Source organism: Acidipropionibacterium jensenii DSM 20535 (genome assembly GCF_000425285.1).
GTDB classification, from domain to species: Bacteria; Actinomycetota; Actinomycetes; order Propionibacteriales; family Propionibacteriaceae; genus Acidipropionibacterium; species Acidipropionibacterium jensenii.
The window spans coordinates 1-49,396 of record NZ_AUDD01000021.1; the positions used below are offsets into that span (position 1 = coordinate 1).

The following is a 49,396-nucleotide window of genomic DNA, read 5'->3' on the forward strand; positions in this document are numbered from 1 at the left end:
ACGCATGCGCATGGATCCCCGCACCCGCGCCTACGTCGAACGCCGCAGCGCCGAAGGACGAACACCCCGAGAGATCCGCCGCTGTCTCAAGCGCTACCTCGCTCGAAACATCTACCGAAAACTCAACACGGCCGCAGCCAACTGCACCCCAAGCTCTGCTTGACAGACATAGGAGATTCAACGGCAGGCTCGAGCACCTGCGCGGCTCGGCGCTGGGGTTCCGCAACCTGACCAACTACATCGCCAGATCCCTGCTCGAGACCGGCGGGTTCAGACCCCGACTACACCCTGGATTCGGATGAGCCGCGATAGCGTCGAGGCGAGCGATCTCGCGTTCGCCAGCCTGTGGTCGATCGGCGCACACGTCGAGATTGTCCGGCGCTCCGACACCGAACTGGATCTGGCCATGAACTCGGGGAAGAACCTCATCGAGCTGTGCACCTTCAAGGCCCGCGCGACGTCGGACTCCTCGGGGCACACCCACATCGTGGTCGGGGGTCTCGACACCTACAAGACCAGCCAGGAGAAGTACATGGGCTTCATCCCCGTCGGCCCCAAGCTCATCACCGGCATGGCCCAGTACAAGAACTTCCTCAACGGTGTCTCCAAGCTCCTCACGGCGCGCGACAACACCGCTCAGGTGACGATCGCCCAGGCGGCCTGAACCGATGGTCGTGACCGTTGTCGGCACCATCATTGGCATCGGACTCGCCGTACTCGCGGCCTGGAGTCAGATCGGAGACATGTTCCACCGCGAGTACCCGCGCCAGAACCGCAGTGACGCCATCGAGAAGTCCGGCCCCGACAGTCACCGCACCGAATAACCCGGGCCGAATGGCCCCGATGGAGTCGAGGGTGCCGGCATGGAGGCATGCTGGCTGTCTGGTGGCCGACTGTCTCGAGCCACCTGACATGAGTCGGCCGGGACCGATCCGCCCGGAACAGACGATGGCCCCGACGGAGTGATCCGTCGGGGCCATCTGTGCCCCTCAAGGCACGGCTCGGGGCATCGCCGGGCCAAGGAACCCTCGAGCCCATGAATCCCGAGACCATGAGTCTCAGACCCATGCCCCCAGCACCATGAACCCTCAGCCGATGAACCCTCAGCCGATGAACTCAGCCAGGGCGCGCTCCAGGGCCGGCTTGGGCTGGGCGCCGACGAAGCTCTTGACGACCTCGCCGTTCTTGAACACGAACATCGCCGGGATCGAGGTGATCCCGTACTGCTGGGCGGTGGCCGGGTTGGCGTCGACGTCGACCTTGGCCAGGGTGATGGCGTCGGAGTGCTCGTCGGCGATCTTCTCGAGGATCGGGCCGACCTGGCGGCACGGGCCGCACCAGCTGGCCCAGAAATCGACCAGAACGGGCTTGTCGGACTTCAGGACGTCAGCGTCGAAGCTGGCATCGGTGACCTCAATGGACATTTCAGATACCTCCTGGATGGTGTTCTTCCTGATGACTCACGTGTCGCGGTACCGGCCGGCAGGCACGATCCCGCGTGTCGGGCGGACCGCTCAGGCGTGCGCCCCAGCCCTGTCCGCCGTCTCGACGTCCTCTGTCTCAACAGTGCGGGACGTCGCGGTGTTCCCGGCGGCGTCCTCCACCTGGGGGCGGTCCTGGATCTGGGCCGGGGCCTTGTCCTCCAGATCGGCCAGGTAGGCCTGGGCGTCCAGGGCGGCGACGACACCGGATCCGGCGGCGGTGGCCGCCTGCTTGTAGGTCGGGTCGACGACGTCCCCGGCGGCGAAGACCCCGGGCACCGAGGTGCGCGAGCTGCGCCCCTGGACGGCGATCGTCCCGGCGTCGGTGAGGTCGAGCAGTCCATGCACCAGGTGGGTGCGCGGGTCAGAGCCGATGGCCTCGAAGACGCCGTCGACCGGCATCGGCGTCTCGGCCCCGGTGACGGTGTCGCGCAGCACCAGCCCGGTGACCTTCTGGTCGCCCTGGAATGCCGAGACCGTCGAGTTCCAGCGGAAGTCGATCTTGGGATCGGCCTTGGCGCGCTCCACCATCGCCGCCGAGGCGCGCAGCGCGTCCCGGCGGTGGATGACGGTCACCTGGGAGGCGAACCGGGACAGGAAGGTGGCCTCCTCCATCGCGGAGTCGCCCCCTCCGATGACGGCGACGTGGCGGTTGCGGAAGAAGGCTCCGTCACAGGTGGCGCACCAGGAGATCCCCCGGCCCGACAGCTCGGTCTCCCGCTCGCAGCCGAGCTTGCGGTAGGCCGACCCGGTCGCGTAGATGAGGGTGCGGGCCTGGTAGGTCTGCCCCTCGCCGGTGGTGACGGACTTCACCTGTCCGGCGATGTCGAGGGCGGTGACGTCGTCGTAGACGATCTCGGTGCCGAACTTCTCGGCCTGCTTCTGCATCCGGTCCATCAGGTCAGGGCCCATGATCCCCTCGGGGAATCCGGGGAAGTTCTCCACCTCGGTGGTCTGCATCAGCTCACCGCCGACCTCCACGGAACTGGCGATCAGCAGCGGCGACAGGTTCGCCCGTGCAGCGTAGATCGCCGCCGTGAACCCAGCCGGGCCGGACCCGATGATGATGACGTCTCGCATGGTTGCCCTTCCGAGTGTTGAGAACCAGAGATTACGGCCTGGCCCACCACGCAGACCAACGCGGGAGCGCGGCGAGTGATTCCCGCCGGTCGCCCCGCAGTGGTCCCGGACCGCTCCAGCGGCACCCCGTCGTGACCGGCGGTCCGCCGGCGGTTAGCGTGGGACCATGCCCACCATGCCTGCCGTCGCGGTGACCGAGTCGCTGCCCATCACGAACCCGAACTCGTTGGTCGACGTGGACCTGCCCGTTCCGACTCCCGGCCAGAATGACCTGCTCATCGAGATCCGGGCCATCTCCGTCAATCCGATCGACGTCAAGATCCGTCAGGGCGCCGGCACCCCGTCCGAGCCCCTGGTGCTGGGATTCGACGGGGTCGGCCAGGTGAGGGCCGTCGGCGAGGCGGTGGAGGACTTCGCCATCGGTGACGAGGTGTGGTTCGCCGGGGACCGCACCCGGCAGGGCAGCTATGCCCGCTACACCCTCGTCGACCACCGGGTCGCGGCCCGGCGTCCGGGGACGCTGGCCGCCGCCTCGGCGGCCGCCCTGCCGCTCACCGCGATCACCGCATCCGAGGCGCTGTGCGAGCACATCAACCTGGGCGGCGACGACGCCTTCCTGATGGTCGGTGGGGCCGGCGGGGTCGGCTCGATGGCCATCCAGCTCGCCCGGGTCCTCACCCAGGGGCCGGTGATCGCCACCGCCTCGCGCACCGAGAGCGACGAGTGGTGCCGCCGGCTCGGGGCCGACGCCACCATCGATCACCACCGTCCGCTGGCCGAGCAGGTCCAGCAGTTGGGGGTGGAGGGGTTCCAGGGGATTCTGTCGGCCTACTCGTCCGGACGCGAGGCCGACTTCGCCGAGATCATGGCGCCCTTCGGGCGTCTGGTGGTGATCGACGCGATGCCCAGTCTCAACACCAATGCGTTCAAGCCGAAGTCCCTGTCGGTGGTCGCCGAGTCGATGTTCACCCGCACCCAGTTCCACACCTCCGACATCGCCGAGCAGGGCCGGATCCTGGCCCGGGTGGCCGATCTGGTGGACAACGGCAAGGTGCGGAGCACGATGACCAAGTGCCTCAAGGGGATCAACGCGGCCACCCTGCGCGAGGCCACCGAGCTGGTCGAGTCGGGCCACACCATCGGGAAGGTCGTCGTCGAGGCCGACGCCTGGTAGAGCACTGCGAGGCCGACGCCTGGTAGAGCACAGCCGAGGCCGACGCCTGGTAGAGCACAGCCGAGGCCGACGCCTGGTAGAGCACAGCCGAGGCCGACGCCTGGTAGAGCACAGCCGAGGCCGACGCCTGGTAGAGCACAGCCGAGGCCGACGCCTGGTGAGGCCGTCCCTAAGCTGGGCGACATGACGTGTTGTGCGAAAGACCCGAAATCCCTCAAGACCGCACCGGTGGTCGCCGCCGGGCTCATCGGGGGGTGGCAGATCGCCCGTGCCACCGGCATCCGCCCGATCGGCGGGGTGGTGCTGGCGGCGGCCGGCGTCCTGGCGGGACGCAGCTGGCTGGCGAGGAAGGGACCGGCGACCACCGCTGCGCTGAGCGCCGGCTACCTGGCCGCCTTCGGACTGTCCCACCCGCTGGCCAAGAGGATCGGGGCGTGGCCCTCGGTGCTGGTGGTCACCTCGGCGATCACCGCGGCCGCCCACTACCTCGGAGACCGGAACTGAGTCCTGTCGAGGCCGTTCAGCCGGATCCCCGCCACCACCTCGTGGCGGGCCCCCTGACGGCTCAGGTGTGACTCCAGCAGGGTCACCTCTCGGGCCCGCCACGGGGGTCGACTGAATCCGGACAGGGAGTCGACCTCAGCGGTGAGATCACCACGGTGGCACCGGGCCAGGGTGAGGTGCGCGCTGAACGCGCCGACCTCGGGCTGGGCCCCCGCGCTGTGCGCCGAGGATCTGATGGTACGGGCCAGTCCGGGCAGCCGCCCGGTGGGGTCGGCGATCCCGAGCCAGAGCATCCGCCCGGAGACCGGGTCCGGGAAGGCCCCCGATCCCGACAGGCCGATCTCCACCGGAGGGACTCTCTCGAGGTCGGCGGTGAGGGAGTCGGCGAGGCCTTCCGGATCGGCGACCGAGGCCATGAAGGCCAGGGTGATGTGGGCGTCCCCGGGCTGAATCCACCGGAATCGCCGCGGGTCCTGGGGACGTTGTCGTTCGCGCATCCGCTCCACCAGGTCGTCGACGGACTCCAGCACCTCGGCCGGCGGCACCAGTGCCACGTACATTCGGCTGCCCATGGATCGATCCTCGGTCAGCCGGGGGCCATTCTCAAGGACCCGGTCGATCTCATAGCCCCGGCCGACCTCAGCGCCCCGAGAAGGGTCCTGTCCCCGCCCTATTCTCGAGGGGTGATCGACCTGTCCCGACCTGCCCTTGATGTCGCCCCCCATCTGCTGGGGGCCATCATCCGGCACGGTCCGGTGAGTGTGCGGATCACCGAGGTGGAGGCCTACATGGGCCTGGTGGATCCGGCCTCCCACGCCTTCAACGGACCGGGCGGCCGGGCGGCGGTGATGTTCGGTCCTCCGGGCCGGCTCTACGTCTACCTGTCCTACGGGATCCACCACTGCATCAACGTGATCTGCTCCCCCGACGGCGTTGCCTCCGGAGTGCTGCTGCGCGCCGGGGAGGTGGTCGGAGGAAACCAGATCGTCCGGGACAGGCGCGGCCCGAAAGCGCCCGACCGCAAGCTGGCCAGCGGGCCGGGCAATCTCGGCCAGGCACTCGGCGTCGAACTCGCCGACTCCGGGATGGCCCTGGCGCTGGACGGCTTTGCGCCACCCACCGACGGGACCTCCTCCGACTGGAGCCTGGAGGCGCCCTCGGCACCGGTGGCCGCCAGGATCACCACCAGGATCGGCATCTCGAAGAATGCCGAGACCCCCTGGCGGTTCATCATCCCCGGCGAGCCCACCGTGTCGGGCCGGCGTCACTGAGGGGTGGCGTCACTGAGCGTGGCGTCGACGGCGACGGCGTCCCGAATCCGCCCATGAGCCGCCCGGAATCGGGCCGCCACCCGTGGTCCGAAACGGAGCCGCAGACTACCGGTAGAGGGACTTGTCCAGGACCGCCTCGAGCTTGTTGACGCTGGCCTGGAGGCTGAACTGGTGGGCCATCAGGTCGTGACCGCGGGCGTGCCACCGGTCCCGGGTGGCCTGGTCGGCGTCGCGCACCCGCGAGATCCCCTCCACCAGGTCGTAGGGGTCGACGACCGCACCGACCTCGTCGTCGGAGATGACGTCGCGCAGAGGCACCTTGGCGTTGCTGACCACCGCCAGCCCGGCGGCCATGTAGTCGTAGAGCTTGTTGGGGCTCATCCCCTTGTTGAAGACCTTCTGCGGGGTGACGGTGTGCAGGCCGACATCGCAGGCCTTGAGGATCCGCACCAGCTCCGACTTCGGCACCTGGTCGTGGAAGGTGACATTGGTCAGCCCCCGCTCGGCGACCTCGTCGATGGCCCACTGCTTGCGGGCGCCGCCGCCGACCAGCAGGAAGTTGACGTCGGGCAGCTTCTGGGCGGCGTCGATGATGAGGTCCAGCCCGACGTAGTTCGCGTGGGTGCCCGAGAAGACCGCGGCGAACCCGCTGATGCCGTACTGGGAGCGCAGCTCGTCGCGGCTCTCGGGCACCTCGTACTCGGCCAGATCGGCGCCGTTGGGGACCACGGTGAGCTTGTCGGTGTTGATCCCGAGCTCCTCGAAGTGCTCCTCCCAGCCCCTGGGCACCACGACGATCTGGCGGGCGTTGGCGTAGATGGTCCGTTCCAGGCCGACCAGGATCTTGTGCAGCAGGGAGCCCTCCTTGACCGCCCCGCCCGAGACCAGGGAGTCGGGCCACAGGTCGCGGACCTCCACCACGAAGGGCTTGCGTCGCAGCTTCGCGACGACCATCGCGGCGGCCGGGGCCAGGATCTGCGGGGAGGAGGCGAAGATGACGTCGGCGGGACGCACCAGGGCGCGCGCCCCGGCGCCGGCGGCGAAGGCCACCCAGCCGAGGATCCGCTTGGCGCCGTTGCCGGAGTACTGGGGGATCGGCACCAGAGTGTAGCGGGGATCGTCGACGGTCATCTTCTGGCCGCTGGTGTGGTTGATGTTGGCGGCGTAGAAGTGCGGGGTCCAGTGCTTCAACCGGGAGAACATGTCGAAGTTGCGGGTGATGCCGCCTGAACCCGGGGGGAATGCGTAGTGGTTGATGACGGTGACCCGACGGTTGGGCATCTGTCCTCCTGGCGTGACGGCGTGGCCCCAGCCTAACGGGCCGGACGCCGCCCGGTGCGGCCCGGCGTCGCGCCTCAGGCCCACCCGGACCCGGGGGCCGGACCGAGCACTCCAGGTTCACAGGCCAGGCTCGGCGGCGGGACCGCGGTCCGCGGGGGTCAGCGTCCCGACCGGGTCGTTCCCCGCCTGGGTGGGGCCGACAGGGGATCCTCGGGCCACGGGTGCTTGATGTAGCGGCCGCGGTTCTCGGCGCGCACCTGCGGGTAGGCGTGGCGCCAGAAGCTGGCCAGGTCGTCGGTGACCGCCAGTGGCCGGCGGGCCGGCGACAGCAGGTGGAGGACCACCTTCACCCGGCCGTCGCACACCGTGGGGCCGTGCGACCAGCCGAAGCACTCCTGGAGTTTGACGGCCAGCACGGGTGCCAGATCGGAGTCCACCGGCGGGTAGTCCAGCCGGATGTGGGATCCGGTGGGCACCTGGACGGCCTCGGGGACCAGCTCGTCCAGCCGCCCGGCGGCCGGCCAGGGCAGCAGCCGTCGCAGCGCCGAGGCCATCGAGACCCCGCCCGCCGACCGGCCCCGGGCCAGCGCGTCGATCTCGGGTCCGAGCCACTCCTCGGCGCGGGCCACCAGGGTCTCCTCGTCCATTCCCGGCCAGGGATCGCCCATCACCCGGTGCAGCAGGCCCAGCCGGTTCCGCAGCTCGACGGCGTTGCGGCTCCACACGAACATCCCGTGTCCACAGGCCGGGTCCAGACCCAGCCCCTCGCTGCGCAGGCCCTCCAGCACCGCCGGACGGGCCAGAGCGCGCCGGGGCCGGGTGGGGGTGGAGGTCAGCACGATGGCGCCGAGGCGGTGCTCACGGCGTCCGACCACCTTCCCAGACCGCCAGACCGCCGTGTCCTCGGTGTGGTCCAGGGTGCGGGCGGCCGCCATCGCCGAACCCTCGTCGATCGGCACCGCGGCCCGGATGAGAGCCCCGGATCCGGAACGACCGGGTGACCGGGTGGTCTCCGCGACGGCCAGCCAGGCCGATCCGGCGAGCCGTGAGCCGCGGGGCAGGTCGGCACCGGTCCCGCAGGCCAGCAGGTATCCGCCCGATCCCTCGGCGCGACGTCGGGCGATCCAGCCCGGATGGGCCAGGGCGACCACCGTGGCGACCACTGTGTCGGTCGAGGGATGCGGGTCTGCCGCGGGATGCGGGTCTGCCGCGGGATGCGGGTCTGCCGCGGGATGCGGGTCTGCCGAGAGATGGGCGTCCGTCAAGGGACGAGCGCCTCGCGAGGACCCGCCCTCCGTCACCAGGCGCTCCAGCCGGGCGGCCTGCTGACGCCAGGCGCGTGCGGCCGGGTGGCGTCCCGATCTGAGCGACCTCAGCAGGGCCACCAGGTCGCCCTCATCGGCGCGGGCGTCGGAGGCCAGCATGGCGACCACCTCGGCGGCGTGCCGGGCACCGATGCTGCCCGCCGACTCCAGCAGGGCGCGGGCCAGCCGCGGGTCGACCGGGATCTGGGCCAGTGCCCGTCCGGTGGCGGTGGCCCGTCCGTCGGCCTCGACCGCACCCAGTTGGCGCAGTTCCTCCTCGGCCTCGGCGACCCGGTCTACCGGCAGCGGGGTCGGCAGGGCCATCCCCTCTCCGCGCGGGGATCCCCAGCAGGCCAGCGCCAGCAGCGGTCCGACCAGATCGGCGTGACGCACCTCGGGCGGGGGCTCCTCGTCCATCCCCGCCCAGTCCTCGGCCCGCAGGCAGCGGACGGCGACGCCGGGTCCCAGCCGTGCGGCGCGGCCGGCCCGCTGGACGGCCGAGGCCTTCGACTCGCGGACCGTCACCAGTCCGGTCATCCCCCGGCCCTTGTCCAGTCGCGGCTCCCGCGACAGCCCGGAGTCGACCACCAGACGCACCCCGGGCACCGTGAGCGAGGACTCCGCGACCGAGGTGGACACCACGATCCGGGGGCGCGACGAGGGGGTCAGCGCCCGGTCCTGATCGCGGGCCTCCATTCCTCCCGACAGGGCCAGGACGTCGACCCCGGCGAGTTCGGGACGACCCGACAGCCCGCGCACCACGGCATCGACCTCCCGTCCCCCGGGGGCGAAGACCAGGGCGGAGGGGGGTCCGCCGGTCCCGGCCGACCGGTCGACGTCCCCGGCCTTCCCGTCGGCGGGGTGGGAGAGGAGGTCGTGCATTGCGGTGGCGGTCACCTCGGCAAGATGTCCCAGGAAGTCCCGGGTCACTCCTCGCGCATCGGTCGGGGAGCCGGCGGCCGGTGCCCAGCGGACCTCCAGGGGATGGAGCACCGAACCGATCTCGACCACCGCGGCCGGCTCCTCCGAGCCCAGCAGACCGGCCCAGAAGTCGGCGTCCAGGGTGGCCGACATCGCGACCACCGTGAGGTCCTCCCGCAGCTCGGCGAGGTCGTGAACCATCGCCAGGGCCAGGTCGGAGTCCAGGTGCCGCTCGTGGACCTCGTCGAGAATCACGGTGGAGACGCCGTCCAGCTCCGAATCGTGCAGCAGCCGCGAGAGCAGCACCCCGGTGGTGACGAACTCCACCCGGGTGGCCCGGGTGGTGCTGGACTCGCCGCGCACGGTGTGGCCGGCGAACTGGCCCGGCCGGGTGCCGGTGAGGGCGGCCAGCCGGCGCGCGGCGGCCCTGGCGGCGATCCGGCGCGGCTGGGTGACGATCACCCTGCCCGACCGGCCCGTCTCCTCAGCGACCGCGGCGGCCAGCGGCGGGACGAAGGTGGTCTTCCCGGTGCCCGGCGGGGCCTGGACGACCAGGCAGCCGGTGGCCAGGCCGTCTCTGAGTGGGTGCTCGTGTGCGGCGACCGGCAGTCCGGCGCCGATCCGTGCCAGGTCGATCACCAAGAGGTCTCCCGGGCATCCTCAGGATCCGGGGCGGTGGCCTCTGCGACCGTGCGGTCGGTGAGCGGTTCGGGCTCGGCGTCGCGCAGACTCCACCGGGTGGCCGGGATCTCGTACCAGCACCCCACCACCCGATCGGCCAGCATCGTCATGATCGCGACGGCGTCTGGCTCGGCGTCGGGGTGCACGGCGTACTCCTGGGGGGTGAGCCAGGCGAGCTCGCGGGACTCCCCGGGCCGCGGGTCGTGGGCCGGATCCTGATCGGTGGTGAGGACCATGATCAGATCGGAGTGGAAATGCCCCTGATAAGGGGAATGAGTGTTCATCACGGCCGGAACCGGGTGCATGATGTCGTGCACGCCGTCGTGCATCTGCGGCAGCGGCTGCAGGACGTTGAACTGGCCGACCTCGTAGCCGGTCTCCTCGCGCATCTCGTGGATCAGCGCCTGCCAGGGATTCTCGGTGTGCTCGATGTGACCGCCCGGCTGCAACCAGATCCCCATCTTCCGGTGCTTGTGAACCAGACCCCGCCAGACGCCGTCGACGTTCCGGAAGATCCAGGCGCTGATGGTGATGTCATGGCCATGGGCCTCGGTGTTCAGGTGCACAGTCGCTAGATTAGGCGGGGAGACGACTCCCCTGCACCCCTCGTGGCGGCAGCACCGCGGACACCACGGCCCGCCGCGCCGGCCACACCCCCTGCACCCCTCGTGGCGGCAGCACCGCGGACACCACGGCCCGCCGCGCCGGCCACACCCCCACCCCCTCGGACTCTGCCGAGAAGTGAAGAATCGCACTTTGTGAGGGTCAGCTACTAACGTGTTCTCAGCACAACCAGTACCCTGCGCCGGCGAATCCTGCCCAGCGACATCCCGGAGGTCTTGATGCAGCTCTCTCAACTGTTCCCCACACTTGGTCACGACGCGGCGTTCACGAGCCGGCACCCCCGGGTCTCCGTCGTCGGTGGCGGCTTCGGCGGAATGGCGGCCGCCAAGGCCCTGGCCGCCGAGGGATGCCACGTCGACATCATCGACCGACACCCCTACACCACCTTCCAGCCGCTGCTGTACCAGGTGGCCACTGGCGGCCTGAACCCCGGCGACGTCACCTACCGGCTGCGCAGCTTCGCCGCCAAGCTCGGCTCCCACGCCCGGTTCCGCCGCGCCTCGGTGACCAGCATCGACACCGAGAACCGCCTGGTCCACTGCGACAACGGCGAGCCCATCGAGTACGACTACCTCGTGCTGGCCCAGGGCGTCGGCGCCAACTTCTTCGGCACCCCCGGGGCGGCCGAGCACTCCTACACGATCTACACCCGCGGCTCCTCGCTGACCGCCCGCGACGTCATCTTCTCCAACCTGGAGGCCCTCGACACCGACGTCTCCAAGACCTTCGACGTCATCATCGTCGGCGGCGGCCCCACCGGGGTCGAGACGGCCGGCACCCTGGCCGAGATGAAGTCGATCGGTATTCCGGCGATCTTCCCCGACGTCTCCATCGACCGGGTGCACGTCGCCCTGGTCGAGATGGGATCCCACCTGCTGGCCCCCTTCGACTCCAGCCTGCGCCACTACACCCGCCGCCAGCTCCAGAAGCGCGGCGTCGACGTGCGCACCGACACCGCCATCGCCGAGGTCCGCGAGGACTCGGTGCTGCTCAAGGACGGCCACGAGCTGCCCGCCGACATGGTGATCTGGGCCGCCGGCGTCGGGGCCCACAAGGTCGCCATGGACTGGGGCTTCGAGACCGGCCGCGGCGGCCGCATCGTCACCGACTCCACCCTCCGGGTGCACGGCCACGACAACATCTTCGCGGTCGGCGACGGCGCCATCATCGACGACAACCCGCTTCCCCAGCTGGCCCAGCCGGCGATTCAGGGCGGCCAGCTGATCGCCCGCCAGATCGTCAACCTGGAGAACAACAGGCCGCTGGAGACCTTCCAGTACGTCGACAAGGGCACGATGGCCACCATCGGCCGCAATGCCGCCGTCGTCCAGCTCGCCAACGGCCCCAAGCTCACCGGTTTGCTGGCCTGGCTGGTCTGGGTGACCATTCACATCTACTCCCTGCTGGGCGGCCGCAACCGCATCCAGGCGATGGTCAACCTGGGCTCGCGCTACCTCACCTTCAACCGCGAGGCCGGTGCGATCGTCGGCGACGTCCTCACCGCCGACGGCAACCCGGGCAAGGGCGACTCGGAGTCCTTCCGCAAGGCGATCGCCGAGGAGATGGAGTCCTCCGACAAGGACACCGACAAGGCCTGATCCGCCGACCCTCAGCTCAGCAGCGGCCTGCCAGGGATGCCTGGCAGGCCGCTGCTGTACTCAGGGACGCCGTCCGGCGCAGGTCACCCTCAGAGCCGGAGAACCCCGTCAGATCGGGCCGGACAGCCACCGGCGGGCCGCCATCCCACACCCCGGCCTCAGGGCCCGGTGACGACCTGCGGCCCATCGGGCCGGCCCCACTCGCTCCACGATCCGTCGTAGACCCTGACATCCTCGCGGCCGGCCAGCACGGCGGCCAGCGCCACCACACAGGCGGTGACCCCCGAGCCGCAGCTGGCGACCACTCCAGGACGCGGGCAGACGTCGTCCACCCGGGCCGCCATCCGTTCGGCCGGGATGAGCGCACCGGCCTCCTGCAGCTCGGTGTAGGGCAGGTTGACCGCGCCGGCCATGTGACCGGCCCGGAGCCCCGGCCGCGGCTCCTGCTGCTCGCCGGTGAAACGGGCCCGGGAACGGGCGTCGACCACGGTCTGCCGATCGGATGCCAGCGCCGCCAGGACGTCCTGCTCGTCGACGATGAGCCCGCTGCGCGGATGCACGACGACATCGCCGGCCGGCGGTTGCGGCGTCGGTGAGGTGGTGAGCCGGTGGCCCGCCCGCGCCCAGGCAGGGTTGCCGCCGTCCAGGATCGAGACCTCGTCGATCCCCATCGAGCGCAGCATCCACCAGGGGCGGGCAGCGGCGAACAGGAAGTCGGTCTCGGTGACCACGAGATGGCAGTCGGTCCGCACGCCCAGGGCCTGCAGCGAGGCCTGGAAGGACTCGGCTGAGGGCATGGTGTGGGGCAGGCCGGTGGTCTGGTCGCTCATCGGGCCGTCCAGATCGAAGCGCAGCGCCCCGGGGATGTGCGGGGCGGTGGGCGCGGCGCCCATCGAGGCATCGAGGACAAGGATGCGGCCGGCGTCGGGGCCGGCCAGGGCGGTGGCGAGCTCCTCGACGGTGACGACGGGGGTGGGCAGCAGCGAGGTCATGGAGTGATCATCCCACCCCGGTCGGCGTCATCTGGTGGCGAAGACCCCGTGATTCCCGGACCCGGGCGCACTAGCCTCGGCGCATGGACAGGAACACGATCCTCATCATCGCAGGTGCTGCCGTCGTCGGTGGCCTCGTCGTCGCGCTGCGCCGCCGGGGTCGCCACGACTCCCAGGACCTCGCCCCCGGCAGCATCAACGGCGAGCTGCGCGACCTGGAGAAGGCCAGCCGTCGGCGCGGCCGCGGGCATCGGAACTCTCCGCTGGCCGACGGTCATGCCACCCCGGCCGGTGGCCAGGGGCGCGTCAAGACCGCACCGGCCTACTTCAAGGCCTGATCCGGCAAGCCGGCACCACTCTGGGAAGGGGCGAGTGCACCGCCAGTTCCGAGCCCGTCATCCAATACGGACTCGGGATGCCTGCGTCATGCCGCGAAGCGACGCCGACAGCCGCGCGGCCAGCCGGCTCGGAGTTTTCCGCACGCGGTACTGGAGCCGTCCAGACCAGGTTCGGGAACGCCCGTCACGCCACTCCGACATCACCTCCTCGAGCACCATACTTAGCCGCTTACCAGCCGCGGTGCGCGAGTACACGGTCTCTATCAACTCCTGCTCGCGCGCAAACCACCGGGCACGCGTGTCCGGATCGGCGCCCACAACCCGTCTCACCCCTGAGGCGATGTCGTCTGGATCCACCACGGCGCCGATCTCGTCATCACTGATGACGTTGCGTAGCGGGCGTCGCGCATTTGTTACCACCGGCACCCCGACGGCCATGTAGTCAAACAACTTTGTCGGGCTCATCCCCTTATCGAAGACCGGGATAGGGGCCACCACGTGCAGGCCGATGTCGCAGGCCCTGAGAAGCTTCGGCACTTCAGTCTTGGGAATGGGGTCGCGGAACTCAATATTGGTGATCCCTCGGCTCTTGGCGTCCTCGACGCAGGCCTGCTTATCACCGCCCTCGCCGACCAGCAGGAAATGCACCTCGGGGCAACGTTCTGCAGCATTGACGATGAGCGGAATACCATCCTTGGTTCCGTGTGATCCGGCGAAGACGGCCGTGAGCCCGTGGATGCCGAACTCCTCGCGCAACTGCTCGCGACTCTCCTCGACCCGGAACTCGTCCGGCTCCGAGCCGTTGGGAATCACCTCCATCAGCCCCACCGGGTCCACCCCCAGGTCCCGGAAGTGCTCCGACCAGTCGACGACAGTGACCACCCGCTCCGCGGACTCATACAGGTGCTTCTCCAGCCAAGACAACAGCTTGAAGACCATGCCGTCGGCCGACATTCCACCGGCGGAGACCAATGATTCGGGCCACAGATCGCGCACCTCGCAGACATAGGGACGACCTCGTAGGCGAGCGGCCACCAGGGCCGCAACTGGGTTCAGCAGGTGAGGGCTCGACCCATACACGAGATCCCCCCGGCGCACCGTCGCCGTCACCGCCGCCTCCACAGTGAATACCAGCCACCCCACCAACCGCCTGATGTCATTGCGCTGGTACCGCGGCACCCAGACCAGAGTAAATCGTGGGTCGTCTGTCCTCAGCCGCGTCTTCGCGTGATGAGCGAAATTAGCACCGATGAAGTGCGGCGACCAGCCCGGCGTCCGGCTGAACACATCGACATTTCTCGTCGGACCGACAACCCCGTGTGGTGCGGCGAACTGGTTCACCACGATGACCTGTCGGTTCGTCATTAAGATCCTTCCGCATTACTCACGGCTGCTCCAGCGGCTCTCACCACATTCGGTGCTGCACCGGAGGACACTTTAACAGGGCCTTCCCTGTGGCACTTCTGCTCGCCCCTCTCCTTCCTCGGGACCAAGCCTCAGGGTCGCCCCACCAGCTCAGCGGTGAGGCCCAGCAGCACCTGAGCCTGGGCCTCGAAGGTCAGGCCCTTGTCGACCGCCTCCCGGCCGGATCGGCCCATCCTCGCGCACTCGGCCGGGTTCTGCAGCATCTCGGTCAGCACCCGCGCGGTGGTCGCCACTGACTCCGTGTCGGCAAACCGACCAGCACCGAAGCCAGCGAACATTTGGCGCCAGGCCGGGAAATCCGAAGCGCAGAACGGTACGCCGGCGGCCATGTACTCGAACAGCTTGGTCGGCAGGGAGCGCAGGTAGTTCGGCAGCGGCGCCAGGAAGACTAGTCCTACCTGAGCGCTGGCCAGCACCTCGGGCACCTCGGTCGGCGGCACCAGTCCGCGATAATCCACCAGCCCCTCCGCGACAGCAACCGCGACAATCGGCGCGCAACCTCTCAACGGACGCCCCGCCAGCACCAGATGTGCCTGAGGCACCGTCTCGCGCAGCCCTCGCACAAGGTCGATCATGAAGGACAACTTGCGCTCCTGGCTGAGGTCCCCGGCATAGACCAACCGGCCGGGGACCGGCGCAGGGCCGGCGGTGAAGTTCGCCAGCCACGGATAGTTGTGCACCACCACGGTGCGAATGTTGGAGAATCCGCCCGCGACCGTCTCGGTGGCGGCGACAATGCCGTCTGCGCCGCGGTCGGCCAACCCGACCAGCAAACGCGCAGCAAGCTTCATCATCGGGCGGGTCAGCCGGTTCAGGTAAGGCTTGCTCTCGACCTGTCCCACGAGGTCCTCGTGAGCGTCGTAGACCACCCTGCAGTGGTTCAGCCGGCCCCACAACAGAGCCATTGGGATGAGTTCCGGATCATGGATCTGCAGCAGCTGGGGACGCAGTCGGCGAAGCACCCGCCAAGCCTCCGGCTGGCCAACCACGATCCTGCGCAGCCGCCCGCCGGTCCTGTGCAGCGCCACAACTGGCACCCCGCCATCGTCGCCGTCGCGTTCGGCGCTGATTACCAGGTGGAAGTCATAGCCCGCGGCGGCAAGAGCGCGCGCCTCCTTGTTGAAGACGCGGTTGTCGTGACCGTTGTGGACGGTCGACAGGTGCACTACCCGAGGCACGGAGATGGCTCGGGTACCCGTGCTGCTGCTCATCGGCAGTCCCCTTGTTCTCTGATGTCTTCACTGCTACAGACGACTCCTGCCTCGCCCGACACAGTTGCGGGCGCCGCAATCAGCACAAGTACGGCCGCCATCCATAACGACACCACATTGGGGCCGATGAACTGGCTGTTGGCCAGTGACAGTGCTGGACTGGCGACCACCAGAGCGAGTAACGCGGCAGCTCTCGCCCGATCCTGTGATCGGAGCCGCCAGCCCCGCCAGCCCGCCCACAGCCACAACATGACAAGCAATGCAGCCATCGGGATGCCGTACTCCGTGGCGACTTGCAGCAGTCCGTTGTGCGGATCGACCTTGTGGTGCAGCCAGAACTGGCGCTGGGCAGCGGCGAGCGGTGTAAAGCCTCCAGGGCCCGCGCCCAGCCAGGGATGCTCAGTCACGATCGTCAACCCGAATGCGAAGAGCGCCATCCGAACCGGGACTGACGCCGTTCCGAGATCCTCGTGACCCACTGACACCGCATGCCACTGCGACCACAACGCTGTGATCCGGCCTTGGCACGGTCCGGCAAGCATACAGACGACAGCCAGACAGGCGAGGATGACTGCAAATCGCCCCGCCCGGGTGACCAACAATGCTCCAATCACCATGAGCACGAGGCCCGCCTGGCAGGCCCGAGAGTCCGAGATCGCAAGCAGCCCCAGATCCACGGCAAGGACCACGAGATCCAGGATCCTTCGCCAGCCCCGATCCCGGACTGCCTGTAGCGTCAACAGTGGACAAGCGACCACCAGGAAGAGCGCGTAGTAGTTCGGGTTGACAAAGAACGTCGCGGGATCGAAATAGGTGTTGGCGTGGTGCCGCCACACTCCTCGGATGTACCCGGGGAGGTGTCGGGCGGTCAGCCGCTCCCAGATCGCGATCGGGAGGCTGACCAGAATCGACAGCTGCCAGCCCCGGGTGAGAGCCGTTATCGATCCGAACGTTGTCAGACGACCGAGCGACCAGGCGAGCGCGAAACCGATGACCAGATTGACCATATCGCTCCACCGGGCACCTCCTGCCGCCAGCCCTGAGCAGACTCCGACAATCAACCAGATGGCGAGTACGCCGCACAGGATTCGCTCACCGAACCAGGCTTGACGCCAGAACTCCCGACGCCACAGCCAAGCAGCGATGACTACCAGCCCAGCGACCACTACCCGGAAGAGCGTGACCGGACCGATCGCCACGTACTCCCCAGCCAAAACGCTCACCGGTACCAGGAAGCACAGGCTGGCTGTCACCAGCCACGAGGTCCTGTCGATGACAGGTCCCCGAACGATCTCGAGTTCAGTCCGCCTGGATGCCGACACGGCCCTCTTCACTCAGCGTCCACTCATTCAGTTCTCGACGAGTACGGCGCCCCGGCGCTTCAGGGCAGCACCCTCGACGGCAAGCAGGCCGTCGATTTGGGACTCGAAGGTGAGATCCCGCTCGAAGGCGCGTCGACCGTTCTCCCCCATTCTGCGGGAGCGTTCAGGATCAGCGAGCAACTCCGTCAGCGCAGCCGCGGCCGACGCCGCGTTCTGAGAGGTGTCGACGAAGACTCCGCAGTCGTAGTCCCCGAACAGCTGCACCAAGAAGTCGAGATTAGTGGAAATGAACGGGATACCGGCCGCCATGTACTCGAAGAGCTTGGTGGGAAGAGCCTTTTGATAGTTGCGAATCGGTTGGAAGAAAGCGATCCCAACCCAGGAGGAGGCCAAGATCGCGGGAACCTCCGAGCCGTCCACTCGGCCCAGCCACTCCACCCGCTGGTCGGGAGTGATGTTCTCGAAGAAGTGCTCAACCTCGGGGTTCGGCAGTCCCGCGACCGTGAGGTGGCTGCCAGGCACGCGCTCGATCGTCTCGAACATCCGATCGACCTGCCGCCCGGCTGAAAGCATCCCGACGTAGACGGCCTGCCCGTCGATCTTCATCTGACCGGTAGCGGGGGTCGGGTAGTCGCTGAGCAGCGGGTAGTTGCGGACAACCGCCCTATTGGGGTTCCGATAGAAGTCCATCACGGTCGACGTTGCGGCAATGACTCCGTCAAAGCAGCGGTCCGCGAGCCTGACCACCCCGCGTGAGACCAGCCTGGCGATCGGTTTCGACCAGTCGGGGAGATACTTCTTGCCCTCGATCTGCCCCACCAGATCCTCATGCGCGTCGTAGACGGCAGCCCGCCCTCGCAACGCTTTCCACGCCAGCACCATCGGGATGAGCTCCGGATCATGGACATGGACGACGTCAGGACTAATCCGGTCCAAGGCATGCCAAGCCCTCGCCTGGCGACGCGTGAGCCGATCGAGCCGTCCAGTCGCCTTGCCGATGCCGACGACATGGACCCCGTCCACAACCTCGTCATCACCCTGCGCGCCGATGAACCAGACATCGGCACCCGCAGCGGCAAGACTGACGCATTCCTTGCGAAAGATGCGATTGTCACGGGGGGGATGGGCAGTCGACAGGTGGCACACCCGGGCCAGAATGGTCATCGATCAGGCCTCTCCGTCACCGATCACGATGACCTTGACGCCGTCCCACTTGGCGGGGTCGACGACGTGACGACCGTCGACCAGCACCTTGATGCCGGGCAGGTCGGCCGGGGTGAGGTCCTTGTACTCGGGATGGTCGGCCTGCAGCAGTGCGCCGTCGACCGGCTCGCCGATGTGGTAGGCCGTGAAACCGAACTTGGCCAGCTCGGCGTCGGTGAACATCGGGTCGTGGACGGTGACCTCGGCCCCGGCGTCCGCCAGGTCCTTGACGGTCGGGAAGACGCCGGAGAAGGCGGTCTCCTTGACCTTGCCGCGGTAGGAGGCGCCCAGCACGACGATCTTCTTGCCCTTGAGATCCCCGAGCACCGCGGCGGCCTCGTCGACGCAGTACTGCGGCATCGTCATATTGGCCTGGCGGGCGGTGCGCACGATGGTGGCGTCCGGATCGGTCCACAGGTAGAGCCGCGGGTAGACCGGGATGCAGTGGCCGCCGACGGCGATGCCGGGGCGGTGGATGTGCGAGTAGGGCTGCGAGTTGCAGGCATCGATGACCTTGTAGACGTCGATGCCGTGCTTGGCGGCGAACTTGCCGAACTGGTTGGCCAACCCGATGTTGACGTCACGGTAGGTGGTCTCGGCGAGCTTGGCCATCTCGGCCGCCTCGGCGGTTCCCATCGTCCAGACGCCGTTGGGTCGGGGCAGGTCGGGGCGCTCGTCGAAGTCGAGCAGCTGCTGGTAGAAGGCGATGCCCTTGGCGGTGCCCTCCGGGGACAGCCCGCCGACCAGCTTGGGGTAGCGGCGCAGGTCGGCGAAGACCCGACCGGTGAGGACCCGCTCGGGGGAGAACACCAGAGTGAAGTCCTTGCCCTCCTTCAGCCCGGAGATCTCCTCGATCATCGGCTTCCAGCGGGTGCGGGTGGTGCCCACCGGGAGAGTGGTCTCGTAGGAGATGATCGTGTCGGGGGTGAGGTGCTCGGCCAGCGACTTGGTGGCGGCGTCCATCCAGCCGAAATCGGGCTCCCAGGTCTCATCGTTGACGAACAGCGGGACGACCAGCACGATCGCGTCGGCGCCGGGGATCGCCTCGGCGTAGTCGGTGGTGGCGTGCAGCTTGCCGGCCGGGACCAGCTTCTTCAACTTCTCGTCGAGGAAGGCCTCGCCGGGAAAGGGCTCATTGCCCTTGTTGACCTCGTCGACAACCCTCTGCTGGACGTCGACGCCGATGACGTCGTGCCCCTTCTCCGCGAACTGGACAGCCAGTGGCAGACCGATCTTGCCCATGGCGACGACGGCGATCTTCATTCAGGACTCCTCGAACACAACAGTTGAGTAACGGCCGTCAGTCTAGTCGAGGAGAGCGGCTCGACCGCTGCGAACCCCCGCAGCGGGTGCCCGGATCAGTGACGGGCCGGGGCATCGGGGTTCCCGCCGGCCGCCGACCCCCGGGTTGTCAGTGAGATCCTCACCGGTATCGACGCGGCCTGCTCGGGAGCCGGCCATCCGGTGCCGGACATCGAGACCGCCGCCGATCCGTAGGCCACCCCGGCGGCCAGCGCCTCGGTGTCATCGGCTCCCCGGCTGTGGGCCAGCAGGAATCCGGCCAGGCAGCAGTCCCCGGCACCGACCGTCGAGCGGACGGTCACCGGGTCGGCGATCCCGTGCCTGGCGGCATCGCGGCTCACCAGCACCGCCCCGGCCGCTCCCAGGGTGACGAGCACCTGTGCCACTCCTTCGTCGATGAGCACCCTGGCGGCACCGATGGCGGCCGCCGGGTTGCCCTCGGCGGCCCAGGACTCCATCTGATGTGCCAGCCTCTCGGCATCGTCATCGGGTGCCCGGTCACCAGATGCGGTGCGACGGGCTGTGGTGCCCCGGCGTGCTGCGCCACCGGCCGGCCGACCCACACACAGCTGGGCCAGTTCCACCGAGTTGGGAGCGATGAGATCGGGGGCCGACTCCGGGAACCCGGCCATCAGGGCCCACAGCGGCGCATCGGAGGTGTCGACGGCGATCCGTGGAGCCTGGTCGCCCAGCTCGCTGCGGATCCAGCGCACCATCCGGGCGTACCAGTCGGGCGGGACCCCGGGAGGAAGGGAGCCGGTGAGCACCACCCAGTCCCCCGGCCCGGCGGACTCTCCTGACGGCCTGGCGCCACCGGCACCGCCCTGTCCACCGCCCCTGCGCCGACAGGCCTCCAGCACGGCCTCCTCGAAATCCCCCAGCGCCGCCGGACCGAGCTGGGCACCGGGCTCGTTGAGTTTGGTGGTGACCCCGTGCGGGTCGGTCACCGTCAGATTGGTGCGCACCGGCGAGGCGATCGGCACCGCCAGGTGCGGCACGCCCAGCACCTCCAGCCCGGTGACGAGCGGGTCGCCGGGGCCGGCCGGCACCGCCGCCAGGGTGTCGGCCCCGGCCAGGGTCAGCACCCCGGAGATGTTGACCCCCTTGCCGGCGGCCACCGTGCAGACCCCTGTCAGCCGGTGCACCCGACCCGGGACCAGGGGACCGGGCAGCCCGACGGTGCGGTCCAGGCAGGGATTGATGGTGACAGTGAGGATCACGGCGTCCAGAATCTCACTGAGCCGCCTGCCTCACAGGCCGTCGGGAGGTCGCCTGTCCTCGCGGATGCCAGCCTGGTCGACAGCCTCCTCGAGAGCTCCCTCGTCATGCAGGAAGGACTCCTGGTGGGCCTCCTCCAGGGTGACGACGTGGCCACCCCGGCTGCGTCCCAGCCGTTCCCGGAGGTTCTCGGCGAACTTCGTCAGCGAGTAGTTGATGATGATGAACAGCACTGCGGCGACCAGGAAGACCGGGATGATGTTGGTGCCCCCGCTGGACAGATTCGTCGCCGAGCGCAGCAACTCCGGATAGGTGATGATGTAGCCCAGCGCGGTGTCCTTGACGATGATGACGAGCTGGCTCACCAGAGCCGGCATCATCGCGGTGATCGCCTGGGGCAGCAGGATCGAGCGTCGGGTCTGGCTCAGCGACAGTCCGATCGACAGGCCGGCCTCGGTCTGGCCGCGGGGCAGTGAGTTGACCCCGGCGCGCAGTAGCTCGGCCATCACCGCGCCGTTGTAGAAGGTCAGTCCGGCGACCACCCCGACCAGACCCTTCAGCCCCGGCGGCACCAGGGTGTTGAAGGGGGCCGCGAAGACCATCAGGTAGTAGAAGAACAGCATCGCCATCAGCACCGGCACGGCCCGGAAGAACTCGACGAGCACCGAGCACAGCCAGCGCAGCGGTCGGACGAAGCTCATCCTGCCCATCGCCAGCAGGAAGCCGAGGATCGAGGCCAGGATCAGCGCGGCGGCAGCGGCCTGAAGGGTGTTGATGATGCCGGGGATGAGGTAGTCGGTCCAGGCCTCCCCGGTGAAGATCGCCGACCAGGCGTCGGCTCCCAGCTGGGAGCGCAGCCCCCAGATCAGCAGGGCGGCCAGCACAGCCAGCAGGATGACGCCGACGATCCCGATGATCCGGTGACGCCGCAGCGCCCTGGGACCGGGGATGTCGAAGAGCACGGAGGTGGTGGAGTTGCTCATCGCTGCACCGCCAACTTCGTCGAGCCCCAGGAGACCAGCATCCCGATGGGCAGGGTGAGGATGACGAATCCGAGCGCCATCAGGATGAAGATCGCGTAGATGAACTGTGGCGAGAACTCGATCATGTTCTTCATCACGTAGGAGGCCTCGGCGACACCGATCGCCGAGACCACGGTGGTGTTCTTGGTCAGCGAGATGAGGGTGTTGCCCAGTGGTGTGACGGCCGCGCGGATGGCCTGCGGAAAAATCACCTCGCCCAGGGTCTGCCCGAAGGTCAGCCCGATCGACCGGGCGGCCTCGGCCTGCCCGGAGGGCACCGTGTTGATCCCCGAGCGGATCCCCTCGGCGACGAAGGTCGAGTGGTACACCGACAGCGCCACGACTCCCCACCAGAACAGCTGCACCGAGGACCGGGCATCGGGCCCGGCCAGCTTCCAGGCCAGCACGTTGTAGAAGGCCAGGGCGCAGAAGGTGACGATCACTGTCAGCGGGGTGTTGCGGATGATGTTGACGTATCCCTTGCCGAAGATCTGAAAGGCCTTGACGGGGCTGACGCGCATGATGGCGACGATCACGCCGAGGACCAGGGATCCCAGCGCGGAGACGACGGTCAGTTTGATCGTCATCCAGAAGCCGCCCAGCACGTCGTAGTCGCGCATCAACTGGGCAAGATCTGACATGAATCACCTCCAGGTGTTCGGGTGGCCCCGCCCGGGCCGCGATGGCTCCGGGCGGGGTGGGTTATGCCGGTTTCAGCGTGGACTCGACTGTCTGGGAGACGTCGTCACACACCCTCGGTGGGCTTGGGCGGGTTGGTCTCCTTGTTGTAGGAGAACTCCGGGACGTTGTCCTTGAGGGCCTTCTCCCAGTCGCCGTCATCGATCATCTTCTGGATGGCAGTGTTGATCTTGGTGGCCAGGGCGGTGTCGCCCTTCTTGATGCCGACGCCGTACTTCTCGGTGGTGAAGGGCTTGCCGACGACCTTCAGCTTGCCCTTGTACTGCGGCTGGCTGGCGAATCCGGCGAGGATGATGTCGTCGGTGGTCACCGCGTCGATGGTGCCGGCCGACAGCGCGGCCACGCACTTGGAGTAGGTGTCGTACTCCTGCAGGTCGACCTTGGAGGCGTAGGTGTCCTGGATCTTCTTGGCCGAGGTGGATCCGGTCACCGAGCAGAGCTTCTTGCCGTTGAGGGAGTCCGGTCCGGTGATGTCGGTGTTGCTGTTCTGGACCAGCAGATCCTGGCCGGCCACGAAGTACGGCCCGGCGAAGGAGACCTTCTGCTTGCGCTCATCGGTGATCGAGTAGGTGGCGAAGATCATCGAGACCTGGCCCGACTGGATCATCGTCTCGCGCTGGGCCGACGGCGTCTCGACGAAATTCACCTTGTCGTAGCCGAGCTGCTTGGCGACATAGTTGGCGACGTCGACGTCGAATCCCTTGAAGCTGGAGCCGTCCTTCATGCCCAGGCCGGGCTGGTCGTACTTGATCCCGATATTGACGGTGCCACCGCCTGAGGAGTCTCCCGTGGACGAGCCGCTGTCTGAGCCGGCCACGCAGCCGGACAGTGCCGAGAGGCCTAGGGCCGCGGTGATGAGGACCGCTGCTGCTTTACGCATGGGCTTCATTGACATCGTGTGCTTCTTCCTGGTCGTGTCGGATGAGGAGTCCGGCGGGCCGAGACGCACGTCTGTGGTTGTGCGCCGCGGGTCGTCGGAGGTCATGGGGTCGTCGCTGACGGAATCAGTGCAGGATCTTGCCGAGGAAGTCCTTGGCCCGGTCGCTGGTGGGGTTGGTGAAGAAGGTCTCGGGGTCGGACTTCTCGACGATCATTCCGTCGGACATGAAGACGACCCGGTTGGCCGCCTTGCGCGCGAATCCCATCTCGTGGGTGACGACGATCATCGTCATCCCGCCACGGGCGAGCGAGACCATCACATCGAGCACCTCCTGGACCATCTCGGGGTCCAGGGCGGAGGTCGGCTCGTCGAAGAGCATGATCTGAGGGTCCATCGCCAGCGACCGGGCGATCGCGACACGTTGCTGCTGGCCGCCCGACAGCTGCGCCGGGTACTTGCTCGCCTGGTTGGCCACGCCGACCCGCTCCAGCAGCTCGCGGGCCTTCTTCTCGGCCTCGGCCTTGGGGCGGTGACGGACCTTGACCGGGCCCAGCATGACGTTCTCGAGGATGGTCTTGTGGGCGAACAGGTTGAAGGACTGGAAGACCATGCCCACCTCGGCGCGCAGCTTGGCCAGCGCCTTCCCCTCGGTGGGCAGCTCCGTCCCATCGATGGTGATGGTGCCCGAGTCGATCGTCTCGAGCCGGTTGATGGTGCGGCACAGCGTCGACTTGCCGGATCCGGAGGGGCCCAGCACAACCACCACCTCACCTCGGGCGACGGTGAGATTGATGTCCTGGAGGACATGCAGATCTCCGAAGTGTTTCTCCACGTGGGAGAGCTCGAGAATGGTGTCGCCGATGTCGTGCACCAGAGGCCCGGTGTCCTCGCGAGGGAATGCTGCCATGCTGGGAGGGTAATGGGAGCGGTGGCGCCGATGCGCGGAAATGACCGAGAAGAGACCTGATCCTTACTCAACTGTGACCATTGTCATGCAGCTGTAACACCACGGCGCCTCCGCCGAGCCACACCAGCCGCGAGGTCCGGCTGACGCACGTCACTGTCGGGAGGTCTTGAGGTTGGATATCGTCGAAGGCGTCGCCACGGACTCCGCACACCACCAGAAGAGGTTCACCATGGCCAAGAAGATCGTCGCAGTCGGCTCCTCAGTCGGACTGCATGCCCGTCCTGCCGCCACCATCTCCCAGGCAGCCGGCAAACTCGGCTCCACCGTGACGCTGGCCACCGAGGGCAACACGCCCGTCGATGCCCGCTCCGTGCTGCTCATCATGACCCTGGGCGCCGGTTCCGGGGACTACGTCACCGTCGAGGGGGACAAGGAGGAGGACGTCGAGACCATCGCGGCCCTGGTCGCCAAGGATCTGGACGCCTGACCCGCTGTCCCTGCTCGTCGCTCCCTATCCGTCCGCCCCGCCCCCGCGTTGATCCAGTTACTCCTCGTTGATCCCGTTGCGTGAGGATCAACGAGGAGTATGAGGATCAACGCGGGAGTTGGGAGGGAGGAACTGGATCAACGCGCGGCCTGGCAGGCTCTGCCCCCGGCGACGCTGAGGCTAAGGGTGAGTTACTGGATCAACGCGGGGACAGAGGAGAAGTTACTGGATCAACACCAGGGCTGACAGCATCTGCTCCCCGGCGAGGCCGGGACTGAGAGGGCCTGCTCCCCGGCCCCTCTCGGCTCATCAGGACGACCATCGAGATCGCCACCACCCACCACAGCAGCGAGGTGGGAAAGTTCTTCACCAGATAGGTGTCCAGCACCAGCCCGGGGAAGGTCGCCAGCAGCGCCAGGCTGGTCGCCCCGTGCGGGCCTCCCACCGCCCGCAGGGAGGCCACCACGATCACCACCACGCTGGTCAGGAACAGCACCACCCCGAGTACGCCGAGTTCGGCGCCGATCTGCACCAGGGTGTTGTGGGCGTGCGGCAGACTGGTGCCGAACTGAGTGTCCCTCATCCCGTGGTAGGCACCCGGCACCATGCCGCTCTCGTTGGCGAACCACGGCCACATCACCCCGTAGCCCCGGCCGAAGAGCATTGTCATCGGGCTCTCGGTGAGAGCTCGCCAGGCCAGACCCCAGGTCTGCGAGCGGTCACGGTCGACCAGCCCCACACCTCGCAACCGCCCGAGCCACAGCACCGCCGCGCCGGCCACCACCGATCCCACGATCACCTTGACGAGGTGACGGCGCCGCACCTCGACACCCCGCGGCCGACCCCAGATGAGCAGTGCCACACAGAACAGTCCGAGGTCGATGAATCCGGCGCGCGACCCGCTGGCGATCAGACAGCCCACCATGCTGGCCACCGACAACCAGGACAGCACCACCCGGTATCGACGGCGAATGGCGTCGACCATGACGCCGACCCCGAGCAGCAGAACCGTGTGGTAGATCGCCGCCCCGCCGAATCTGGTGGCGATCCGCCAACCCACCGGCGGCTCGGTGGTGTACTCGCGGACCAGGTCGGCCGGAGTGACCACGGCCAGCACCAGGAAGGTCTCCCACAACGCCATCTGAAGACGTGATCGACCGATCAGCACCACCAGCATCCCGGCCACCACGACGGCGAGCAACGCCTCCGCCAATGGGACGATGAGCCCCACGGGGGGCACCACCATCGCGGAGCTGCTGTCGCCACGCCTGACCAGCACCGAGTGCGGGGACATCGGAACGGTGATGGCCGCCCACACCAGCACCGCGACGAACGGGCCTGCGGCAGCAGCAGCGGCTCGCCATCCCCGGGTGAACTCCCCGGAGCGATGCCTCAGTACTGCCGCCGCCAGAGTGAGCAGCAGGCAGGCGACGAAGGCGCCACCGAGCAGGCCCAGCATGATCGGGTACCGCCGGTCTCCGGCCATCCCCCGTTCCGTGGTGACGAAGGTGCAGGTGACGATGAGCACCGCCAGCACCAGTTGGGCCAGTCGGCTCACGGGGTGTGCGATCAGATCGGCCAGCAGCCGATGCCCCCCGAGGCGCACTGCTTCCTTGACGCTGCCATCCTGCTGGGACTTCGTGATGTGCTCATCCTAACTGCGCGGCTGCGCCGTCGCCGCGCCCCGCAACCATCGACCCGTGACGCCGCCACCTGCCGGGGGCGTCGGACCATCACCGGCGACCTCAGTACTCCGACATCCCGGCGACGTCGGTACGCAGCAGCATCCCGGCACCCAGGGTCATCACGAGACGCAGCGGTGCCCGGATCCCCACATGGGAGACCCGGGCACCCGACCCTCTGATCTGCGTCTGCGTCCTCCGCCCGGACCGCACCCGGCGGGGGGCGCCTCCGGCGGGAGGACGGGGTCAGTCGATCCTGACGAACTCGTTGGTGGCCGCCGAGTGGATCATCGCCTCGCAGACCTGCACCACCTTGGCGCCCTGCTCCATCGTCACGATGTCGGAGGGCTTGCCCAGCACGGCGTCCCGGAAGGTCTCGTGCTCGGTGCGCAGCGGCTCCGGCTTGGGGATCGCGAACCGGGTGACATCACCCTCGGCGACCCCGCGGAAGTTCGCGATGTCGTCCCACACGGTGGCCACATTGGCGTTGGCGTAGAAGGTGAGGTCGGCGGTCAGGGTGTCGGCCACGAACATCCCCTTCTCGCCGGTGACGTAGGTGCGGCGCTCCTTGGTCGGCGTCAGCCAGTTGACCAGGTGGTTGCTCATCAGCCCGCCCGACAGCGAGCAGGTGGCCGAGACCATGTCCTCGTACTGACGTCCGGTCTTGAACATGGTGCGGGCCGCGACCCATTCGAAGTCGCGCTGGGTGACCCAGCTGGTGAGGTCGATGTCGTGGCTGGCGAGGTCCTTGACCACACCGACGTCGGCGATCCGGGCCGGGAAGGGGCCCTGACGGCGGGTGGCGATCTGGTACAGATCACCCAGGTCGCCATTCTCCAGGCGCTTGCGCAGCGACTGGAGGGCCGGGTTGTAACGCTCGATGTGACCGACGGCACCCACCAGCCCCCGGCTGCTGAAGGCATCGGCCAGACGCCTCGCCGCAGCGGTGTCGTACGCCAGGGGCTTCTCAATAAGAGCGCTGACGCCGGCCTCGGCCAGCTTCAGGCCGATCTCCTCGTGGAACTTGGTGGGGGCGGCGACCACGCAGTAGTCGACGCCGGCCTTGATGACGTCCTCCACATCGGGCAGCACCGGGAGGTCTCCGGCGACGCCGTAGGGATCCTTGCCGGCGGCATCGGCGATCGCGACCAGGTCGACCCCCTCGATGGCCCGCAGGTTACGGACGTGGTTCTTGCCCATCGAGCCGATGCCGACCATGCCGGCGCGCAGGTTCGCCATCTCAGGCCCCGGCCTTCGCCGCGGAGTTCACGGCCTCGACGATGCGCTCCAGGTCGTTCTGGGACAGCGAGGGGTGGACCGGCAGGGAGACGCACTCGGAGGCGACCTTCTCGGTGTTCGGCAGATCAAGGCCGGGAGCGAAGGGCGCCAGCGAGGGCAGACGGTGGTTCGGGATCGGGTAGTAGACGCCGGATCCGACGTTGTACTCGTCCTTGAGGGCCTTGGTGAAGCGGTCGCGCTGCTCGCCGGTGGCCCCCTCCAGGCGGATCGTGTACTGGTGGTACACGTGGGTGTAACCCTCGGGCACGAAGGGGGTGACGGCCTCGGTGATGTTGGCGCTCAGGAAGGCCGCGTTGGCCTGACGGTTCTTGGTCCAGCCGGCCAGCTTGGTGAGCTGCACCCGGCCGATGGCCGCGTTGATGTCGGTGAGCCGGTTGTTGAGCCCGATGAGCTCGTTGGCGTAGCGCTTCTCCATCCCTTGGTTGCGGATCATCGCGGCCTTGCGGGCGACCTCGGGATCCGAGGTGGTGATCATGCCGCCCTCGCCGGCGGTCATGTTCTTGGTGGGGTAGAAGGAGAAGGCGCCGAAGGTACCGAAGGTACCGACGTGCTTGCCGTCGATGGCGGCGGCGTGGGCCTGTGCGCAGTCCTCGAAGAGCACCAGGCCGTGCTTGTCGGCGATCTTCTTGAGGGCCGGCATGTTGGCCGGCAGGCCGTACAGGTGCACCGGCAGGATGCCGACGGTGTGCTCGGTGATCGAGGCCTCCACCGAGGCCGGGTCGAGGGTGAAGGTGGCCGGGTCGATGTCGGCGAAGACCGGCCTGGCATTGGCCAGGGCCACCGAGTTGCCGGTGGCGGCGAAGGTGAAGGAGGGCACGATGACCTCGTCGCCGGGGCCGACGCCGGAGGCCAGCAGTCCGATGTGCAGGGCCGAGGTGCCGGAGTTGACGGCCACTGCGTGGACGCCGTCAACGACCTGGGCGGAGAACTCCTCCTCGAAGGCGTGCACCTGCGGTCCCTGGGCGACCTGCCCGGAGGCCAGCACGGCGTCGACGGCCTTGCGCTCATCCTCGCCGATGATCGGCTTGGCCGGGGGAATGAATTCGTTGCTCACGTGAGCTCCTTGTGTGAATGACGCTGTGTGAAATGACGTCCTGCGCCTGGCCGTGGCCTGCGCTCGGATTGAGTTGTGTGGGTGCTGCGCCAGTGGCCGCAGTCGCTGCCGGTCGGCCGGGGCCGGTCAGCAGTTTCCGACGGTCAGTTGCCCTCGGACACCAGGCTGAGGGTGTCGGTGGCGGGATCCTCGACGAAGTGGTCGCCGGTGCGGGTGTCGACCCACTGGTGATCCCCCTCGGGATCCAGCGGGAATCCGGAGCGGCCGACCCACTTGATCCGGCGGGCCGGGACACCGGCCACCAGGGCGTAGGGCTGGACGTCCTTGACGACCACCGAGCCGGCGGCGACGGTGGCCCACTCGCCGATGGTCACCGGGGCCACGCAGACGCTGCGTGCCCCGATCGAGCAACCGTGCTTGAGGGTGACGCCGACCGGCTCCCAGTCGTCGGCGCTCTTGACGCTGCCGTCGGGATTGCAGGCCCGCGGGAAGTGGTCATTGGTGAGGACCACGGCAGGTCCGATGAAGACGCCGTCCTCCAGGTACGCGGGCTCGTAGACCAGCGCGTAGTTCTGGATCTTGCAGTTGTCACCGACATGCACCCCCTCCCCGATGTAGGCGCCACGTCCGACGACGACGTTCTCGCCGAGCACCGCACCTGAACGCACCTGGGACAGATGCCAGATGGACGAGCCATCACCGATGGTCACGCCGTCGTCCAGATCGGCGGTGGGGATGATCCGCGGTTCACTCATCTACTGCGTCCTTCAAATCGGGGACTTTCCGACGTCAGCCTACTCGTGGGTGATGGGCAGCGCACGGTCAGACACCGCGCGACGAACAAGCCGATACCGTCTTGACAGCCGCCCGTCGGGGCCGGCGGAGATCCGCAGGCCGTCTCGCAGATGCCATCTCCGAGGCGACATCAGGGCCTGGCACCAGACCGCCAGTGAACCCATCTGGGCCCACACCACAGTGCCCTTGAGAAAAGAACTGTTGGCCATCGCCAGCATCGGCGACATCAGCAGACTCACCGCCACCGCCTGCATCAGCAGGGACTGCAGATACGGCGTGCCTCCCCGCCGGGCAGGATTCAGCCGCCAGTCGCCGCGAACCGCCTGGACCACCGCGGCGGTCACCAGTGCCAGCAGGACGCAGCCGATGAGGACTCCGTAGCCGGTGAACACCTCGGTGAAGCCGCTGTGCGGATCGATCGACGCATAGGTCGGCCAGGGTGCCGCCAGCACGGCGGTCTGGAACTGGGCCGGCCCGATGCCCAGGCCGGCGCTGTGCAGCAGCATCCAGAAGCCGTTCTGGTACAGGTGCAGTCGCGACTGCCCCGAGGTCGAGGAGAGGTCGTGGATGGCCAGCGTGATGGCCGCCATGATCCTGGGCAGATATCCGCCCAGAACCGCCGCCACCGCGCCGAGCACCGCCACCGCCGCGACTGTCCAGGTCAGCACCTTGGACCTCAGCATCATCCAGCCGAACAGCAGCGCCACCGCGGCCAGGCACAACCGCGATCCCGTGAAGAGCACCAGCACCGGGGTGAGCAGCGCCGTGACGAAGTAGAGGATCCTCATCACCCGACCGGTCTCCAGCTGCCAGCCGACCACCATCACCGTCATCCCGACCACCAGGAAGTAGGCGAACAGGTTCGGATTGACCATGAAGGATGCGATGTCGACAGAGCTCCTCCGCACCCATGCAGAGGATCCTGACAGGTAGTTCGGCAGGTGCTTGCCGGTGGCCAGCTCGGCGAATCCGGGCAGGCCGGTGACGATCATCCCGAGAAGCCATCCCCGGCACAGCAGGATCAACCAGCGGTGGGAGCTGGCCGCCATCGACATGGTGATGACGGTCACCATGCCCACCGCGACGCCGAGTAGCTCCTTGTAGCCGGGGCCGCCCTGGGCCAGGAACAGCCCCCATGCCAACCAGACCGCGGTGACCACCAGCAGCACCTGGACCAGGACGCCGATCCGGTGCCTGAGAAGCACCACCAGGCCCAGCAGCGCCACCGCCAGGAGCCGTATCGGCGGAAGCCCGGCGATGGTGGTGGTGGAGGCCCAGGCCGTCAGCACGGGCACCAGCATGAAGCAGATCACCAGCAGCCACTCGCCGATCCGCCCGAGCAGTCCGGAGGCAGCCTCGTCGACGCCCGGGTCCTGGTCCCGCAGCGCGACCCTGTCGGCCGTGGTCATGAGTGCTGCCGATCACCGAGCGCCAGGTCGCGCAGCAGTCCGGTGAGGGCGTGGAAGTTGGCGGTGGAGTCGTACTCCTGGTGGATCCTGTCGGACATCGCGGCCCGCACTCGGGGGTCCTTCGCCCGGCCGACCCGATCGGCGATGAATCTGGCCACCTCGGCCGCAGTGGGATCCGGGTCCATCAACCAGTCGTCGAGCAGGATCTCCCGGACCCCTCCGACGTCGGTCCCGATGGTGGGGACGCCGCGGGCCATCGCCTCCATCATCGAGACCGGCACGCCCTCCGAGGAGCTGGTGTTGAGCAGGACGTCGACCGGGTTGTTCCGGTACCACTCCAGCAGCACCTCATTGGGCAGCTGGCCCATCCAGTCGACCGTCACGCCGCGCGCCACCAGTTCCTGCTCGGCGAGGCGGACCAGGTCCTCGCGCAGTGGACCGGTGCCGGCGTGCCGCCAGGTGATCGCCAGGTCGGGACGCAGATCATGCAACTCGGCGATGGCGCGGATCAGCAGGTCGAGGCGTTTGAAGGGGGTCATGGTGCTCACCGAGAGGACGGCGAACTCTCCCTGCGGGGTGGCCTGGCAGCGCTCGGTCGGGTCGGGGACGGTGACGCCGAGCCGGCTGACATGGACATGCGAGGGCGGGAAGCCGTAGAGCTCCACGGCATGCGCACCGCCGTCCTGGGAGATCGGCAGCAGCAGGTCGAGATCACCGGAGATCTGGCGCACCACGGGGTGGTACCTCAGCGGATGCCGCTCCTCGTAGACATCGGCATTGTGGGTCCGGGCCACCGCATGCCGGACGTGTCCGGCGCGCCGCTCCAGGGCGGCTGCGGCTGCGGAGGGGCCCAGCCAGTAGGCGTAGACGACGTCGGCGGGGCCTCGCTCGGCGGCCAGGGTGCGCAGCATCCTGCGCACCACCGACACCTGGACGGCGGTGCGCACCGAGAACATCAGGTGGGCCCTGTCGAGCTGATGGCGATGGGCCAGGGTCATCAGATCGCGCGGCAGCACGCCGCTGATGATCGACTCCAGCGCACCCAGAGCTCGCCATCGTGGGCTCGTCCAGCGCCCGGTGAGCCGGCTGTCGACGGTGATCCCCTCGGGCACCGTTCGCGGGGCGACCCGGGGGGTGTCGTTCTTCTCGGGCAGGATCAACAGCTCCATGTCGCTGTCGGCCCAGACCGGCAGCTCGCTCTCGATGAACTGCTCACCGTTGCCGTAGGGGAAGCGGGAGGTCACCATGATCACCAGCGGACCTCTGGAGCCGGTCACATCTGCCTCCCGAGCTGAACTATCGTGGTCGCCAGATTAGCAGTCACTTCTCACAGATCGGCTTCCCCGGATGCAGCTACGTACGGTTGGCAGAAATCTGAGCCATCACTGGCTCTCGGCAGTGATCGTCGCCGTGATCAGCGCGATGGTCGTCGGGATCGCGCACTTCGCGACGAGCAGGCCGACCTACACCAGCCAGGCGTCCATCATCTTCACCTCGAACGCCTTCGAGTCCTTCCGTGATCCGGACTCGGCCGCCTCCTACACCACCTCGCTCATCCAGAGCTACAGCAACTACCTGCAGTCCGCCTCGGTGCTCGATCCGATCGCCTCGAAGGTCGGTGGCACCGTGAGTGCATCCAGCCTGCAGCAGAGCATCCAGCTGAGCCCCTCCCCGATGCTGCTCACCATCGAGTTCGAGAACGGGGACCGCGACACCGCCGACACGGTCGTCAAGGAGCTGGTGGCGACCGTCAGGTCTGCGGTGGGCACGGTGTCCCCCACCGCCGACAAGACGCCGGTGCTCCAGATCGTGAAGTCGAGCGTGCTGACCGACGCCGTTCCCGGCACCGACCGGTCGGCGAGCCGCAGCGGCGCCATCGGCCTGCTCATCGGCATCGTCATCGCTCTCGTGTACCTGTTCCTGCGCGCCATCCTGGACACCCGGGTGCGCGACGTCGAGGACGTCATGGCGCTCTGCGACGCATCGGTCCTCGGTGCCCTGCCCGACCCGATCAGCTCCGATGACGAGGCCTCCGTGCTGGCCCACAATCTGCGGTTCACCGCGCCGCGCGACGGCGTGCGATCGGTTCTGCTCGCCTCCACCGTTCCCGGCGAGGCAAGCGGCTCAGCCGCTCTCCATGCCGCCGACTCACTGGCGGCCAGCGGCACCAGGACTCTGCTGGTGGACGCCGACCTGCGGGGTCGCGAGGTGACTGAGCTGTCGGGAGCAGGCGCCGCGGCCGGCCTCTCGGACGTGCTCGCAGGGCGCGCCGAGCTGGATGACGCCGTGACGGCTCGCGAGGGCAGGGCGGATCTGCTCACGGCCGGGTCGGCGGTCGGCAATCCCGCCGAACTGCTGTCGGGTGCCGCGCTGGCCGATGCACTCGCCAGCCTGGGCAGCCGTTACGACACGATCATCCTGGCCGGCGCGCCGGTGCTGTCGGGCTCCGACTCGCTCCTGATCTCCGCCGCGGTCGCCGCCTCGGTGCCGGTCATCGGGATCGGCAAGGTCAAGAGGTCCGATCTCGCCCAGCACATCGAGCTGCTGGGAATGAGCGAGGCGAAGCTGGGCGGCGTGGTCCTCACCGGGGTCCGGCGGGTCTCTGCCAAGAACCCCTACTCGCCGCTGGCCACCGCAGCCTCCCGCTGAGCGTCGCGGCAGCGGGTCAGCTCCGCGCCGGTTCCCCGCGATCGCGGCTGTCGGCGTCGGCCAGGCCCGTCGAGACCGCCACCAGCCACCACCACAGACTCACCGAGAAGTTCTTCACCAGGTAGCTGTCGAAGAGCCATGCGACGGTGACCGCTGCCAGCGCGAGGGTCTGAACAGGGGCCACGGTGCCACCCGGTTCACGAATGGTTCGGACTGCGCGCTGCCACAACATGCCGACGAGGGCCACCAGCACGGCGAGCATCACGAGCCCCAGCTCGCTGCCGACTGCCACGTAGCTGGAGTGCGCCGAGGTGAGCACCCTGCCGTACTGGGTGACGACCTGTCGGTCCCCGGGTGCGGGATAGAGCTTGGCCTCGATGGCGTACCAGGGGAACAGGCTGCCGGAACCGACCCCCAGCAGCAGCCGTCCGGGACTCTCGGTGACCGCCTGCCAGGCCACCTGGTAGGTGGACGCCCGCAGGGGCGAGCGCCAGGTGGCGAGACGATGCAGGCTGTGTACCACCGAGATCGCCACCGCCAGCGCAGCGCCGGCAGCGATGATCACGATCAGGACGACCCGGCGTGCTGTCCTCCTGCCCCAGGTCAGCAGGCACATCAGGACCAGTACCGCCGCGACGATCAGCGCCCCGCGCGAGCCGGTGAGGAGGCTCAGCACCAGACCGACCGCCGCCCCGGTCCACCACCAGTAGCGGGACCTCCCCGACGCTCCCAGCGCGCGGTCGGCGAGCACCGCGGCCGACAGGATCAGTGCCACATGCAGCACGGCCGAGCCGCCCATCCCGCTGGCCACCCTGGGGCTGCGGTGGATGACGGCCTGGACGGGCCAGTCGAGCAGAGTGCCCACCAGCAGGGCGACGCCGGCCCAGGCAAGTGACCAGCGGCGCACCGCAGAGCCCATCGCCACCAGCACCGTGACGGCCGCGGTCATCGTCAACCAGCCGGTGACCACGGGCATCACCTGGTAGACGCGGGGAATGGTGCCCTGACGTATCACCGACGCCGGGGAGACCAGCGCGGAGACCAGGGACCAGGCCTGGATGAGCGTGAACGCGCCGACGAGCCACCACACCGCCGGGGTGATCTCGGAGCGACGGCGCCAGGCCGAGGGCACGGCGACGACGGTGGCCAGGGCGCAGAGCACGAGCTGGGCGCTCACCACCCACGGCCCCCCTGTCACTCCGTGTCGGGAGTCCAGGAACTGCATGGCGAGGATGACGAGGACCACCCCGGCACCGAGCAGTCGTTGCCAGGCGGTCGCCTGATCGGTGACCGTGCCCGGTCGGGCTCTGCGGAACCTCATCACAACGCGCCATCCCTCCGGTGCGGAAACCCGGTCCCACGATGTCGGCGGGGCCATGTAGAGGATGCCACCCCGGGCCGTGACCCGCCGCCAACAACCCCACCGCCGCCACCACCGTCCGGCCTGTGACGCAGAAGATCAGCCTGGTGATGGGATCGACCACCACCGCCCACATCGACACCACACCGGCCCGAAACGGTCGGACCCTCACCCTGCAGCGCCAGACCGGCAGGGCCTGGACCACCATCGCCACCGGCAGGACCGACTCCGCGGACAGCGGTACCTTCACCCTCAAGGCTCACAACAGCAGAGCCACCTACCGGGCGATTGCCTCGCGTAGCTCTGCGTTCGACCGAACCGCCTCAGCTGGACCACTTCCCGGCGTAGAACAGCCATCCCCACCACACCATCACGGCCAGGTCGATGACCACGCCGATCATCACCAGCCACCGCCAGAAGAGCTTCAGCCCCACCGGACGGGCCGGTCCGCGGGTCAGCTCCGCGACCGCGATGAACAGTGGGAACCACAGCAGCACAGCCCGGTTGACGCTCATGAACCAGTGCCCGATCGAGAAGGCGAGCACCTGGATCCCCACCCAGGAGGCCGACGCCCAACGTCGCCTCAACAGGCAGTAGACGGTGACGACGATGCCGACCGCCATCGAGACGATCTCCAGCCGGAACAACAGCGCCACCATCCCGGCGTCAGCCCCGTAGACCGACTGCCAGGTGGAGGTCCGGGTCGCGGGCACGGTATTGCGCCAGGACTCCAAGGGGGTGCTGAAGCCCCGCCCCCAGCCACTGTCCTGGGCCTGGAACCAGGCGGTCCACGACCCGGTCAGCAGATGCAGATACGTCACATAGGCCGCCAGCACCGCCAGCGGCAGCACCAGGGTGGCCAGCCGGGCGGCGATCGCCGCCGGTCTGCGGTCAACCGGCCGGGTCACCATTCCGGCCCGGCCGTCTCGCCACTGGCCATCCCCCAGCACCGCCATCACCGCCAGCGCACCCACCAGGAACAATCCCGAGACCCGCAGGGTGCAGGCCAGCGCAGCCAGCCCGGCGGCCGGCCACCACTTGCCCGCCCGGGCCCGCTCCCAGGCCCAGAAGGCCGCCGCACAGAACGGCGCCTCGGTGTACCCGACGGTGGTGAACACCGCCGTCGGGGCGATCAGCCACAGGCACGCGGGTACCGTCCCACCGATCCGGTACAACGCCAGGGCCGCCACCAGGGAGCAGATCAGCGCCAGCAGCGCACCGGTCACCGGCATCGGTATCCCCACCAGGGCACCGGCCCGCATCACCATCGGAAGTCCGGGGAAGAAGGCCATCTCCAACGAGTCGGCGTACCCGTTGCGGGCGATGGTCATGAAGTGCTGGACATCCCAGTTCGAGATCGCCGCAGTGAACCCGTACCTGCTCAGCGCCACCACGACCAGGACGCCGGCCAGCAGCGCCCGGCTGCCCAGCCAGGTCCTGAGCACCAGCGGGAGGTCGTCGGCGGGCATCGTCGGGCGGATCTGCGCACGGCGGGAGGAGCGGGACGCACCGCGTGCACTCACCTCGGTGTCCCGGGACGCGGCTGGCGGTCGTCAGACTCGGGGTCGACGTCGACGTCGGCGTCCTCGGACTCGAGCTGCGCATCCTCGGCGTCGGCCACCCCCGACGGCGTCACCTCATCCTGGCCGTCAGGGGCATGGTCGAGCACCCCGCCGGTCGGGTCATCGGTGAAACCGGACCTCACGGCATCCACCCAGGGCCGTCTCATGTCGTCGATCACTCCCCAGCCGAACCAGGCCAGCCCTGCCAGCCGCAGCACGATCGCCGCCCAGTAGACGACGTCGGCCTCAGATCCGCCGGGCAGCGACAGGCCGCCCAGATGGGCCCACACCGCACAGAAGTACAGCGACTCGGTGACCGTGATGACGGTCCAGTCGCGCCAGTCGGGCCGGGCCAGCACGCACAGCGGGATGAGCAGCAGCACGAACTGCGGGGAATAGACCTTCGCGGTGAGGAAGAACACGATCACCGCCAGGCAGGCCACCTGCGAGACCCGGGGACGCCGCGGGATCGACAGCGAGAACCATGCCAGCGCGATGAGACCGGCCGCAGTGAGCACGGCGGCGATCCACCCCACCCAGGGCACGATCGAGCCGGTGGAGTCCTTGACGATGTACCAGACGGTGCCCAGCCCGGTGCCGGCCCAGAATGCGGTGTGGAACATCCGGCCCCAGTTGGTGGGGCTGATCAGGAGGACCACCAGGTGGCAGGCCACCAGCACCCCGATCGTCGCCATCAGATACCGTCCGAGCTCGGTGAGCTTGGTGGCGCGCAGACACAGCACCACCACTGCGAAGGCCACCAGCACCGACTGCAGGCTGCCGGCACAGGCCAGCCCCATCAGGACCCCGGCCAGCACTGGACGACGCCTGGTCCAGGCCAGCATCGAGAACATCACCAGGCACACCGGCACCAGGGTGAAGTCGACCAGACCGGCCAGGTAGATGCCGGGACTGGCGGCCACCCAGAAGACATCCCAGCTGCGCCGTTGGGGGGAGTCCAGCCGTCCCGAGGCCGTCACCGCGATCCCGGCATCGGAGCCGCGACCCATCAGCATGGTGGCGACCACGATCCCCAGGAAGGCCGCGAAGAGCAGGATCTGGGCGACTCCCCAATAGGCATTCGCGGCGTCCAGAACCTGTTGGGGGGACGCCGTCGGCCCGACATCGGCGCCGAACAGCCTGACCACCCAGCGGCACAGCGCCATCACGGCGACCACCAGCGGGCTCTGCTCGATCCCGACCTCTCGCAGCAGGGACCCCCCTCTGCCCATCCCCGAGCTCTGGAAGATCACCGGGATGTCGGAGTAGCACAGTCGCTGATAGGGGTCGACGGCCTTGGTGACGTCGTGCTGGACGCACGGCGTCATCCGGTAGATGGCCAGCAGCCAGACCACCGTGGCGGTGAGGACCGCCCAGGAAGCGGGGTCGAAGAACCGCCCGCGCGGCCAGGCGTGGCGTCCCATCGGTCCCCCGATGCGCCCGTCCAGACCCCAGCGGGACGCCAGGGAGCGGCGGTGCTCGGGCCGTGCGTAGCGCTGGGGGAAGGTCACGGGGTCAGGCTACCTTCCGCCCGACTGCGTCCGGTCGGGCCGCCATCCAGCCTCTCGAGCCGATCGGGGGACCGTACGCCCAGCTGGGAGACCATCCTCCCGGCCGGGACGCCCGACCCACCGTCGGCCGGTCCTCCTTTCAGCCTCCGTTGCGCGGGGTGTGCTCGCCCCCCGGCTCCTCGGCCTGCTTGCTCGGCGCCTTGGCAGCCGGGGTGGACTGCTGCCCCTGAGGCTCCTGCGTACCGGTCTCGTGGGTAGCAGCAGAGCTGGTCGGGGCCGAGGTCGTCCTGGTGGACGTCGTGGTGGGCGGAGTGGTCACCGTCGTATTCGACGTCGGGGCGCTGCTCGTGGTGGTGGTCGGGGCGCTGGTCGTAGATTCTGCCGTCTGCGTCGGCGTGGCGACCTCCTCGCGATCGGTGCCGCCGTAGTGGTGTCCGCTGAGGTTGACCCAGTCCGGCTCGGGGAATCCCTGGGGGCTCTTGCCCGACATCGCCACCCGCATGTAGGAGGCCCAGGTCTGGGCCGGATAGGTCCCGCCGAAGAAGGTGGGATCCCCGGGTGCGGCGTAGGGATCGAGGTCGGCATTGCCGGAGTCCCCGGCCACGAACATCACGGCCGTGGAGATCTGGCGGGTGAAGGCCACGAACCAGGCCGAGGTGATGTCGTCCCCCACCCCATTGGTACCGGTCTTGCCGGCCACCGGATAGCCCAGGTCGGAGACGGCGGTTCCGGTGCCCTCGTTGACCACATTCTCCAAGGCGTAGGTGACGTCGTGGGAGATGTCCTTCTCGACGGTCTGCTGACTCGGCGCCTTGGCGGTGTACAGCGTCCGGCCACTGCTGTCGGTCACCGAGGCGACGACGTGAGGATCGACCCGCTTGCCCTCGTTGGCGAGGGTGGCGTAGCCGGCGGCCTGATTGAGCGGGCTCACCTCGGCCACGCCCAGCGGGATGCGGTTGTTGAGATCCCATCCGTCGCCCTTGGGCACTCCGGCGTCATTGGCGGCCTTGACCACCTGGGCAGGACCGTTGTCGATCTGGGAGACCATGTCGACGAAGGCGGTGTTGATGGAGTCCTCCACCGCCTTCTGCAGGGTGACAGTGCCGTACTCCTCGTTGAACTCGTTGCGGATTGGCACCGAGTCTCCATTGGGGGTGAAGGTGTCGCCGTTGAGGCTGGACCTCAGGCTGAACCCGTGTCGCATCCCGGCGATCGCCGCATAGGTCTTGAAGGTGGACGCCGCCGGGCGCGCCGTCGTCGCCCAGTTGCGGGTGTTGGAGATGTAGTCGTCGTTGCCGCCGTACAGAGCGATGACCCCTCCGCTGGAGGCGTCGACCGAGGCGATCGCGGCGTGCAGCTGCTTGGCCCTGGCCGCCCCGGCATTGGCGCCGGCGGTCCGCTGGTACTGCTTGCCGACCGCAACAGCCGCCTTCTGGGCGTTGACGTCGAAGGTGGTGGTGATCCGCAGCCCGCCGCCGTTGATCTGGGACTCGGTGAATCCCTGGTTGAGCAGCTCCTGCTCGACCATCTTCAGCAGGTAGCCGTTCGTCCCGCCCCAGCGGTTGTTGATCGGCACCTCGGGGAACTTCGGCAGCGCCCGGTAGTACTCGTCGTGCTGACTCTGGGTGATGTTGCCGGCCTCCAGCATCCCGTCGAGCACGTAGCGGTACCGGTTGAGCAGCCGGTTGCGCGCGGCCACCCCGTCGGAGGGGTCGAACAGGCTCGGGTTGTTCAGGACCGAGGCAAGCACCGCCGACTGCGGGACAGTGAGCTTGCTGGCGCTCACGTTGAAGTAGGCCTTCGCGGCGGCCTCGATGCCGTAGGCGCCGCGGCCGAAGTAGATGGTGTTGAGGTAGCCGGCGAGGATCTCCTGCTTGGGGACCTGCTTGCCCATCTTCACCGCCAGCACCAGTTCCCGGAACTTGCGCTGCATGGTGCGGTCCTGGGTGAGGTAGAGCACCTTGATGTACTGCTGGGTGATGGTCGAACCGCCCTGGACGTCGCCGCCCCGGGCGATCGCGACGGCGGACCGGACGATTCCCTCGAAGGAGATCCCCTTGTCCTCCCAGAATGACCGGTTCTCGGCCGAGATGACGGCGTCCTTGATGGACTCGGGCATCTCGTTGTAGCTGATCGTCTGGCGGTTCTGGATGGAGAAGGACCCCATCTTCGACTTCCCGTCATGGAAGTAGACGAAGGAGGTGTTCGTCTGGAAGTCCTTGTTGGGGTCGGGCAGATTCGTGCGGTTGTAGAACACGATGGCCGCCACGCCGATCGTCACGGCCATCGCCAGGAACAGCACCAGGACGGTGAATCCCAGCCGCCTGAAGAAGGTGGCCACCCGCGACCGGCGCCGGCGTGAGCTGCGCCCCGAGACGCCTGCGGAGGCGGCGCGCCTGGGCGCACCGGACCGTCCCCTGCGTTTCGGATCAGCCATAGATGTCCTCCACTGTCTGCTGGTGTCGCGGAGGCCTTCGACGGCGACCGTCCCCCAGAATGTAATGGGTCACGATGTGATTCCACAGACAGTCGGGGCACACCTCGACCTCGTAGACCCGGAACTCCCCGAACTCGGTCTCCATCTCCTCCAGCTCCTCGGCGGTTCTGATCCGTCCGGAGAACTGGCCGAGCTGACGGCCGTAGGTGTAGCGCAGCAGGGTCAGCCGCGGGGACTCGCACACCGGGCAGGGGATGTCCATCTCCTCGCCGTGGTGCAGGGCGGCACGGACCAGCATCGGGTCGGCGTCGCAGGATGCCGGGGCGTTGAGATCCACCCGAGGGCTGCGCAGTGCCTCGAGTGCTCGACGGCGCTGCAGCGCGTGGGATACCACTTCTCGCTGCGTTTTCATGGCCTCCAGCGTACGATGCCCGGCGAATCGGGGGTCAGGGCGGAGTTCGCAAGAGGCCACTGACCCCCGCGCGGCGTCCTGCCGACAGTCTGCCCGGCGTCCCCGCCCGACGTCCTGCCGACAGCCCGCCCGGAGTCCTGCCGAGAGCCCGCGCGGCGCATACCGGATACTCTCGGCGACATGCCTGGAGACATCGCACTGAGGTCGACAACCCTTGACAACGGGATGCGGGTTGTCGTCAACCCGGACATGACCTGCCCGGCGGTGGCGGTCAACATCTGGTACCGGGTCGGTTCGGCCGATGAGACGGTGGGCCATTTCGGCTTCGCCCACCTCTTCGAGCACCTGATGTTCTCCGGCACCACCAGCGGCATCGCCTCGGGGGAGCACCTGGCCGCCGTCGAGTCGGTGGGCGGCACCGCCAACGCCACCACCAGCTTCGACCGCACCAACTTCTTCGAGACCGTCCCGGCCGGCGCCCTCGAGCTGGCCCTGTGGCTGGAGTCGGAGAGGCTCGCCCACCTGGCGGTGACGACCGAGAACCTGGACATCCAGCGCGAGGTGGTCAAGGAGGAGAAGCGCCAGCGCTACGACAATCTCCCCTACGGCGACATGCTCGCCCACCTGCTGGCCCAGCAGTTCGGCGCCGACGGCGTCGCCGAGGGCCATCCCTATGCGCACCCCACGATCGGCTCAGTTCCCGACCTGGACGCGGCCTGCCTGGACGACGTCGTCTCCTTCCACCGCCAGTGGTACCGGCCCGACAACGCCTGCCTGGTGATCGCCGGATGCGTCGACGCCGACCGGGCGCTGCTGCTGGCCGACCGCTATCTGGGGGCGGTCCCGGCCGGCGAGGGGCCGGCGCCGTATCGGGACCGGACGCCGTCTGTGCCTTCTCTGTCTGTGTCTTCCCTGTCTGAGCCTTCTCTGACTGTGCCCGCCCTGCCGCTGCCCTCGCGGCGGGTGCTGGAGCGCGAGGTGCCGCGCACCGCCGTCTCGCTGTCCTGGCCGTCGCCGCCGGTCACCGACGCCGATCAGCTGAGTCTGGAGGACGCCCTGTCGGTGCTCCAGACCGGGATGGCGTCGCGGCTGGTGCGCCATCTGCTGCGCGACCTTCAGCTGGTGGAGGGGATCTCCGGGTACGACCTGGGGCTGTCGCGGGGGCGTTCGACGGCGGCTCTGGTGGCCAGTCTGCGGCCCGGCGTCGAGGAGTCGCGGTACATCGACGAGGTGTCGGCGGCGCTGCGCAGGCTCGCCGCCGAGGGCCCGACCGCCGCCGAGATGGCGCGGGTCCACGCCCAGGTGGAGCGGGACTGGCTGCTGGAGCTGGCGACCGCCGACGACCGCGCCGATGCGATCAACTTCTACGAGACGATCATGGGTTCGGGCCACCGGGTCAATGACTACCTGGACCGGATGGGCCGGGTGGGGGCCGACGACGTGGCGCGGGCGGCCGCCAGATGGCTGGACCCCGACAAGGCCTCGGTGCTGGTGTACCGGCGTCTGGAGAGCGGCCCTGCGGGTGGTGTCGAGGCCGGCGTCGAGGATGAAGCCGGCATCGAGGATGGAGCCGGCGTCGAGGACGAGACTGGCGTCGCGCACGAGATCGGTATCGACCAGGGCGCCGATGGGGACGCCGAGCTGAGCAAGGAGTCACGATGAGCGAGAACACAGCGCCACTGAACCCACGGCCCGAGGTGTCGGCGGCGTCCCCGTGGACCTTCCCCGACTCGCACCACGAGCAGTTGGAATCCGGGCTGCGGGTGGTGCGGGTGCCGATCCCCGGCCAGCAGGTGGTGACGGTGGAGCTCGGCATCGATGTGCCTCTGTCGGCCGAGGACCCGGCTCATCTGGGGGTGGCGAATCTGGTGCTCACCACCAGCGACGAGGGCACCCGGCACCATCCGGGGGCGGAGTTGGCCGAGGCGATCGAGTCGATCGGTGCCAGCTACGACGGGGCCTGCGGGCTCACCTCCAGCAGTGTCAGCATCGACGTCCCGCGTGGGCACCTGGATCCGGCACTGGACCTGCTGGCCGAGATCGTCACCTCATCGGCGCTGGCCGATGAGGACGTCCTGCGCCAGATGGCCCAGGCCCGCTCGCAGCTGGCCCAGGCCGCTCAGAACGGTCCGAGTCTGGCGGGGTTGGCGGTCTCGCGGGAGGTCTGGCCGCTGGGGCACCGCGCCTCGCGGCCGACCGCTGGCACCGCCAGCACTCTGGACGCCATCACCACCGCCGATGTGCGCGACTTCCGGGACGCCACCTGGCTGCCGGCCGGCGGCGTCCTGGTGCTGGCCGGGGCCGACGTCGACGGGGTGGATCTCGGCGCCTTCTCGCAGTGGACCGGCGCCCGGGAGGATGCGGCCGAGGAGGTCCGGAGCGATCCGATCAGGGCCGACGGGCCGACCCGGGTGCTGCTGGTCGACCGGCCGGACGCCGTTCAGGCCGATGTCCGGATCCAGACCAGGGTGCCCGGGCGCCAGGACTCCCGGTGGGCCGCCCTGAGAGTGGCCTGCGGAGTGCTCGGCGGCACCTTCGGTTCGCGGCTCAACACGGTGCTGCGCGAGGAGAAGGGCTGGTCATACGGCGTGTCGGCGGCGGCCCGTGCGATGCGCGACGGCGGTCTGGTGACGGTCGGCGGCGCGTTCCGCGCCGAGGTGGCGGCACAGGCCGTCCGCGCGGCTCTGGACCTGGTGGACCCCGGCTCGCCCTCCCTCGAGGACGCCGAGGTGCGCGACGCCCGCAACCATGCGGTCGGCGTCGCTCCGTTGCAGTACGACACCGCCGGCGCGGTGGCCAGCCAGGTGACGACCCTGGAGATGGCCGGGCTGACCGGGGCGTGGGTGGACCACTTGATGGCCGACACTGCGGCTGTGACCACCGACCTGGCGAACCAGGCGTGGCGCGAGCTGCTGCCGGCGTCGACATGGCGGGTCGGCATCGCCGGGCCGGCCGGGACTCTGGGACCGGCCCTTGAGGAGTCCGGGTTCATGGTCGAGGTCATCTCGCCGTCGGAGTTGCTGGACTGAGCGTTCTTCGGCGGGGCTGTCGGCTCGGGTCGCGGGGTCGGCTCGGGTCGCGTACACTGTCATGGTCGATTCGTTCGTCGACTGAGATGTCAGCGCGTCCGTTCGATCACGAGGGGCATTGGCGCAGTTGGTAGCGCGGCTGCTTTGCAAGCAGTAGGTCAGGGGTTCGAATCCCCTATGCTCCACCCGTTGTGGGAGGCCGGTTGGCTGGGCATCATGCCTGGTCAACCGGCCTTTTCGATACGCTGGCGACGACGCCATATGTCGTCCTATATGCCTCAATGCGCACCGTGAGTCGTACCGGGTATGAAATCTGTTGACTACGGGTGATGCTCGGACCGCTACGAAGACTTCGTACCCGATTCGTACCCGATCAGCCTGCCTGGATCCGCTCATCGATCGCCGACGCCACCAGGTCCAGCGCCGAATCCCACAGGTGACCGTAGAGGTCCAGTGTCATCCGCGCAGACTTGTGCCCGAGCATCCGCTGCACAGCCTTCACATCAGCACCCGACGCGATCGCCAGCGACGCCGCAGTGTGTCGCAGGTCGTGGATCCTCACGTCCGGCATGTCGGCCTTCGCCCTGGCGACGGCGAACACCCTGGAACGCCAGTTGTCCGGATCCACACGGCCGCCGCGGCTGTTCGTGAGCAGCGGCTCGGCGTCACCCCGCCCCAGGTCGAGCATCGCGAGCACGGTCGCCGAGACGGGTACGTCCCGGCCTTCACCGTTCTTCGACTTGCGGACCCTCAACCGGCCACGCTCTGCCTTCACATCCCCCACGTCGAGCCGACACGCCTCAGAGATCCGCAGCCCGCAGGTCGCCAGCAGCCACACCATCGCCGCATCATGGGCGCCGGTGGCAGCTGCGAGGGCCCCGATCTGCGCCACCGACAGGTAGACCGGGTCCCGCTTGACCGCCCGGCCGGCATGCAGCCCTGACAGGTCCGCATGATCGGCGCTCGCCCCGGCCAGGCACTGCACCACCTTCGACCGGAGAGACTGCGAGGCGTCACCGTGCGAGGTCTGGAGGCTGGAGACCCAAGCCTGCACCTCGCGCGGATCCAGGTCGGCGGACTTCCGATCACCCCACTCCTCGACGACATAGTCCCGTGCCAGTCGGCATGCCTGATAGCCCTTCTTGGACAGGTGCTTCTTGCCCTGGAGCCACAGTTCGGCGCCCTGACGCACCGTCTCGTCGTCGCTGGGCGCCGGCGGACCCTTCACGATTCGGTCGGCGTTGAGCGCCTCGGCCTCAGCCTTCGTCCTGCACGCCGTCGACGGGTAGCCCTTCACCACCACCCGATAGCGCAGGCCGCGGCCCCACCGCTTCGTGTGCTGGCCGTGACGGTCCAGCCACAGATCCTGAACGGCCACAGCGGACCTCCTGTCTCCACGAAGGCTTCAGCTATGCCTTGGCCTAGCGGTTCCCGGAGAGCTAGACCCACCCCTGCTATTCGTTCGCATTCAGGTACTTGGGGTCCTCGTTCGACCATGAACCGAAGAACCCTGTGTTGTTGTCGGTCTCGAGCATGACTGTGAGCTTGCCGTCCTTGTCGGCCTCGCAGGTGAACTCCAGCGTCTTGGTAGCTCCCGGCAAGATCGAGGCCTTGCCCTCCCATTCTGTGGCGTAGCACCCGGCATCCCCGCCTTGGATCATGGCCGTGGGGGTGATGGTGGATGGGCGGATCGCGTGCTTCGTGTTGTTCGTGATCTTGGCATTGAGGTAGATGTCCTTCGCTGCCATCTCGGCTGTCTTGAACTCAGCCTCGTCGCTGGTCATCGGCTCGGTGTGATCGATGGTCACTGTCACCGGGATGTCTGTGGTGATGGTCGAGGTCTTCCCGAAGACAAAGACTCCGGGCGCGACATCACCGGTCTCGCTGCTGGAAGGAGTGGCAGGCGCCGAAGTCGCGGCAGCAGCAGACGGCGAGGTGGCCTCCGCGCTCGCCGTGACAGTGACCGTCTTCGCAGGCTGAGCGGATGATGAACTGCCGCAGCCGGCAAGCACTGGGGCAAACGCGAGTGCGACAGCGAGTGTTACGGCGGTGATCCGATGCATGTCGGAGGTCTCCTCTTGGTGGTGCGTCCGCCTGCGCTGGCGCACAGATAGCACGATGGTCTCACAGGCCGGAGACAGCTTAGGCACCGGCCTGCCGGTGATGTGCGGTGCGGTTCCACAGGGTGGCGTACTCGTCGGGGCCGAGCCCTTGCAGTCTGGCGTCGCAGGTCGGGAGTTACTTCGAGCTCGTCTGCGACAACCCGTGGGTCCAGGGACCAGGCGAGCGCCTCCCCCAGCCGCCCGATAGGGATGAGGGCTCTCGCCGCTTGGGCGTGGACGGCGAGTTCCTCGCGGGGGATCAGCCAGCGGGGACACGGGCCACGCCGGGCATGCACCGCCTCATGGGCCAGGGTGGTGCGCAACTGTGGGAGCGTGAGCCTCCGGTCGACCGTGATCGTCCGATCAGCCCACCTGCAGCGGCCCCGGCCGTGACGCAGCCGGTCGACCTGCACAGTCCAGCCGTTCGGCCATGACACATCGGGAGGGAACTCCAACATGTGCCGATGGTGGCAGCGGGGACCGACAAAACTACTTCTTGCTTCGCCGAGCCTCGGGGAGGATGAGGGATAGAACAGCGAGGATGACCGGCCCGATCAGGGCTCCTCCAGCGATGTTGTTCCCGCGCCAGAAGAAGATGATCGAGAAGACGATCAGCCCAAGCGCGAAGAAGATTCCCCAGCCCTGCGTGTCGAGGCGGCCTTGATCTCGGCATCGGCCAGCTTGTCCAGGCGCCGCTGGGGAGCGATCAGCTGGGCATCGATGATCTTCTCCCCAGCGCCAGGGTTGAGCTCATCGAACTGGCGAACCATCTCCGGAAGGAGCGGTCCTGAATATGACGCGCTCTGGAGGATCAGCGCCTGGTCGTATCCGCCGACTCCTTCAAGGCCAGGTATGACCGGTTGAGCTGCTGGATCTTGGTGTTCTCCTGTCGCTCCAGCTCCAGCCGGAGCGCCCTCAACCGCGGCGCTGGGTTGATGGTCAGGGATGCGAGACCCCGGGCCAGATTCCTTACCGGGTTGCTGCTCGGGAAGGTCATCGTGCTCATGGTTCAACCGTACTTCCTTCTCACTTGGATCCCGCTTGCCGGGGTCGAGACTCTCAGGCTTCTCAGTCACTTCGCGGTTCTCCGCTCTGCTTGCTGACGGCGGCGCGACTCCGATTTCAGCTGTTGCGCCTTGAGCCGTCGAGTGTTCAGCGCGTCGTAGTGGTGGTTACGCCGGTCGGGCGGGCATGCCTCCAGGTACTTGCCCAGGCAGGCGATCTCCTCGTCGTAACACTTCTCGCTACGGTAGATGATTGCAGCCTGCTCGAAGTACCACGGGGCAATCCCGCCTACTGGATCGGAGATTGCAGCATCTTGACACTCGGCGAGGAGGCTCAACGCCTCGCCATACTGGTGGTCGCGTTTCATCTGTCGAATGGTGTCGGGCCAGTCGCAGTACAACTGACCCCTGACAACACGCGCGTCAGGATGCCCCATCTCAGTCCTCTCCCCAGTCGTCTGGGTCTTGGCTGACGTCCTCGTCGTCGGGTGGCGGGTTGAACGAGTGGTCGTCCGCAGCGCCAGAACGCATCGTCACTCGGCGTCGAGGTAGTTGCGGACGGTGGCCCTGAGTTGGTCCGCATACTGGTAGATGTCGTTGAGGTCGAAGATCTGATGACGGGTCTCGTTCTTCTCACTGTCGATCAGACCGATGTGCTTGACCGACTTGCTGTTGAAGTGGAAGCGGCAGATCGGCTTACGGTTGTTGTTGTCCAACAGCACCCCGAAGTAGCTCTGCCGGTCCCGGTCTGAGACGCGCTCAACGGCAACCTCGGATGCCACAATCGCGCGCACGATGAGAAACGCTTCCCTCTCCTCGTCGGTCGTGATGATTCCGTCGGCGGGAACCTCCTCAACGACTTCGGTCTGCTCCTCCTCCACGGTGACGTGGGGTGCATCCGGGCTGTCGAGCGCGGTCTTGAGCCGAGCGTTCACCTGATCTGTCAGATACTGCCGCAGCGCCTTGGTCGTCACCTGGTCGAAGGTGTCCATCACGCGGGCCGTCAGCGACCCCTCATAGACACGCTTAGCGAACAGACGGACAAGCTCCTGGGATGGCGTGGAGAACTCACGGGCGACCTCGGCCTTGATCGACGACACGTACTTGAGCTCCTCAGCAGCGGCCAGCACCGAGTCAAGATCGAACGTCTCTTTCGTGAGCTTCTTCAACTCTGGCAACGCGTAGGGGTCAATATCGGACAGATCGAGCCTCAGGAACGGTGTCTTGTCCATGACGTTCGGCTTGTCCAAGTCGGTGTAGAACAGCCAGTGTCGGCCATTGGTGAGGATCCCGATCCGCGCCGCAACAACGGAGAAGTAGCGGGTCAGCTGGGATGCGTTCTCCAAGCTGAGCGCAGCACCGACAGGCTTGACCTCCACCAGGATCTGAACGGAGTCATCCCTCTTGATGGCATAGTCGATCTTCTCGGCTTTGCGGCTCCCGACGTCACAGACGAACTCGGGAACGACCTCGTTCGGGTTGAAGACGTCGTAGCCCAGGACCCTCGCAATGAACGGCATGACCAGTGCGTTCTTCGTCGCTTCCTCGGTCTCCAGGGTGTCACTGAAGTCGTGGAGTTTGCTGGCGACGTCGGTGAGTGCGTCTTCAAAGGCCATGGCTGGCGGTCCTTTCAGTTTCCGCGAACGTCATAGTTCGCGCGGTCTAAGTGTGCTCCTGCCCTACCGCGGCAACCCCACCGGCCCACCTCATGGAAGATCCGGGCCTTGATAGTCGCCGGGGTCCTGGCTGTAGTTCTCTTCGCCATCCTCGGGGTTGAGCGGCAGATCGTAGGCAGCCTCCTCAACGGGCTGCCCCTGATCGATCACCTTCTGTTGCTTGGGGAACTCGACTACCTCTCCCCCGCCGTCTTGACTCTTCTTAGCCTCGATTTTTCATGGGTGGCTGCTGGGTGGGGGTTCGGCGGCTGTGTCGTCGAACTGAGCATTGATTCTGGCAGGCGGGTGCGACGGTTCGCCGCATGTCGCTGCGGGGGGCGGGCTGTCCGGGCCGTGGGGGTCTTTCAGATGGTGGGCGGTCAAGGTGCATACCGGGGGCTATCCCGCGGGGGCGGGCAGGCCCCGCAGCACGCCGACTGCGGCGACCACGGTGTCGACCCATGGTTGGCGATCCGAGACGTGCAGGATGACGCGCCGGCCGCTCCGGGCG

The 49,396-nt window shown here is 68.0% G+C and carries 44 protein-coding genes, 1 tRNA gene and 2 pseudogenes; 13 read left to right on the plus strand and 34 right to left on the minus strand.

Annotated elements, in window-relative coordinates:
• From H590_RS19185 to H590_RS18400, 3 genes and pseudogenes are all read left to right on the plus strand, one after another.
• Positions 1–163, plus strand: a pseudogene (locus H590_RS19185) (IS110 family transposase); the annotation flags it as partial.
• Between the two features lie 135 nt (positions 164–298).
• A complete protein-coding gene (locus H590_RS0111000) occupies positions 299–664 on the plus strand; it encodes a hypothetical protein (protein WP_028703601.1) in 366 nt (121 codons plus the stop codon).
• Between the two features lie 4 nt (positions 665–668).
• Entirely contained in the window at positions 669–824 is a 156-nt protein-coding gene (locus H590_RS18400; protein ID WP_154101205.1) for a hypothetical protein, read from the plus strand.
• Positions 825–1,103: 279 nt separating this feature from the next.
• Here the strand turns inward: H590_RS18400 and trxA are convergent, their stop codons facing one another.
• Both trxA and trxB read right to left on the minus strand, forming a co-directional pair.
• Positions 1,104–1,424 carry a thioredoxin gene (gene trxA / locus H590_RS0111010; RefSeq protein ID WP_028703602.1) on the minus strand — a complete coding sequence of 107 codons (321 nt, stop codon included), beginning with the start codon at positions 1,422–1,424 and terminating at the stop codon, positions 1,104–1,106.
• 219 nt (positions 1,425–1,643) lie between these two features.
• Positions 1,644–2,561: pseudogene (trxB, locus tag H590_RS16255) on the minus strand (thioredoxin-disulfide reductase); the annotation flags it as partial.
• A 166-nt stretch (positions 2,562–2,727) separates the two neighbouring features.
• Here trxB and H590_RS0111020 point away from each other — a divergent pair.
• Entirely contained in the window at positions 2,728–3,735 is a 1,008-nt protein-coding gene (locus H590_RS0111020; protein ID WP_028703603.1) for a zinc-binding alcohol dehydrogenase family protein, read from the plus strand.
• Between the two features lie 183 nt (positions 3,736–3,918).
• Positions 3,919–4,239 carry a hypothetical protein gene (locus tag H590_RS0111025; RefSeq protein ID WP_028703604.1) on the plus strand — a complete coding sequence of 107 codons (321 nt, stop codon included), beginning with the start codon at positions 3,919–3,921 and terminating at the stop codon, positions 4,237–4,239.
• Here the strand turns inward: H590_RS0111025 and thpR are convergent.
• Positions 4,218–4,811 (minus strand): RNA 2',3'-cyclic phosphodiesterase, encoded by a 594-nt coding sequence (gene thpR / locus H590_RS0111030; protein WP_036982094.1) that lies wholly within the window; start codon positions 4,809–4,811, stop codon positions 4,218–4,220. The genes H590_RS0111025 and thpR overlap by 22 nt on opposite strands.
• Positions 4,812–4,922: 111 nt before the next feature.
• Here thpR and H590_RS0111035 point away from each other — a divergent pair, with 111 nt between their 5' ends.
• Complete coding sequence (locus tag H590_RS0111035; protein ID WP_028703606.1) at positions 4,923–5,510, plus strand: DNA-3-methyladenine glycosylase; 588 nt, start codon at positions 4,923–4,925, stop codon at positions 5,508–5,510.
• Between the two features lie 105 nt (positions 5,511–5,615).
• Here the strand turns inward: H590_RS0111035 and H590_RS0111040 are convergent, their stop codons facing one another.
• The 3 genes from H590_RS0111040 to H590_RS0111050 form a co-directional block, all read right to left on the minus strand.
• Positions 5,616–6,791 carry a glycosyltransferase family 4 protein gene (locus H590_RS0111040; protein ID WP_028703607.1) on the minus strand — a complete coding sequence of 392 codons (1,176 nt, stop codon included), beginning with the start codon at positions 6,789–6,791 and terminating at the stop codon, positions 5,616–5,618.
• A 158-nt stretch (positions 6,792–6,949) separates the two neighbouring features.
• Entirely contained in the window at positions 6,950–9,655 is a 2,706-nt protein-coding gene (hrpB, locus tag H590_RS0111045) for an ATP-dependent helicase HrpB (RefSeq protein WP_084149466.1), read from the minus strand.
• Positions 9,652–10,263: an NUDIX hydrolase gene (locus tag H590_RS0111050; RefSeq protein WP_028703609.1), complete on the minus strand. Its 612-nt coding sequence runs from the start codon at positions 10,261–10,263 to the stop codon at positions 9,652–9,654. Before H590_RS0111050 ends, hrpB begins: the two co-directional genes overlap by 4 nt.
• 276 nt (positions 10,264–10,539) lie before the next feature.
• Between H590_RS0111050 and H590_RS0111055 the strand changes: the two genes are divergently transcribed.
• Entirely contained in the window at positions 10,540–11,919 is a 1,380-nt protein-coding gene (locus H590_RS0111055) for an NAD(P)/FAD-dependent oxidoreductase (protein ID WP_036982097.1), read from the plus strand.
• A gap of 158 nt (positions 11,920–12,077) precedes the next feature.
• Here H590_RS0111055 and H590_RS0111060 read toward each other — a convergent pair whose 3' ends face one another.
• Positions 12,078–12,911, minus strand: coding sequence for a sulfurtransferase (locus H590_RS0111060; RefSeq protein WP_028703611.1), 834 nt, complete (start codon positions 12,909–12,911; stop codon positions 12,078–12,080).
• A gap of 83 nt (positions 12,912–12,994) precedes the next feature.
• Here H590_RS0111060 and H590_RS16260 point away from each other — a divergent pair, with 83 nt between their 5' ends.
• Complete coding sequence (locus tag H590_RS16260; RefSeq protein ID WP_051238544.1) at positions 12,995–13,249, plus strand: hypothetical protein; 255 nt, start codon at positions 12,995–12,997, stop codon at positions 13,247–13,249.
• Positions 13,250–13,306: 57 nt separating this feature from the next.
• Here H590_RS16260 and H590_RS16265 read toward each other — a convergent pair whose 3' ends face one another.
• From H590_RS16265 to H590_RS0111115, 10 genes are all read right to left on the minus strand, one after another.
• On the minus strand, positions 13,307–14,614 hold the full coding sequence (locus H590_RS16265; protein ID WP_051238545.1) for a glycosyltransferase family 4 protein: 1,308 nt from the start codon (positions 14,612–14,614) through the stop codon (positions 13,307–13,309).
• 131 nt (positions 14,615–14,745) lie between these two features.
• Positions 14,746–15,885 (minus strand): glycosyltransferase family protein, encoded by a 1,140-nt coding sequence (locus H590_RS0111075; RefSeq protein WP_028703612.1) that lies wholly within the window; start codon positions 15,883–15,885, stop codon positions 14,746–14,748.
• On the minus strand, positions 15,882–17,138 hold the full coding sequence (locus H590_RS0111080) for an O-antigen ligase family protein (protein ID WP_126412684.1): 1,257 nt from the start codon (positions 17,136–17,138) through the stop codon (positions 15,882–15,884). The genes H590_RS0111075 and H590_RS0111080 overlap by 4 nt, the downstream gene beginning before the upstream one ends.
• Before the next feature lie 96 nt (positions 17,139–17,234).
• Positions 17,235–18,371, minus strand: a complete 1,137-nt coding sequence (locus tag H590_RS0111085; protein WP_028703614.1) for a glycosyltransferase — start codon at positions 18,369–18,371, stop codon at positions 17,235–17,237.
• 3 nt (positions 18,372–18,374) lie between these two features.
• On the minus strand, positions 18,375–19,673 hold the full coding sequence (locus tag H590_RS0111090; protein ID WP_028703615.1) for a nucleotide sugar dehydrogenase: 1,299 nt from the start codon (positions 19,671–19,673) through the stop codon (positions 18,375–18,377).
• 95 nt (positions 19,674–19,768) lie between these two features.
• Positions 19,769–20,932: a 1-phosphofructokinase family hexose kinase gene (locus H590_RS16270; protein WP_051238547.1), complete on the minus strand. Its 1,164-nt coding sequence runs from the start codon at positions 20,930–20,932 to the stop codon at positions 19,769–19,771.
• Between the two features lie 30 nt (positions 20,933–20,962).
• The gene (locus H590_RS16275) at positions 20,963–21,913 is read right to left on the minus strand and encodes an amino acid ABC transporter permease (RefSeq protein ID WP_051238548.1); all 951 of its coding nucleotides are present in this window, start codon (positions 21,911–21,913) and stop codon (positions 20,963–20,965) included.
• Entirely contained in the window at positions 21,910–22,593 is a 684-nt protein-coding gene (locus H590_RS0111105) for an amino acid ABC transporter permease (RefSeq protein ID WP_027586948.1), read from the minus strand. The genes H590_RS16275 and H590_RS0111105 overlap by 4 nt, the downstream gene beginning before the upstream one ends.
• A 104-nt stretch (positions 22,594–22,697) precedes the next feature.
• Entirely contained in the window at positions 22,698–23,546 is an 849-nt protein-coding gene (locus tag H590_RS0111110) for a glutamate ABC transporter substrate-binding protein (RefSeq protein WP_232021007.1), read from the minus strand.
• Between the two features lie 109 nt (positions 23,547–23,655).
• Positions 23,656–24,438: an amino acid ABC transporter ATP-binding protein gene (locus H590_RS0111115; RefSeq protein WP_051238549.1), complete on the minus strand. Its 783-nt coding sequence runs from the start codon at positions 24,436–24,438 to the stop codon at positions 23,656–23,658.
• Between the two features lie 229 nt (positions 24,439–24,667).
• On the opposite strand from H590_RS0111115, the gene H590_RS0111120 reads away from it, so the two are divergent.
• Positions 24,668–24,925 carry an HPr family phosphocarrier protein gene (locus H590_RS0111120; RefSeq protein WP_028703618.1) on the plus strand — a complete coding sequence of 86 codons (258 nt, stop codon included), beginning with the start codon at positions 24,668–24,670 and terminating at the stop codon, positions 24,923–24,925.
• Positions 24,926–25,124: 199 nt separating this feature from the next.
• Here H590_RS0111120 and H590_RS16280 read toward each other — a convergent pair whose 3' ends face one another.
• The 6 genes from H590_RS16280 to H590_RS16290 form a co-directional block, all read right to left on the minus strand.
• Entirely contained in the window at positions 25,125–26,483 is a 1,359-nt protein-coding gene (locus H590_RS16280) for an O-antigen ligase family protein (RefSeq protein WP_126412685.1), read from the minus strand.
• Positions 26,484–26,853: 370 nt separating this feature from the next.
• The gene (locus tag H590_RS0111135; protein ID WP_028703619.1) at positions 26,854–27,846 is read right to left on the minus strand and encodes a Gfo/Idh/MocA family protein; all 993 of its coding nucleotides are present in this window, start codon (positions 27,844–27,846) and stop codon (positions 26,854–26,856) included.
• Position 27,847: 1 nt separating this feature from the next.
• Positions 27,848–28,960, minus strand: coding sequence for a DegT/DnrJ/EryC1/StrS family aminotransferase (locus H590_RS0111140; protein WP_028703620.1), 1,113 nt, complete (start codon positions 28,958–28,960; stop codon positions 27,848–27,850).
• 143 nt (positions 28,961–29,103) lie between these two features.
• Positions 29,104–29,715: an acyltransferase gene (locus H590_RS0111145; RefSeq protein ID WP_028703621.1), complete on the minus strand. Its 612-nt coding sequence runs from the start codon at positions 29,713–29,715 to the stop codon at positions 29,104–29,106.
• Positions 29,716–29,754: 39 nt separating this feature from the next.
• Positions 29,755–31,164, minus strand: coding sequence for an O-antigen ligase family protein (locus H590_RS16285; RefSeq protein ID WP_051238551.1), 1,410 nt, complete (start codon positions 31,162–31,164; stop codon positions 29,755–29,757).
• On the minus strand, positions 31,161–32,441 hold the full coding sequence (locus tag H590_RS16290) for a glycosyltransferase (protein WP_232021008.1): 1,281 nt from the start codon (positions 32,439–32,441) through the stop codon (positions 31,161–31,163). The genes H590_RS16285 and H590_RS16290 overlap by 4 nt, the downstream gene beginning before the upstream one ends.
• A 121-nt stretch (positions 32,442–32,562) precedes the next feature.
• Here H590_RS16290 and H590_RS16295 point away from each other — a divergent pair, with 121 nt between their 5' ends.
• Complete coding sequence (locus H590_RS16295) at positions 32,563–33,813, plus strand: tyrosine-protein kinase domain-containing protein (RefSeq protein WP_051238552.1); 1,251 nt, start codon at positions 32,563–32,565, stop codon at positions 33,811–33,813.
• A gap of 16 nt (positions 33,814–33,829) precedes the next feature.
• Here H590_RS16295 and H590_RS16300 read toward each other — a convergent pair whose 3' ends face one another.
• From H590_RS16300 to H590_RS0111185, 5 genes are all read right to left on the minus strand, one after another.
• The gene (locus tag H590_RS16300; RefSeq protein WP_051238553.1) at positions 33,830–35,134 is read right to left on the minus strand and encodes an O-antigen ligase family protein; all 1,305 of its coding nucleotides are present in this window, start codon (positions 35,132–35,134) and stop codon (positions 33,830–33,832) included.
• A 362-nt stretch (positions 35,135–35,496) separates the two neighbouring features.
• Positions 35,497–36,642 (minus strand): mannosyltransferase family protein, encoded by a 1,146-nt coding sequence (locus tag H590_RS0111170; RefSeq protein ID WP_051238556.1) that lies wholly within the window; start codon positions 36,640–36,642, stop codon positions 35,497–35,499.
• Between the two features lie 50 nt (positions 36,643–36,692).
• Positions 36,693–38,159, minus strand: a complete 1,467-nt coding sequence (locus tag H590_RS16305) for a hypothetical protein (RefSeq protein ID WP_051238557.1) — start codon at positions 38,157–38,159, stop codon at positions 36,693–36,695.
• 226 nt (positions 38,160–38,385) lie between these two features.
• Positions 38,386–40,683, minus strand: a complete 2,298-nt coding sequence (locus tag H590_RS17430) for a transglycosylase domain-containing protein (RefSeq protein ID WP_028703623.1) — start codon at positions 40,681–40,683, stop codon at positions 38,386–38,388.
• Positions 40,676–41,095, minus strand: a complete 420-nt coding sequence (locus H590_RS0111185; protein ID WP_028703624.1) for a DUF5318 family protein — start codon at positions 41,093–41,095, stop codon at positions 40,676–40,678. The genes H590_RS17430 and H590_RS0111185 overlap by 8 nt, the downstream gene beginning before the upstream one ends.
• Positions 41,096–41,320: 225 nt before the next feature.
• Here H590_RS0111185 and H590_RS16315 point away from each other — a divergent pair, with 225 nt between their 5' ends.
• The 3 genes from H590_RS16315 (at position 41,321) to H590_RS0111200 (ending at position 44,309) form a co-directional block, all read left to right on the plus strand.
• A complete protein-coding gene (locus H590_RS16315; RefSeq protein ID WP_071161751.1) occupies positions 41,321–42,757 on the plus strand; it encodes a M16 family metallopeptidase in 1,437 nt (478 codons plus the stop codon).
• A 116-nt stretch (positions 42,758–42,873) separates the two neighbouring features.
• A complete protein-coding gene (locus H590_RS0111195; RefSeq protein WP_028703625.1) occupies positions 42,874–44,124 on the plus strand; it encodes a M16 family metallopeptidase in 1,251 nt (416 codons plus the stop codon).
• Positions 44,125–44,236: 112 nt separating this feature from the next.
• Positions 44,237–44,309 (plus strand) — tRNA-Ala (locus tag H590_RS0111200).
• Between the two features lie 188 nt (positions 44,310–44,497).
• On the opposite strand, the gene H590_RS17435 is transcribed toward H590_RS0111200, so the two are convergent.
• The 6 genes from H590_RS17435 to H590_RS0111240 form a co-directional block, all read right to left on the minus strand.
• A complete protein-coding gene (locus H590_RS17435) occupies positions 44,498–45,502 on the minus strand; it encodes a tyrosine-type recombinase/integrase (protein WP_051238554.1) in 1,005 nt (334 codons plus the stop codon).
• A gap of 76 nt (positions 45,503–45,578) precedes the next feature.
• Positions 45,579–46,187 (minus strand): hypothetical protein, encoded by a 609-nt coding sequence (locus H590_RS18405; protein WP_126412687.1) that lies wholly within the window; start codon positions 46,185–46,187, stop codon positions 45,579–45,581.
• A 650-nt stretch (positions 46,188–46,837) separates the two neighbouring features.
• Complete coding sequence (locus tag H590_RS18410; RefSeq protein WP_154655323.1) at positions 46,838–46,996, minus strand: hypothetical protein; 159 nt, start codon at positions 46,994–46,996, stop codon at positions 46,838–46,840.
• A gap of 41 nt (positions 46,997–47,037) precedes the next feature.
• Positions 47,038–47,232 (minus strand): hypothetical protein, encoded by a 195-nt coding sequence (locus tag H590_RS0111230; protein ID WP_028703628.1) that lies wholly within the window; start codon positions 47,230–47,232, stop codon positions 47,038–47,040.
• A 66-nt stretch (positions 47,233–47,298) separates the two neighbouring features.
• Positions 47,299–47,598, minus strand: coding sequence for a hypothetical protein (locus tag H590_RS0111235; RefSeq protein ID WP_126412688.1), 300 nt, complete (start codon positions 47,596–47,598; stop codon positions 47,299–47,301).
• 165 nt (positions 47,599–47,763) lie between these two features.
• A complete protein-coding gene (locus H590_RS0111240; RefSeq protein WP_028703630.1) occupies positions 47,764–48,846 on the minus strand; it encodes a type I restriction enzyme HsdR N-terminal domain-containing protein in 1,083 nt (360 codons plus the stop codon).
• Between the last annotated feature and the right edge of the window lie 550 nt (positions 48,847–49,396).

What these genes read in the sequence shown, in the direction of transcription:
- H590_RS0111230 (WP_028703628.1), bottom strand. Translation starts at nt 47,232, where the DNA reads ATGAGCACGATGACCTTCCCGAGCAGCAACCCGGTAAGGAATCTGGCC.
- H590_RS0111060 (WP_028703611.1), bottom strand. Translation starts at nt 12,911, where the DNA reads ATGACCTCGCTGCTGCCCACCCCCGTCGTCACCGTCGAGGAGCTCGCC.
- thpR (WP_036982094.1), bottom strand. Translation starts at nt 4,811, where the DNA reads ATGGGCAGCCGAATGTACGTGGCACTGGTGCCGCCGGCCGAGGTGCTG.
- H590_RS18405 (WP_126412687.1), bottom strand. Translation starts at nt 46,187, where the DNA reads ATGCATCGGATCACCGCCGTAACACTCGCTGTCGCACTCGCGTTTGCC.
- H590_RS0111075 (WP_028703612.1), bottom strand. Translation starts at nt 15,885, where the DNA reads ATGAGCAGCAGCACGGGTACCCGAGCCATCTCCGTGCCTCGGGTAGTG.
- H590_RS16315 (WP_071161751.1), top strand. Translation starts at nt 41,321, where the DNA reads ATGCGGGTTGTCGTCAACCCGGACATGACCTGCCCGGCGGTGGCGGTC.
- H590_RS0111240 (WP_028703630.1), bottom strand. Translation starts at nt 48,846, where the DNA reads ATGGCCTTTGAAGACGCACTCACCGACGTCGCCAGCAAACTCCACGAC.
- H590_RS0111000 (WP_028703601.1), top strand. Translation starts at nt 299, where the DNA reads ATGAGCCGCGATAGCGTCGAGGCGAGCGATCTCGCGTTCGCCAGCCTG.
- H590_RS17430 (WP_028703623.1), bottom strand. Translation starts at nt 40,683, where the DNA reads ATGGCTGATCCGAAACGCAGGGGACGGTCCGGTGCGCCCAGGCGCGCC.
- H590_RS18400 (WP_154101205.1), top strand. Translation starts at nt 669, where the DNA reads ATGGTCGTGACCGTTGTCGGCACCATCATTGGCATCGGACTCGCCGTA.
- H590_RS0111085 (WP_028703614.1), bottom strand. Translation starts at nt 18,371, where the DNA reads ATGACCATTCTGGCCCGGGTGTGCCACCTGTCGACTGCCCATCCCCCC.
- H590_RS0111170 (WP_051238556.1), bottom strand. Translation starts at nt 36,642, where the DNA reads ATGCCCGCCGACGACCTCCCGCTGGTGCTCAGGACCTGGCTGGGCAGC.
- trxA (WP_028703602.1), bottom strand. Translation starts at nt 1,424, where the DNA reads ATGTCCATTGAGGTCACCGATGCCAGCTTCGACGCTGACGTCCTGAAG.
- H590_RS0111185 (WP_028703624.1), bottom strand. Translation starts at nt 41,095, where the DNA reads ATGAAAACGCAGCGAGAAGTGGTATCCCACGCGCTGCAGCGCCGTCGA.
- H590_RS0111235 (WP_126412688.1), bottom strand. Translation starts at nt 47,598, where the DNA reads ATGAAACGCGACCACCAGTATGGCGAGGCGTTGAGCCTCCTCGCCGAG.
- H590_RS0111135 (WP_028703619.1), bottom strand. Translation starts at nt 27,846, where the DNA reads ATGGCGAACCTGCGCGCCGGCATGGTCGGCATCGGCTCGATGGGCAAG.
- H590_RS16285 (WP_051238551.1), bottom strand. Translation starts at nt 31,164, where the DNA reads ATGACCACGGCCGACAGGGTCGCGCTGCGGGACCAGGACCCGGGCGTC.
- H590_RS0111145 (WP_028703621.1), bottom strand. Translation starts at nt 29,715, where the DNA reads ATGAGTGAACCGCGGATCATCCCCACCGCCGATCTGGACGACGGCGTG.
- H590_RS0111115 (WP_051238549.1), bottom strand. Translation starts at nt 24,438, where the DNA reads ATGGCAGCATTCCCTCGCGAGGACACCGGGCCTCTGGTGCACGACATC.
- H590_RS0111110 (WP_232021007.1), bottom strand. Translation starts at nt 23,546, where the DNA reads ATGTCAATGAAGCCCATGCGTAAAGCAGCAGCGGTCCTCATCACCGCG.
- H590_RS0111020 (WP_028703603.1), top strand. Translation starts at nt 2,728, where the DNA reads ATGCCCACCATGCCTGCCGTCGCGGTGACCGAGTCGCTGCCCATCACG.
- H590_RS0111040 (WP_028703607.1), bottom strand. Translation starts at nt 6,791, where the DNA reads ATGCCCAACCGTCGGGTCACCGTCATCAACCACTACGCATTCCCCCCG.
- H590_RS0111105 (WP_027586948.1), bottom strand. Translation starts at nt 22,593, where the DNA reads ATGTCAGATCTTGCCCAGTTGATGCGCGACTACGACGTGCTGGGCGGC.
- H590_RS18410 (WP_154655323.1), bottom strand. Translation starts at nt 46,996, where the DNA reads ATGGTTCGCCAGTTCGATGAGCTCAACCCTGGCGCTGGGGAGAAGATC.
- H590_RS0111025 (WP_028703604.1), top strand. Translation starts at nt 3,919, where the DNA reads ATGACGTGTTGTGCGAAAGACCCGAAATCCCTCAAGACCGCACCGGTG.
- H590_RS16300 (WP_051238553.1), bottom strand. Translation starts at nt 35,134, where the DNA reads ATGAGGTTCCGCAGAGCCCGACCGGGCACGGTCACCGATCAGGCGACC.
- H590_RS0111055 (WP_036982097.1), top strand. Translation starts at nt 10,540, where the DNA reads ATGCAGCTCTCTCAACTGTTCCCCACACTTGGTCACGACGCGGCGTTC.
- H590_RS16275 (WP_051238548.1), bottom strand. Translation starts at nt 21,913, where the DNA reads ATGAGCAACTCCACCACCTCCGTGCTCTTCGACATCCCCGGTCCCAGG.
- H590_RS0111090 (WP_028703615.1), bottom strand. Translation starts at nt 19,673, where the DNA reads ATGAAGATCGCCGTCGTCGCCATGGGCAAGATCGGTCTGCCACTGGCT.
- H590_RS0111120 (WP_028703618.1), top strand. Translation starts at nt 24,668, where the DNA reads ATGGCCAAGAAGATCGTCGCAGTCGGCTCCTCAGTCGGACTGCATGCC.
- H590_RS16305 (WP_051238557.1), bottom strand. Translation starts at nt 38,159, where the DNA reads ATGGGACGCCACGCCTGGCCGCGCGGGCGGTTCTTCGACCCCGCTTCC.
- H590_RS16265 (WP_051238545.1), bottom strand. Translation starts at nt 14,614, where the DNA reads ATGACGAACCGACAGGTCATCGTGGTGAACCAGTTCGCCGCACCACAC.
- H590_RS16260 (WP_051238544.1), top strand. Translation starts at nt 12,995, where the DNA reads ATGGACAGGAACACGATCCTCATCATCGCAGGTGCTGCCGTCGTCGGT.